Below are 57,671 nucleotides of genomic sequence, written 5' to 3' on the forward strand. Positions count from 1 at the left end.
TCAAAAGAAGAGTATTTTGCAGATCTGAAATATATATTCGGTGAACGTGGAGCGGTTGAAAGATGGTATCTGTCCACTGTCCACAGGGCAGAGAATACTGATGATGTAAGCAAAATCAAAACAATTCTTTCATCATACGAGAAGCTTGATGCACCGGTGATCCTTCCAGCTCATCCAAGAACAAGAAGAATGATCCAACAGGTAAATGATGAACTTCAACTGAAGAATACGATCTGTGTCGAGCCTATAGGGTATCTGGAAATGCTGTATTTTACCAAAAATGCGGTTAAGGTGGTGACAGATTCAGGAGGACTTCAGAAAGAGGCGTATATTCTGGACACGCCATGTGTCACTCTAAGAGAGCAGACAGAATGGGTGGAAACGTTGAATGGTAACCACAACATTCTGGCACACATCAACGAAGCGGATATCTTGGATAAGATTCTGAATACAAGAGTATCTGAGCAGAAGGAAAACTATTACGGCAACGGAGATGCGGCAGAAAAGCTGTGCTCGATTATTTTTTCGGAGGGAAATCATGAATGAGTTTTTTGTACATGAAAGCAGCTATGTAGATGACGATGTTATCATCGGTGAAGGCACAAAGATATGGCACTTCTGTCACGTACAGAAGGGGGCAAGAATAGGGAAGAAGTGTTCTTTGGGACAGAATGTAAATGTATCCAACAATGTTCATATCGGAGACAATGTAAAGATACAGAATAATGTGTCTGTATATGAAGGCGTGACGCTTGAAGACGGCGTGTTTTGTGGGCCGTCATGTGTGTTTACCAATGATCTGACTCCTAGAGCAAGATATCCCAAGGGATCCGAGAATTATGGAAAAACTGTGGTAAAAGAAGGCGCATCAATTGGTGCCAACGCTACGATCGTCTGTGGACATAATGTGGGCAAGTGTGCGATGGTGGCTGCAGGAGCGGTCGTGACGAAGGACGTTCCTGATTACACACTGGTAATGGGGGTTCCAGCTGTCCCTGTAGCAAAGCTGGATGAATATGGAAATATAACCGAGTGGTTCAATAAATAACAGAGCAAATAAATATAGTGTAGATCAGTTCAAAAAAGAGAGGTAAACAAATGGGCATGAAAGAGCGTTTGATGGAAAAAATCAAAAAACATGAAATTACCGTGGGTGTAGTGGGTCTCGGCTATGTTGGCCTTCCTCTTGCCGTTGAGAAAGCCAAGGCAGGGTTTAAGACCATCGGTTTTGATGTACAGCCTGAAAAAGTGAAGATGGTAAATGACGGACATAACTACATTGGAGATGTAGTCAACGAGGATCTGAAAGAATTGGTCGACAGCGGACAGATGAGGGCAACGTCTGATTTTTCATTTGTAAAGGATGTCGATTTCATTGCGATTTGTGTTCCAACTCCGCTGGATAAGCATCAGGAACCTGATGTGAGCTATGTGCGTTCCTCCACTGAATCTATTGCTGAGCACCTTTCCAAAGATACTATGGTAGTACTGGAATCGACCACATACCCTGGAACCACAGAAGAGATGATTCGTCCAATATTGGAGAAAGGCTCTGGCCTAACATGTGGAGAGGATTTTTATCTGGGATTTTCTCCTGAGCGTGTCGATCCGGGAAATTTGATTTATAAGACAAAGAATACCCCTAAGGTAGTCGGGGCTATAGGAAAAGATGCCACTGAAGTTATCGCTGCGATGTATAGAGAAGTGCTTGAAGGTGAAGTTTATGAAGTGTCTTCGCCTGCCATCGCAGAGATGGAGAAGATACTGGAAAATACGTATAGGAATATAAATATCGGATTGGTCAACGAGCTTGCTATGCTGTGCAACAAAATGAACATCTCACTTTGGGAGGTCATTGAAGCAGCAAAGACGAAGCCTTATGGTTTTCAGGCATTTTATCCGGGTCCTGGCCTTGGCGGACATTGCATCCCTCTTGATCCGTATTACCTTACCTGGAAGGCACGTGAATACGGCTTCCATACATCCATGATCGAGAACTCAATGATCATCAACGATCAGATGCCTGAGTACACTGTGGACAGAGCAGCAGAGGTTTTGAATCGCTATAAGAAATCGCTGAATGGGTCTAAGGTACTGGTTCTGGGTGTTGCTTACAAAAATAACATTGATGATTACAGAGAGAGCCCTGCTCTGAATGTTATTGATATTCTCAAGAGAAGAGGGGCTGATGTGGACTTTTTTGATCCATGGATCCCTAAGTATAAAAGAAATGGCGAGTGGTTCACAGGAATTGACCACATTAATGGAGATATTGTGTCTTCTTACGACTTGATAGTAGTGACGACAGCCCATGACGCTTATGACTATCAGATGATACAGAAAAATGCTCAGGCTATATTTGACACAAGAAATGCATTTAAGGATGTCGAAGATAGAGATAATATCGAGCTTCTGTAATAACGCAAAATTGAACTAATGTTAGTAAACTGGGGGAACAGATGAGGTACGCACTGATCGGTTGCGGTAGAATTTCAACGAACCATATTACTGCCGCAGTAAATAATAAGCTGGAAATCGTTGCAGTATGTGATATTTGTCCTGAAAAAATGGAAGATGTCCTGGCAAAGCACGGTCTGGAAAATGATGGATCTATTGCAAGATATAGTGACTATAAGAAGATGATCGATGAAAATGACCTGGATCTGGTGAGTATAGCGACAGAAAGTGGGAAGCATGCAGAGATCGCTCTTGACGTGATCGATGCGGGCATCAATGTGATAATAGAAAAGCCTATGGCCATGAACATGAGAGATGCTGAGGAAATCATCAGGCGTTCTGACGAAAAAGGTGTAAAGGTTTCTGCTTGTCACCAGAACAGGTTTAATGTTGCTGTTCAGGAAGTCAGGAAGGCTCTTGAGACAGGTCGATTTGGAAGGCTTTCTCATGGTTCGATCAATGTTAGGTGGAATAGAAACAAGGGATACTATGATCAGGCTCCATGGAGAGGTACGTGGGCGGAAGACGGAGGATGCCTTATGAATCAGTGCATCCATGGTATAGATCTTTTGAGATGGATGATGGGAGATGAGGTTGAAGAGGTCTACGGACAGACGCGCCAGCAATTTCACGATTATCTCGAGGCTGAAGATGTTGGAATGGCCGTTATCAAGTTTAAGAATGGAGCAATAGGCACTGTGGAAGGTACGACTAACGTCTACCCTCAGAACCTTGAAGAGACACTTTATATTTTTGGCGAAAACGGTACGGTCAAGGTCGGTGGAAAATCCACAAATACGATCGATGTATGGAATTTCAGAGACGAGACGGTTGAAGACGAAAAGAACAAGGGCCTTGAGGAAGAGACCAGTAACGTTTACGGAAATGGGCACACGAGTTTGTTCGCAGACGTGATGGATGCAATTAAAAACGATCGGAAACCTTATGTTGATGCCGTGGCTGGTAGAAATGCTCTCGAGATGGTGCTTGCGATCTATAAGAGCCAGAAAGAGGGACGCCCGGTAAAGCTTCCGCTTACTGATTTTGCCAGCACCGATATGGACGGAGAGTTCAGGTAGATTACAAAGGAGAACAAATGCAGTTCAGAGATCTGAAAAAACAGTATGAAGTACTGAAAGAAGATATTGACAGAGAGATAGTTGAAGTAATAGAAAGCAGCAGGTTTATCGGAGGCCCTAAGGTTTCTGAGTTGGAAAAAAGGCTTGCAGAGTATGTTGGAGTAAAGCACTGTATTACGTGTGGAAACGGAACAGATGCGCTTCTTCTGGCGTTGATGGCCTGGGGGATAGGCCCTGGCGATGCTGTGTTCGTCCCGGACTTCACCTTTTTCTCTTCTGGAGAAGTAGCATCGACTCTGGGTGCGACTCCGGTTTTCGTAGATGTGATACCGGAAACATTTAATATGGACTCAGACAGCTTGGAAAAGGTAGTGAAAAAGACTTTGGAGGATGGTAAGCTCACACCAAAGGCGGTGGTAGCGGTGGACCTTTTCGGACTCCCGGCTGACTTTCCGGCAATCAGGGCAGTAGCTGACAGGTACGGATTAAAAGTACTGGAAGACGGTGCACAAGGCTTTGGCGGTCAGATAGGAGATGGTCGTGCATGTAGCTTTGGTGATATTGGGACAACTTCATTTTTCCCTGCTAAGCCACTGGGATGTTACGGGGACGGAGGTGCCGTTTTTACCGATGATGACGATTCAGCAGCTTTGATCCGCTCTTTCTGTGTTCATGGAAAAGGAGAAATGAAATATGATAATGTCAGGATCGGAATGAATTCTCGACTTGATTCGATCCAGGCTGGTATATTGATTCCTAAATTCGAGGCTTTCAGAAAACATGAAGCTGCAGATGTTAATAAAGCAGCTTCACAGTATACTGAGTTATTAAAAGATATTGTGGAGACTCCGGTAGTTCCGGACGGGTTTGTGAGCAGCTGGGCACAGTATACTATTCGTCTCAATAGTGAGGAAGAACGAGACGCACTGAAGATCGCGTTGCAGAGTAGAGAGATTCCTTCAATGGTATATTATCCAAAGGCAATGCATTGTCAGGAGGCATTCGACAAAGAGTCGTTGGGAGATGGTGAATTCCCTGTAACCGACAAGCTTTGTAAAACAGTTCTCTCTCTTCCAATGCATCCATACCTCACAAGGGACGATGTTGAGAGAGTTGCCAGTGCCGTGAGAGAAGAACTGAGTAAGCTGAGATAATATGAAAATAATAGTTTCACATGATGTAGATCATCTATATAGAAGTGATCATTATAAAGACCTGATTTATCCAAAGTTATGGGTCAGGGAGACTATCTCCTTCATTAAAGGAGATATAGACGGAGCTCAGTGGAGAGGCCGGCTGGGAGGGACATTCCGCCGTGAGAGAAATTACATAAAAGATTTGATTCGGTTCGATTCTCAAATGGGGATCCCGTCGACATTCTATTTTGGTATGGCAAATGAGCTTGGAATGTCCTATACGAGAGACAAAGTGCCGCCGGTAGTAAAATATGTCACAGATAAGGGTTTCGAAGCAGGAGTTCATGGCATTTCCTTTAACGATCGGAAAAAAATGGATGAAGAGGCTGCTGCGTTCACTGAATATTGTGGCTTCAGGCCTTCAGGGATACGTATGCATTATGTGAGATATGATGCCACCACATTTGAAAAACTTGAGCAGTGCGGATATGTTTATGATACTACTGAGTTTGATAAGAAAACAGGATGTTGTATCAAAAATCCATACAGAGTAGGGAAAATGTGGGAATTCCCTCTTTGCTTGATGGATGGTTATCTGCCAAAAAAACCTGAAGGAAAGAAAAAGAGAACACTGGAATTATTAAAGAAAGCGAAAGAAAAAGACCTCAGATACTTCACCGTATTGTTCCACGATTACCAGTTCTGCGACGCGTTTGCTTATGAACGGGACTGGTATACGTGGCTTATGTCGTTCCTTAAAGAGCAGGGATACGAGTTTATTTCATATCTGGATGCGGTAGCTGAACTTGAGGCAATGGACAGAAATGGAAAATAGTTCAACACCATATACGAATTCGGTCTTTGAACAGCCGTGGTTCCTGGATGTAGTTACTGGGAATGGATGGCAGGAGATAAAAGTGGAAGAAAAGGGGGAGGTCATAGGACGGTGGGCAATTCCATTCGACGGGAAAAAGATCTCTATGCCACCACAGACACAGACTCTTGGCATCTGGCTTAAACCCGGCTTGAAGGTGAGCAAACAGAAGAAGGTAATAGGCGAATTGGTTTCTCGTCTTCCGAGGACAAGGAGTATTTCTATAATGCTGGATCCGTCCAACGAGTATTTTTTACCTTACCGTTGGCTTGGATTCAATGTATACCCAAGGGTAACATACAGATTCAATGACCTTTCTGATATTGACGAAATAATAAAGAAATACGACAAGACTGTAAAAAAGAATATAAGAAGTGCCCAAAATAAGGGCGTGAAAATAATTGAAGATGAGAATGTGGATAATCTGTACAATATGCTTGAAGCAACATTCAGGGTGCAGAATCGGAAATATCCGTATTCTAAGGAATTGATCAGCAATATATTTCAAGCTGCAAAAGAACATGGCTCTGGCAAGATACTGACTGCTGTGGACAGTAATGGTAATGTACATGCCTCTTCATTGTTTTTGTATGATGAAAGGACGTGTTATTACCTCATTTCAGGGGCTGATCCCGAGTTCAGGTCCAGTGGAGCACAGACGTTGCTCATTCACGAGTCAATAAGGTTTGCATCTACTGTTTCTAGAGCATTTGATTTTGAAGGATCGATGATAGAAGGGATAGAGACGTTTTTCCGACGGTTCGGATGCGAGCCTGCGGTATATTACGAAATATCGAAAAAGAGTTTTTTCGGGGAAGTGAAAGATATACTGAAACCCCGCATCAAGAGATTGATAGGATATAAGATGTAAGGAGAGCGCACGATGACAAAGGTTTGTCATGTAACAAGCGTCCATGAACCCCTGGATGACAGGATCTTCATAAAAGAGTGTGTAACACTGGCGAAAAACGGCTTTCAAGTGACTCTGGTGGCCCCAGGTGATTCTTTTGAAAAAGATGGAGTAAAAATAGTCGGATGCGGTGAGAGGCCGGAAAACAGGATCAAGAGAGCGTTTTCGTTTGATAAGACCGTCTTCGGAAAAGCTCTTGCCCAGGATGCGGATATTTATCATTTTCATGATCCGGAAATGTTGAAATATGCTGTAAAGTTGGTGAGACATGGCAAAAAAGTCATCTTTGACAGTCATGAGGACGTTCCTGCACAGATCATGGATAAACCTTGGATCCCGAAAATTTTCAGACCTGCAGTTTCATCTCGTTATGAAAGATATGAAACACGTTCAGTAAAAGAGCTGACTGCGGTAGTGGCTGCGACAGAATTCATTGAAGAGAAATTCAGGACCCGTTGCAATAAGACGATTACAATTTGCAACTATCCAAAACTGGATGACATTGTATTTCAGGAGAAGCCTTTTTCGGACAGATCTAAACAGGCATGTTACGCTGGGGGAATATCGGTCATCCGAGGCGAGAAAATAATGACAGATGCAATGAGGCCGCTTGACGGATACACATTGAAGCTTGCTGGCGGTTGTGAGAATGATGTAATAAAAAGCAATAGTCATCCAAATGTGGAATATGTAGGAATGCTGGATCGTAAGGGAGTGAATGCCCTGTACGGCGAGAGCAGGGTAGGCCTCAGCGTCCTGATGCCTACAGCAAACTACATAAACTCTCTTCCAATAAAGATGTTTGAATACATGGCCGCAGGTCTTCCTGTTATCGCGTCAGACTTTCCCGTCTGGAGGAAGGTCGTCGAACAGAACCAGTGCGGAACACTTGTAAGGCCAGACGATATACAGAAAATCACCGAAACCATAAAGATGTATATTGATGATCCTGAAATGGCCCAGGAACAAGGAAAAAGAGGCAGAGCTGCCGTCATTGGAAAGTATAATTGGGAAGTTGAAGGATCAAGACTTCTGGACTTCTACGAGTCGTTACAAAGAGGTGAAAAGCCATTAACCTGAAGAGCAAATTAAGATGGATATATGATAAGGGACTGGGACACATTGTGGGAACAGGGCTGCTGAACAAAATAGTGGCGTTTGTTGCTAATGTGTGCATAGTCAGGATCTTGTCAAGGGATGCGTATGGAATATTCGGTTATGCCGATAATCTTGTCAACTTTTTTCTGTTGGTAAGTGGCCTTGGCATGATAAATGGAGTGATGCAATTTGGCAGCGAAAGCAGGCCTGATGCTGAGAAAAATGCATATTTCAAGTATGGCTTGAGATTTGGATCAGTCTTCAATTTATTATTGTCGCTATTGATTATATTGTATGCGGCATTTATTCCTATCAGCATTCCTGAGTCCAGGAAATATCTTGCGATGCTGTCACTACTCCCTTTGACAAATTATCTGTTTAATTTTTTCTGTACGCTGTTGAGATGCCAGAAGGAAAATAAGTTATATGCCTGGGTCGTCAACCTCAATTCAATACTATATGCTGCATGTGCTATTGCAGGGGCAAAAGTACTCAGGATAACAGGACTGGTGCTAGCACTATACGCTGCAAATGTCTGTTCTGCTTTTGTGGGAATGGCCCTTACAAAATATAATTCTGAAATAAGGGAAACTGAATACAGGCTGAATTCAGACCAGAAAAAACGAATTATTCATTTTTCGTCAGTTTCTTGTGTGAATTCAGCAGTAGCGAATCTTCTGTATCTATTAGATGTTTTCATCCTGGGAATAATAATGAAAGACGCTGGAGTGATCGCAAGCTATAAGATCGCTACAACGATCCCAACGGCATTACTGTTTTTGCCGCAAGGTATCAATTTGTTCGTATATCCATATTTTGCGGAAAATAATGATGATTTTGCTAAGATAAAAAAATATACAAAGCTTTTGTTCCGGTATTCGCTGCTGATGAACGGTGTAATAACACTGATCCTAATCGTTCTGGCACCTACTGTTATAAAGGTGATCTGGGGAGAAAAATTCCTTGATGCGGTTCCTCTGCTCAGAATATTGATGCTGAATTATTTCGTTTCTGCTTCATTCAGGATAAATGCAGGAAATGTACTTGCCACATTGCGAAAAGTAAATGTTACGATGGTGGTCAGTATTGTTACAGGCATTGCAAATGTGGGACTTGATATTCTGTTTATAAGAAGGTTAGGGGCACAGGGGGCAGCCTGGGCAACACTGACGGTGATGTCACTTTCTTCAATGATGCTGATGCCTGCGATGATCCGTTCAATAAAAAAACTGAAAACAAGACGGGAGAGTATATGAATTTAGTTCTGATTGCCCTTGGAAAAATCCTTAGTAAGGCAGATGGACTCAAGGGAAAATATAAGATACAGCAAAATTTAAAGAAATTGGGACTAAAAGAAAGTGACGGGGTATCGCTTGGTCCGGATGTGAATATTGCTTTCCCTGAAAATGTCAGCATTGGCAGGGGAACATATATAAACGGCGGGGATTTAATAGCTTCGCCTGATGGTCACATCAACATCGGAGAAAATTGCCTGATATCGTATTATGTACATATGAGAACAGATTCTCATAACTTCAGAGCCAGGGATATTAATATAAATAAGCAAGGACATTCTGAAGCGGATATCAGCATCGGGAATGACGTATGGATCGGGTATGGTGCACAGATCATGGCAGGAGTGACCATTGCCGATGGTTGTGTTATTGGAGCAGGTGCTGTTGTTACAAAAGACACAGAGCCTTATTCTGTAAATGCTGGTGTACCTGCAAGGAAGATTTCACAGCGGAGGTAATGGATGAGGGTAGTTATCGTTTCCAGAGGGATACCTTCAGACAGATATAAGCTTCAAGGGATCTTTGAATATGACCAGGCAAAAGCACTGGCAAAATACACAGATAATGAGATTTTTTTTGTGGCACTTGATCTCAGATCTGTAAGAAGGTGGAGGAAATGGGGAACACATGAATATTATAAAGACGGAGTACATGTGATCTCAGTTAATGTTCCTCTGGGAAGAGTCCCGGATCGGTTGTTAGACAGAATAGCCATCAGGAAGCTTAAAAGAGTTTTTTCCCGGATATCCAGATCTGGCAAGATAGATATTATTCACGGACATTTCATAGAAAACGGATACTACTCGCTAGAGGCTGCAAAATTTTCAAAGATTCCTGTGGTTGTAACCGAACATAGATCTGACATGAATAAAAAGGATTTAAGTCAGAGATTCTTTGATTTAGGGGAAAGAACGTACCATAGGGCAGATCAGGTGATAGCCGTTAGTTCTGCTCTGGGAAAAATGATCAAGAAGAATTTTGACGTGGATGTTGAAACGATCCCGAATATCGTTGACCTGAATGATTTCGAGTATAACGAAAACGCTATGAGAAGCAGAGATATCATTTCTGTCGGTTCACTGTCAGAAAATAAAAATTTTGCTGATCTGATTCGTGCATTTGCCATTGCGTTTCCGTCAGAACAAAGAAAACTGATTATTGTTGGCTCTGGAGAGCAGAAACATAATCTGGAGGAGCTGGCTGAAAAGACAGGAATCAGGGACAGAGTGAAATTTATGGGAACTTTGTCAAGATGTGAAATATCTGAAGAAATGGATAAGGCACAGTTTTTCGCTCTTACCACGAAATCAGAGACTTTTGGCGTTGTGTTTATCGAGGCACTGGCCAAAGGCCTTCCCGTTCTGGCAACAAGATGCGGAGGTCCTGAAGATTTTGTGAACAGCAGGAATGGCGTTCTCGTAGGAAAAGGGTCCTTGGAAGAGATAGTAAGAGGGCTTAAATATCTGGATGAAAACATAGAAGAATTTGATCGTAGAGAAATTGCAGATGATGTTGAAAAATCTTTTGCAGGAGAAGTGGTGGCGAAACAGATCAACCAGTTGTATTTGACAACTGTGAAAAAAAGGAGCGGTAATGGAAAAAACAATTAAGAAAAAGAGCTCTCATAGAAAGTTCAAAGCATTTACGAAGATTTGGTCGATCATCTATTTGATAATGTTGACTTGCTTTGAGATGATCATGGTGGTCACTAATTATTTTCCTGCCAGATATATGCTGGTTGGTGCACTGTTGTTCGGGGTAGTGAGCTTTATACTTTTCCTGCTTTTGTTTTTCAATAGTTTTAAATTCGTTGTTAAGCTCATTGCATTGATTCTTAGCCTTGTATTGTTTGCTGCGTTTGCTATTGGATCAGTTTATGCTTTAAAGACGGATTCATTTCTTAACTATGTTTCGCGTAGCAAAAATAACGATGCAGTTGAAGTGACTGAAAAACCATTCAACGTTTACATATCCGGAATGGATACGGGAGGAGAAATAACAAACGAAGGCCGAAGCGATGTCAATATGATTGCTACTGTCAATCCGAAGACTCATACCATCCTTTTAACGTCAATACCTAGGGACTATCAAATCAATCTGGTTGATAAGGGTGATGCTACAGACAAACTGACACATACTGGTCTTTATGGTATAAATACTACCATTTCATCTGTAGAGGATCTTATGGGGATCAAAATCAACTACTATATAAAGGTGAATTACTCGACCCTCTATCAGCTTGTGGAGAGCATTGGCGGAATTTACGTAGTTTCTGATTATGAGTTTACGTCATATATTGATCACTATCACTTTGTGAAGGGTGAAAATCATATGAATGGTCATGAAGCGCTGGCTTTCGCCAGGGAAAGACAGGCATTTGCCGAAGGTGATGTGCAAAGAACAAGAGACCAGCAAAAGGTGATCACGGCTATAATAGATAAAATGACAAGTTCCACAACACTGCTTACAAGATATAATAAAATACTCAAGGCTATTTCTGATTATCTGGATATGAATTTCACACCTACAGAAGTAAAAGCATTAGTCAGAATGCAGCTGGATGAAAATCCAAAATGGAAAATAGAACACAGCAATATTACTGGATTTGATTCTTATCAGACAACGTACAGCTCTGGAAGTCAGGAAGTTTATGTAATGGAGCAGGATGAGACAAGTGTGAATGCTGCCAAAGAAAAAATCAAAAATGTAATGAATCCAGATAAAGAAAAAAACACTGATAAGAGTAGCAGTGAAAACTAGGATAGGAAAACGGTATGATCAGAAAAGCTTCAATAGAGAACTTGTTAATATCTGTACTGATCATTATCTGCTGTGTTTATATATTTTGGCGCTCGATCATCAAAGTTGATAACCTCATGTGCATGATCATCCTGCTCTTGGCGATTGGTTCCATTGTTACTAAAAGAAATGGGCTATTGTTGGAGAAGAACGCTTTTACCGGCCTTTGGCCTTTATGTGTGCTGTGGATGATCATATCTTGCACTCATACATATTCCATCATGTCAGGGATCAAGGTTATGCTTGTAATGTCTACTTTCCTTATTTGTGGAATTCTATTGATGACCACAGAAGGATGGTTTCCACTGTTCATAAAGGTGAGTCTTACATTTATAGCATTCCATGTGGCGTTTACTGCTTTTCAAGTTGTTGCTCCGAAGCAGGCTCTCCTTATCACAGGCTTGCTTCTTTCTCCTGAGGATCAGGCGTTTACCAGAGAATGGATAGAACAAAATGGAACTTACGCAGGTATAGCAGGACAGACATTTGTCAATGCATTCTTTTTTTCAATATTGTTCGGATTTTCACTTTCCAGATTTCTTACTACGTGTGAGAAAAAAAGGAAACTAGGATTTTTTCTTCTTATTTTGGTTTCGGCAGGACTGATAATATTGACAGGTAAGAAGGGAACACTTCTGGCAGTGACTTGTTCGACGGCGGTGATCCTTCTTGTATATGCTGCAATAAGAAGAAACTGGGAGAGCAGATTGATCATGTCACTGGGGACATTTGGTTGCGTTGGAGCAATTATAGTGACTGTGAAAATGTCGGGACAGCAGTTTTCTGATATGATGGGATCGTCGGTGATTTCCCGAGAAAGGATAATGTACAACGCTAAACTGGTTTTCAGAGGTCATTCCTGGTTTGGCTCCGGTACTGACTCACTGGCATATTACATAGGCCATTCGGCACACAATAATATCTATCAGCTACTATGTGAATATGGGATCATTGGTATGATAATGTTTCTGCTGGTGGTGTTGGCTGTGCTACTGGATGTTTTAAACAGAACATGGAAGCATTTTTCAGACAATAGTGGTTATGTTGATGGTTCTGCTGATCTGGTGTTGTGTCTTTTTTATGGATTGTTCCTCGTGTTTAATGGGATGACCGAAAACACTCTGTTTCAGTATCAGTTTTTTTTAACGTATGTATTGTTGATGGCCAGGGCATACCAGGTGACTGCGTCAGATCAATATTACAAATTGAAAGGAAATCTGCATGAATCGTAAAATCTCGGATAATCAGACAATATTCAGTTTCCAGAAGTTAGCAGGAGTGCTGAAAAGATTCTGGTGGATCATAGCAGTTGCTGTGCTGGTGGTTGGAGTGCTTTTGTATTTCTATACCAGTGTTTTAAAGGGTGGACAGATCGATACAGTAAAAACATCTCTGACTATTTATATCGACAGCACTGAAGCACCGGATAGCGTAAAAGATGATCATGTTCAGGAAGCCGGAATAATGGCAGACAGTCTTTCTGCCATTAAAAGCAAAAAAGTGGCAGATGATGCGAATAAGAGGCTGGAAGAATCCGGAATAGAAAAAGTATCCAGTGAAGATGAAGTTCCGCTGATCTTGTATGATTATGCTACAAGCAAGACTGCCACCCTTCAGATAACTGGAACTGATCCGGAAAGATCCATGGCTATCCTGAATGCGTATGTGGAGAGTTTAAATGATCAGCCTCAGGAGATCCTCAAGGGGACGAAGATCAAAGTTCTGGGGAAAGAAGACATTCCAACGGGAGAAAGTGGTGTAAACGGTGGCCTGTTTGGGCTTTCAACTATCAAGCTGGCTATGGTATTTGCTTTAGCAGTGCTGGCAGCATTGCTGATAATATTACTATTAGCGATGTTTGACGATAGGATCTGGTCAATCAAGGATTTGACCAGGATGTATTCTGGTGTGAATTTAAGCGGGGCAAACAATAGTGAGCATGGTATATCTGTAGATAGAGATTTGTTAAACAGGATAGAAGAGTCTGTGGGAGTAAATACAGCTGCTGTAGTGTATACTGTGAAAAAACCATATCCAGAAGCATTAGATACTGACGAGGGAGTTTTTATAACAGGGTTTGGTGAATATGGCAAAATTCCAAACAATTCTGGTGCTGTTCTCCTTATCTGCAAAGGAAGAACAAGAGAGAGGGATATTGAGCTTGCAATAAATCAGTTGAGTTCATGTGATATTGTTATTTTGGGTTATGTTTTTGCTTAGAGAAGCAATCGGGAGTTATTTCTGCCAGATGCTCAACAGGTGGTGTTAATGAAACATAAATCGATTGTAGTAATGTTTGTCTTGTGTTTTTTCTTTGCAGGATATGGTGTGATATCGGCAGATGATGGGAACGCAGGTGGAGAAGCAACTATTGACCATGAGGCTCAGGTTACTGCTGAGATAGATGTTGATGGTGTTGAAAGTGTTCCGGTAAATGAAGACAAAACGGATGTAAAGGATGCGGCTTACGTTTCTGAGGTAGAAGAGGAGAAAAAACTGTCATCATCCGAGAATGGATTGCCTTTTGCGCCATCGGGATCGGATGATAACTCTGTTGTTGTAGTTCAAGAAAATTCGTGGATAGACGAGAATGGTGCAAGGTATTATACGGATGAGAACGGCCACCGAGTAAAAGGCATTTATAAAATTGGTGATAAAATATATTATTTCGACCCAGTGACCGGAGCTCTACGCCAGGAAGCAGGTTGGAGAAATTGGAATAATAACAGATATTTCACAGATCAGAGAGGCATTGCTTATGCAGGCCAGTTTATCACATTTGGAGAACCACGCTATTACATGGGAGTGGATGGAATTTTATCGACAGGGATCTTCACTACGGCAGATGGTAGCGTATATTATTCGGATAACACAGGGCAGGTCATCAATAAGGCTCAGTGGATCCAGGATGATGGAAAAAGATATTTTTCTGATTCTGAAGGAGAGCTGTACCGTGACCGATTTATAACATTTGGGGACAGCCGCTATTACATGGGGACTGATGGAGCTGTAAGGACAGGGGTATTTACAGCAAAAGATGGGAACATGTACAATGCGGATGAAACAGGGCTGGTAATAAGAAAAGCTCAATGGATCAATGAAAATGGAAAAAGATATTTTTCTGATTCTGAAGGAGAGCTTTATCGTGACCAATTCATAACATTTGGGGACAGCCGCTATTACATGGGGACTGATGGAGCTGTAAGGACAGGGGTGTTTACAGCAAAAGATGGGAACATGTACAATGCAGATGGAACAGGGTTGGTAATAAGAAAAGCTCAATGGATACAGAGCGAAGGAAGAAGATATTTCTCCAATCAGGAGGGAGAGTTATATCGTAATCGTTTTATAACTTTTGGAGATCTTCGTTACTACATGGGATCTGATGGTGCTGCACAGACAGGAATTTTCGAAGCTGCTGACGGCAGAATTTATTATGCGGATCCTGCTGGTCTGGTGATCCGCAAGGCACAGTGGATCGAACAGGATGGTAAGAAGTATTTTTCCAACTCTGAAGGAGAGCTTTATAGAAACACAGTGATCAGTTTTGGTAATACATATTACTACATGGGAACTGATGGGGCTCTCGTTATCGGTTCGTTTTATTACCATGGAGCAAAGTATACAACTGATGATAAAGGTGTAATAAACGAGTTGATCGGGTTAGATGGAGCAGTTCTGAAGGGTATAGATGTGTCCTATGCACAGGGAGCCATCAACTGGCAGCAGGTAGCCAGTGATGGCGTTCAGTTCGCTATTATAAGAGCGGCTTACAGAGGCTATGGATCTGGGAGAATAGTGGCAGATAACTGGTTTACAACAAATATCAGGGGAGCTATTGCAGCAGGGATAAAAGTTGGAGTGTACTTTTTCTCTCAGGCAGTCAGCGAGGCTGAAGGGCGTGAAGAGGCTGAGTTTATTATTGACCAGATAAGCGGCTATAATGTGACACTTCCGGTAACGATTGATACGGAATACATTTCAGGTGTTTCGGCAAGAGCAAATTCACTCTCTGTGCCTGTAAGGACCAGTGCGGTAAAAGGCTTCTGCCAGCGAGTAGTTGAGCTTGGATATACGCCGATGATATATGCCAGTACCAGTTGGCTGAATCATTCGCTTGATATGAGTCAGTTGGCTGATGTCAAGGTTTGGGTCGCTCAGTATTATGATCACGTTACATATGAAGGCTCATATACGTGCTGGCAATATACGAGCAGTGGAAGAGTAAGCGGGATCAATGGAAACGTGGATATGAACTACTGGTACAACAAGTGATGAAATGATAGCTATAATTAGCTGTTCAGATGAATAATGGGGCTGCCTTCCTTTTAGTAGCGGGCAGCTCTTTCTGTATAATTACATTGTTTAATATAGAGGCGGGGATTAACGACAGATATGGGTTCCGGGAAGTTCGTTGATGTAGTAACGTTCAAATTTATGTTGACTGGTGTACTGAATACATTGGTGGGGAACGCAGTAATGTTTCTGGCTTATAATTTGCTTGAATTAGGGTACTGGACATCTTCTTGTGCAAATTATCTGACAGGTGGTGTGATAAGTTTTTTACTCAATAAACATTATACTTTTGGATCAAAAGGAAAAAGTCATCAGGAACTGTTGAAATTTGTGATCAATGTAGGTGTTTGTTGGCTCGTAGCATATGGTATCGCCAGGCCAGCTGTAATAAGAACACTTAGAGTTTATCCTTCGGATATTCAAGATAACATTTCGATGGCTGTCGGTGCTGTGATCTATTTCATTTTAAACTATTTTGGACAGAGATATATAGTTTTCAGGGAAAAAGGGGGAGAGACAGAATGAGTAGCGTTCCAGTGCTTTGGTTGGTGATACCTTGTTATAATGAAGAGGCCGTGCTGCCATGTACTGCGCCGGAGCTCCTAAAACATATTGAAATTTTGGTTGATGAAAAAAAATAAGCAAAGAAAGCAAGATACTTTTTGTTGACGATGGTTCAAATGACAGGACTTGGAATATTATTTCAGATCTATCCGAAGAGGACAGTCGATACAAGGGGATAAGGCAAAGCAGAAACAGGGGCCATCAAAACGCCCTTCTTGCTGGTCTGATGGAGGCTATTGACAAATGTGACATTACGATTTCTCTGGACTGCGACGGGCAAGATGATCTAAATGTAATGGGAGAAATGGTAGATGCTTATAAAGATGGATGTGAGATAGTATATGGTGTCAGATCTTCCAGGCAGACTGATACGTGGTTCAAGAGAAATTCGGCTCGGGGCTTTTACAGGCTGATGAACAGAATGGGTGCAGACATAGTCTTTGATCATGCAGACTATAGACTGGTCAGCAACAAGGTGTTGAAAAGCTTTTCCTGCTTTAAAGAAGTGAATGTTTTTCTACGGGGAATGTTTCCTCTGGTAGGGTATAAGAGCACATCGGTCTATTATGAGCGCAAGCCTCGCAAGGCAGGAAAAACTCATTATTCAATGAAAAAAATGATCGCATTTTCATTTGATGGAATATTCAACCTGTCCACAAGGCCGCTCCATCTTATCGTGGTTTTTGGAGCGGCAATAAGTCTGGTTGGCGCTATAGGAGTGATTTGGATGATCGTAGCCAACGTGGCAGGAAAAACGATGGCGGGAACGATATCGCTGGCATGGATGGCGCTCTTTATGGGCGGGGTGCAGATATTATGTACAGGTATCATTGGTGAATATGTAGGAAGGACATATATGGAGACTAAAAGACGCCCGCGATATATAATCAGCGAAAGGACAGATGAGAAGCCTGAGAGATGAAGCACCGGACGTCCCGACAGCAGTAAGTATGTAAAATCGTAAAGAACAGTGAGGAGATATGATGGCAGTATTATTAACCGGAGGAACAGGATTTATTGGATCACATACAGCAGTTGAAATGTTGAAATTAGGTAATGAGGTTATTCTGGTAGATGATCTTTCCAACAGTGAGATATCAGTGGTAGACAGAATCAAGAAAATAACAGGGAAAAAAGTAAAATTCTACGAAACGGATGTTTCCGATAAAAAAGCATTGGAAAAGATTTTTGATGAAAACAACATCGAAGGGGTGATCCATTTTGCAGGATTCAAATCAGTAGGCGAATCGGTAAAGAAACCGCTTATGTATTATAAAAACAATTTGGACAGTACTCTTTCTATACTTGAGGTGATGAAAGAATATAAATGCAAAAAAATGATTTTCAGTTCTTCAGCTACTGTTTACGGAAGCAAAAACACCGTTCCATTTACCGAAGAAATGGAGACAGGAAGAGGGATCAGCAATCCATATGGCTGGACAAAATATATGATCGAACAGATCCTTTCTGACTTTGCATTTGCAGATAAAAGCATGTCTATTGTGCTGCTTAGATATTTTAACCCCATTGGAGCTCATGAAAGTGGATTGATCGGGGAGAAGCCGGATGGCATACCAGGAAATCTCATGCCATTCATCACACAGACAGCAGCAGGGATCAGAGACAGACTGACGATTTTCGGAGATGATTATCCAACAAGAGACGGATCCTGCGAAAGAGATTTCATTCACGTAGTTGATCTTGCAAAGGGTCATGTTGCTGCATGGGAGTATGCCCTTGAGCACACAGGGACAGAAGTGTTCAACCTGGGTACGGGAAACGGGTATACAGTTTTTGAGTTGCTGAACACGTTCCAGAAAGTAAATGGGATAGAAGTCCCGTCTGTGATCGGCCCAAGGCGAGAAGGGGATATAGCCCGTGTTTATGCTGACGTGAAAAAGGCAGAGTCTGTTCTTGGATGGAAAGCTGAAAAGACCATAGAAGATATGTGCAGAGATTCCTGGAGATGGGAACAAAAAGAAAGACAGAGAACAATAGGCAATTGATTTGAACTGAAAATAAGATGCTGAATAAGATCAATGGACATTAGAAATGGCGTTAAATAACAGAGTAGAAAAGTATATCGGAGAAAATAGAAAACTCTTGTTTACGACGTTTGTAGCAGTGTTTTCCTTTGTGTTTGTAGCTCATGGTTACAGATTTGCGCATCTTCTGCTCTCCCATGATTCTCTAAATGAGTTTTTCTCATGGGGAGATATAGGTTGGGAAAAAAGATCCGTTGTGGGTTGGAAGGTTGCGCTTGGCAGATTTATTCTGCCAGTGTATCAGATGGTTTTTCATGGTTTTACAGAAATGCCGTGGTTATCGGCTCTTCTCACAATTATTTGGCTGTGGTTAACTGTATATCTGATTTGCAAGACGTTCATTATTGCTGAAAATGTTATTTTGGTTTTGATTGCCGGTTCTTTTGCAGTAAACCTTTCTATTACTTCACAGTTTGCAACGTATATTGGTGACTGTGACGCAAACATTTTTGCTCTTTTCCTGGCAACAGCAGGATTTTGTCTGTGGAAAAGAGGTGGGAAAATGTCCCTGTTGGCGATACCATTGATCACATGCATTTTGGGAATATATCAGAGCATGATCTCCATTTTTATTTCTCTGGTGATTTTTTATTGCATTTTATTACTCTTGGAAAATGAGGATATCCTTAACGTCTTAAAGAAGGGATCCTGGGGTGTCCTTTTACTGGGTGTATCAGGTGTTGTTTATGCCTGCATGTTAAAGACTGTATGGATTGTCTGGAAGGTAGTTCCGGCCTCCGGGTACAACAGCCTGAACCGTTTGTATGGAATTCAGAGTGGTTCGTGGTATGAATTGGTGAGGGAGACATACGTTCGATGGGTAGAGGCATTTGTATATCAGCCCTCGATCGCCTGGAGACCATTGATATGCCTTCTCAATATTATTGTGCTTGTTCTGACCGCGGGGCTTATTATCTTCTTTGCTTTAAAAAAAGGAGTGAGAATACAGAATTTATTCTTGATTGTAGTATTAGAAATTATTAGGTTAATTGTAATATGAAGTTGAACACTAAAACTAAATAAAAGAAGATCCACAGGACCTATCTTTGGTAGAATTAAGTCACCACACAAAATCACCAAAGGAGATCACCATGGATCGTGACAATTCTACCACACCTGAAAGAGAAAGAGGACAGCATCTCGGATTCGAAGACAGATGCAGCATCAAGACCTGCAAGAAGTTGGGGATGTCTCTACGCAAAACTGCCGAAGTTGTAAACTGTTCTGCATCCACTGTACTCAATGAGTTGCGCCGCGGTACAGGAAAGCGCAAAGGCAATCGTGGGAGGTTCCCTGAGTATTCAGCTAAAAGGGGGCAGGCAAATTATGAAACTAACCGGACCCGCTGTCACAAGCCGCACAAACTAGAAGAAGAAAATCCTTTTATCGATTGGATGGTCAAGCAGGTGCGAGAAAAGCACTGGTCATTGGATTGCTGTGTAGGGTACGCCAGACGTAAGAAGCTGTTTCCAAGCGAGTATATCGTCTGCACAAAGACGCTATACCGTGAGCTGTGGGCCGGTAATCTGCCTCTCTCACCATTCGACTTGCCTGAAGTTCTCTCCCGCAAGTCGAAGAAGGCCCATACTCGCAAGAACAAGAAGGTCCTCGGCAAGAGCATAGATGATCGTCCAGAGGAAGCATCCATGCGCATCGTGTGCGGTCATTGGGAAATAGACACAGTAGTGGGCAAACGAGCTGGCAAGGAATCAGTGGTTCTCACTCTGGTTGAAAAAGTCACTGATTTCTATCTGGCTATAAAGATTCCCGGCAAAGACTCTGACTCGGTAATGGCTGCAATGGAGACCCTTAGAGAAGAATATGGTGACACACATTTTTCAGAGATCTTCAAGACCATCACCGCAGATAACGGACCTGAATTTGAAAGGCTCTCTGAACTAAAGTATTGGGGTGTAGGCGTCTACTTTGCTCATCCGTACTCATCCTGGGAAAGAGGTCAGAACGAGCGACACAACCGTCTCTTTCGCAGATACATTCCGAAAGGAGTGTCCATCGACAAATATTCTGCAGATCAAATACTGAGTTTTGCCGATGAGATGAACGCTTTGCCGCGAAAACGTCTTGGATACTTTACACCAGAAGAGCTCTTCGACGAATTTCTCGATCAAGTGTATTCAGTTGTCAAAGTTCAAAGTGCTTAATTTTACGCTAGTGTTCAAGTTGGAATTGCAATTTATATTAGAAATTATTATGCCATTTGGAATGAATGTTTCTTATTTTCTTTCCGGTGGCACGGTACACTACCTCATGATGTATTCTTTTTGGCTCATTTATTCCTTTCTCCTCATTCTTATTGGTAAAGAGATGCCTGCATCAAATGCAGCGGAGAACATGAATGTTGCAGTCAAATGCACCGGAGTAGCGGTGATTTTACTGATATTGATTACCAGTATTCAGACAGCAAACGGAGCATACATAAAAAAAGAAATGGAGGAAAATGCTACATTTTCGACAATGACCAGAGTTATGTATGCCATTGAAAATACAGAGGGATACGAAGAGGGAAAAACAGAGTTGTTATTTGTAGGTACACCGCAGTATATCAGTAACGACATTTACGGGTCATTAAAAGGCCTGACCGGAATGGAAAGCGGCAGCCCTATAAGTGGTTCCGATTTTTATAGAAGTTACTTAAAATATGTTCTGGGGATAAACGCGAAAGTTTGTTCAGAAAATGCATCATTGGAGTATAATGAGACGGTAATTGCAATCAAAAAGAGCAAAATGCCGGTATTTCCAGAGAAAGGGTTTATTCAGTGGTATGGAGATATTCTGGTAATAAGAATGAGCTAATAGAGTATCGTGAAAGGATCCGTCGTGCTAATAGAAGGAGGAAGCCAATTGAAGCATAAGTTCGTTATAGCCATAATCACAACAGGCATTTTCCTGTTTGGAGCAGCCGCGGTCTGTGCAGATGATACAAATACGACTGTTATGACACAACCTGCGACTGGAACGACATCAGATGAAAATAATGTATTGCTGTCGTCTGAATCGAGTGACGAAAATGGCCAGACTTCTGGCTCAGTGTCGGCGCCAATAATTCAGGAAGATCTCGGGGAAAACCAGGAGCAGGAAACAACGAGCTCAGAACAGACGACCAGAGAAACCTGGATAAACGAAAATGGAAGCAGATATTATTATGATAAAACAGGGAACAAGGTAAAGGGTATCAGTAAAATCGGGGATACAATTTACTATTTTGATCCTGGTACGGGAGCGTTGATACAGGAAGCTGGTTGGAAAGATTGGAACGGGAAAAAATACTATACTAACTCACAGGGAATCGCTTTCGCGGGAATGTTTATTTCCTTCGGTATTCCAAGGTACTACATGGGCAGCGATGGAGCAGTGATGACAGGACTGTTCACTGCAGCGGATGGCCGCAGGTATAATGCCGATGAAACAGGGCAGGTAATAGACAAAGCCCAGTGGATAGAGAAAGACGGCAAAAAGTATTATTCGAACGGTCAGGGAGAGTTATACAGGAATCAGTTCATCTCGTTCGGGACTCCGCGCTATTACATGGGCAGCGATGGAGCAGTGATGACAGGACTGTTCACTGTAGCGGATGGCCGCAGGTATAATGCCGATGAAACAGGGCAGGTAATAAACAAAGCTCAGTGGATAGAGCAAGAAGGTAAGAAATATTATTCGAACGGTCAGGGAGAGTTATACAGGAATCAGTTCATCTCATTCGGAACTCCGCGCTACTACATGGGCAGCGATGGAGCAGTGATGACAGGACTGTTCACTGCGGCGGATGGCCACAGGTATAATGCTGATGAAACAGGGCAGATAATAGACAAAGCCCAGTGGATAGAGAAAGACGGCAGGAAATATTATTCGAATGGGCAGGGAGAGTTATACAGGAATCAGTTCATCTCGTTCGGGACTCCGCGCTACTACATGGGCAGCGATGGAGCAGTGATGACAGGACTGTTCACTGCAGCGGATGGCCGCAGGTATAATGCTGATGAAACAGGGCAGATAATAGACAAATCCCAGTGGATAGAGAAAGACGGCAGGAAATATTATTCGAATGGGCAGGGAGAGTTATACAGGAATCAGTTCATCTCGTTCGGGACTCCGCGCTACTACATGGGCAGCGATGGAGCAGTGATGACAGGACTGTTCACTGCAGCGGATGGCCGCAGGTATAATGCCGATGAAACAGGGCAGATAGTGAACAAGGCTCAGTGGATAGAGAAAGACGGCAGGAAATACTTTTCAGATTCACAGGGCGAACTATATATGAACTGTATTATCAGTTTCGGAAATGATCATTATTATCTGGGGAATGATGGGGCTCTTGTTACAGGTTCATTTTATTATGATGGCTCAAGATACACGACAAACGACAAAGGTGTAATAAATGAACCAATTGTCCATACCTGGATGAGTAATATGAACTCTCTGGCGAGAAGCATGTGGAGTTCGACAAACTATAAGATATTAGTGGATAGACATACTAATGTTTTGGGGGTTTATCAGCTGTCAGGCGGGTCGTGGAATCCGATAGCATTCTGGAGCTGTTCTACCGGGGCATCACAAACGCCGACGCCTTCCGGGATCTTTCAGACAGGGCTGAAAGGATATTCTTTTGGGCACGGATACACATGTTATTACTGGACTGGCTTCATTGGATCTCAATATCTATTCCACTCAACTTTATATAGCCAGGGAACGTTTAACTCTATCGATAGTAGATTAGGCTTGAATATATCACACGGGTGCGTGAGGCTGGCAATTGAAAGTGCAAAGTGGATATATGATAATATTCCGACCGGCACAGCAGTTAGAATCTACTAAGGTCGAATGGGGGCACCAAGGAAATGAGACATAAATTTTTTGTGGCTTTATTCACAGTAGCATACATAATTATTGGAGGAGGTTTTGTAAATGCTGATGAATCGAATGCGTTGCAAAATATCACGAATGGAAGTGCTGTAAAAACCGAAGTTGCGATATCAGATCAGTATTCTGATCATCAAAGCGGAGAATCGAAAAGAACTGAAGAAGCCAATGGCCTTTTTAGTGAAGGAAATGAGATCAAGGGAAATGAAGAGACTGGTGCAACAATAGACGAGCCTGAACAGCAGGATGTACAGAACATAATAAACAGCACAGAAGAAAACAAAAATGAAGTTCAGCCAGTTACAGGAAGTGAGGGAAATTGTGATTCCTGGATCCAGGAGAATGGAAATAAGTATTATCTGGATAAAACTGGTGAAAAAGTAAAGGGTATAGCTGTTGTATCCGGCAGCGTTTACTATTTCGATAAAGATACTGGAGCATTAAAAGAATCTGCTGGTTGGGTCGAGTGGAATGGAGAAAGATATTTTACGGATCCATCTGGAAAAGCTTATGTGGATCAGTTCATCACATTTGGATCAATGCGGTATTACATGGGATCAGATGGATCTGTGCAGACGGGAATAATCACAGCTGCTGACGGAAGAATGTACAATGCGGATGAAACCGGTCTGGTGATAAACAAAGCCCAGTGGATAGAGGAAAATGGAAAAAGACTTTTTTCAAACAGCAATGGACAGCTGTATCAGAACCAGTTTATTACGTTTGGTGCACAGAGATACTACATGGGATCGGATGGATCTGCGCAGACAGGCATTTTTACAGATGCTGACGGAAGAATGTACAATGCGGATGAAACCGGTCTGGTGATCAGCAAGGCTCAGTGGATAGAGCAGAATGGTGAAAGGTATTTTGCAAATGGCAATGGACAACTGTACCAGAACCAGATGATCACGTTCGGAACACAGAAATATTACATGGGATCAGATGGGTCTGCGCAGACGGGAATAATTACAGCTGCTGACGGAAGAATGTACAATGCGGATGAAACCGGTCTGGTGATAAATAAAGCCCAGTGGATAGAGAAAAACGGAAAAAGATTTTTTTCGAACAGCAATGGACAGCTGTATCAGAACCAGTTTATTACGTTTGGTGCACAGAGATACTACATGGGATCGGATGGATCTGCTCAGACGGGAATATTCACAGCCTCTGACGGAAGAATGTACAATGCAGATGAGACAGGTCTGGTGATCAGCAAGGCTCAGTGGATAGAGCAGAATGGTAAAAGGTATTTTGCAAATGGCAATGGACAACTGTACCAGAACCAGATGATCACGTTCGGAACGCAGAGATATTACATGGGATCGGATGGATCTGCGCAGATAGGAGTTTTCACAGCCTCTGACGGAAGAATGTACAATGCAGATGAGACAGGTCTGGTGATCAGCAAGGCTCAGTGGATAGAGCAGAATGGTAAAAGATACTATTCTGATGGGTCAGGAGAGTTATATAGAAATAGATTTATTTCTTTTGGATCAACATACTATTATATGGGAGCAGATGGAGCCGCTGTAACGAAAAGCTTTACTAAGTGGGGGGATGTTTACAACCCGGATCAGACTGGCGCAATAGTAAACATGCCAGAAGGTTTCTGGTTTTGGAGCAGGATTTCGTCAGTAGCGGAATCTCTCGGCAACAGTCTCTGGAATGCTTACAATTGGATCGCCGGATTCAGTAGATATTACCTCACAAGTGATGGCCGCACCAGCTGGCCTATCATGAGCTCCAGGGATTACGCTATTTACGGATTGAACCATCATGGTGGAGACTGCATCGTCATGGCCAGCACCCTCAGATATATTGCCGAGTATCTTGGATACAACGCTATACAGCGTTTCGGATATGTGGGCAGCGCCACACATTCCTGGGTCGAGATCAACGGAAAGGTCTATGATGCCAACTTCAAGAATGAGACCGGGCGCAACGGCTTTGGTATCAGCTATGGGCAGAGAGGCACCTGGAAGTATCGTATCGTAAAGAACATTTAAATATACTTGAGCATAAACAAGTAGGACAGAAGGAGAAGAAGCATATGTATCGTAAAGCAAAGCTGACAGGACTCGTAGCCGTGTTCATTGCTATGTGTCTTGTATTCACCGGCTGTGGATCCAGTCAGAAAGAAGAGAAGAAGGCGCCGGAGGGAGCTTTTATCACGGTCGAGAATCAGACAGGGAAGGACATCACGGCTCTGCAGATCAGGAAGACCGGGGATCAGGATTTTGGAGACTCGCTTCTTGCCAAGGACAAGACCATCAAGAATGAAAAGAAATCAAAGGTGAAGTTCCAGAAAAAGGCTTTCACAAAAAAGCAGAAGCAGCAGAAATTTGATATTCAGCTGACTTACTCGGATGGGTCTACTGCCACATTGAGCGAAGTTCCACTGGCCGATGTAAAAAAGTCTATGACCATTCAGACCGGAGATGACATTACATACGTTTCGTATACTTCAATAAAATCCGGCGACAAGACCGACACTAAGGATGTGGAATTGAAGATCAAGGCAGCGGCAGATGCGGCTCAGCAGCAGGCGGCGGCGGCAGCGGCCCAGCAGCAGGCGGCGAGCACAGGCGCTTCTTCATCTACGGGTCAGCGTCAGACGGCTGTATCGGGCAGCACTGGTTCTGCTTCGGCAGGATCATCGGGGGCTTCAGGTTCTTCCGGACAGGCGGCAAGCGATGATAAGTGCGTCGACCCGAATGAGGACGTTTATAACTAAAAAACAAGAATTACAGAGATTGCGTGTGGGGTCAGGCTCACACGCATTTGCTGTAAGAAGATAAATGGACAATAGATAAATAGAAAGAACAATTGTTGATCTATGGAAGTTACCAGCCTGATTTTCCCGGCATTCGTGATGCTGGGGGCAATAATATACTGGAATGTCAAGGGTAGGTATCAGTGGGTAGTCCTGCTGGTATTGAGCCTTGTTTTTTACTGTACATATGTGGCGCCCGTGACCTTTATTTACGTGCTCATCAGCACCTTCACAGCATATGGAGCTGCAATATTCTTCGAACGTTCCGGGAGTGAAAGAAGGAACAGGATAGTTGTCGTGCTGGCTATTCTGGTGGACATGGGCATCCTTGCCGTATTGAAGTACACCAATCTTGTCATCAGGACGTGGAACTTCTTCGGGAGCCTCAGGTCTGATGACTTTTCGGCATCTCCGCTCGTCCACTGGGCGGCTCCGTTAGGTATCAGCTTCTTTACACTGCAGATCGTATCATATCTGATCGACTGCTATCGCGGGGAACTTCAGCCCGAAAAAAACCCACTGAAGCTGCTCCTCTTTACGTGCTATTTTCCAATGATGATCTCTGGTCCGATCTGCAGATACGGAGAGATGAGAGACCAGTTGTCAGCAGAGCAACATTTCCAGTACGAGCGCGTCACAAGAGGCCTGAAGAGGATGGCCTTTGGCGCAATGAAAAAGATGGTGGTGGGAAACAGGATATTGATAGTAGTAAATATTCTGGACGGCGACACCGCCAGGTACGACGGGGCGTATATCTGGCTATCAGCGATACTGTATACGGTTTTCCTGTATGCGGACTTTTCGGGCTGCATGGACATCGTGCTGGGTGCATCCGAAATATTCGGGATAGACATGCCGGAGAACTTCCGCGCACCGTTCCTGTCACGATCCACTCAGGAGTTCTGGAGAAGGTGGCACATCACACTGGGCGCGTGGCTGAGAGACTACGTCCTGAATTCTCTTCTCAAATCAAGAGCCTTCATCAACATGACAAAGGCCATCAGAAAAAGATACGGAAAGAAGGCGGGACGCAGGATCCCTGCATATCTCTCCATGCTCGTGGTATGGTTTGCCATGGGGCTGTGGCATGGAAACAGCTGGAAGTACATCCTCGGAGAGGGCATGTGGTTCTGGCTTGTGATAGTCCTCGGAATGATGTTCGAGGATCAAAATATAAAACTGATGAAGCTCCTGCACATCGACAGCAAGGCGGGTTATTGGCACGCATTCCAGTCCGTCAGGACGTTCCTCATAGCGAGCGTCGGAAATTTCTTTTTTAAGGCTGCCTCGATGCCGGACGCGATACGAAGAATAACGATCGGCTTTACCACGCACTGGGATCCGTCTTTGATATTGCAGCTTCCGTATTTGAACAGAAATACAGGAGGGACAGCAGGCCTGTGCCTGGTGCTCGCTGGCCTGGTGCTGATCGTGATCGCAGACGTTTTCAAGTACAGGGAAAAGGATGTGAACGTTGTTATAGCAAGTCGTCCGGCAGTGGTGAGATGGGGGCTGTACACGGTTGTACTTGCCATGATATTCATGTCGCTGAGCGTACAGTCTGCGCCGTTCGCCTACGCTCAATTTTAGAAGAGGAGACTTTTTATGGAAAAAATAAAATTCACATTAAAATGCCTCCTGGTCGTGGCGATCGCGATGGTGCTGAATTGGTGCGTCGTTGATGATGTCCATTCCTATACAAGGCTCATGCTCCATGAGATGCACAGCAGCGATGACATAGATACGCTGATAGTGGGAGGATCAGAGGTCTTCAAGGCATATGATCCCGAGGTGCTGAGCAAGGCAACTGGAGACAGGTTTTTCAACGCCGGTTCCGCCAGCCAGCAGATGGGAGGTTCTCTGGCGATGATAAAGGAGGCCGAGCGCACAAATGACCTGAAGACCGTAATGCTGGATGTCGATTTTCCACGAAATCAAAGCGATGAAGAGGGCGCACTCCAGACGTATCTGCTCACGGACTATATGTCCATGAGCAGCAACAAATACGAATATTTGTGGAAAAGCCAGGGGTTCACGGGCATCGAGAACGATTTTATCCCCGCTATCCACAGAAACGGAGATCCTGTGGAGCTGATCCCGGAGAAGCTGTCTGCACCGTATAGGAATTGGAAATACGATTACGTGACTTATGGTAGTGAGGCATACAGGGGAGACGGATTCGTCTACAGCAACGGGCACGCCGATCAGAACGTAACGTATGAGGTTGAGGAGGATATCGAGCCTGGCCACATCATGTCCGATCACGCCATGAGCCAGCTTAAAGCGATAACCAGCTATTGCAAAGCTCACGACATACAACTGATCCTGGTGGAAACTCCTTATCCGGATGCTACGCTGCTCAAGGAAAATTATCAGTCGTATATCGATGGCGTGCGGTCGTTTGCGGAGAAGAACGGCCTGCAGTACTGGAATTTCAATCTGCTGAAAAAGGGGTACATAACATTCGGATACGACGATTATCTCGATGCCGTTCACCTGAACGGACATGGGGCTGAGAGGTTTTCGAAGACAGTGGCGACCATTTACAATGGATCAAAATACGGCGTGACGAAACCGGATGACGTATTCTACAGCGACTATGCAGACAAGATAAGATACAACGCAGATGAGACTGTGAGGTGATGTGATAAGATGTGGATCCTCGACGAATTGAAGAACAGAATGCATTCGGATCAAACGGCCATGATACACAGGGACAGATCCATTACCTACAGGGAGCTCTGGACGGCATCTGAACATCTGGCGGCGAAGCTGGAAGATGAGCTCAAGACGATGGCACCTGTCGTGATCTATGGAAACAAGGATATCGAGATCCTTGTGGTCATGATGGCTGCGCTGAAGACCGGGCGCCCCTACGTGCCGGTGGACGTGACTTTTCCCGTGGAGCGCTTGCAGAAGATCGCAGACATGACAGAAGCCGAAATCCTTTTCAATTTTTCAGAAACAGACGATGCGACTGTAGGAAATGGCAAGGCGTTCCGTGTGTCTGGCGGAGACTTCCACGACTGGCTGAAGACTCCCGGCGGGCGATCCGACGAGGAGCGTTGGGTATCCGGAGATGATGACTGCTACATACTGTTCACGTCGGGCAGCACGGGAGAGCCAAAGGGAGTACAGATAACCAAGGATAATATAATCAATTTCACGGAGAATTTCGGGAGATACCTTAGTGTGCCGGAGGGCAGCTGCGCGCTGAACCAGGTATCCTATTCCTTCGATGTGTCCGACATCCAGCTCTATTATCACCTTGCCAATGGCGTTTCGCTGTTCAACATCGACAGGGAGATGATAGGAGACTTCGGAGAGCTGTTCAGCTTCCTCGGTGGCAGCGGCATTTCTTCGTGGGTCTCGACTCCGAGCTTTATAGAAATGTGCGCCGTATACGATGAATTTTCGAGAGAGCTTCTGCCGGACCTTGAGCGGATAGTCCTGGCCGGAGAGGTGCTGACGAAGAATCTGGTAAAGACTCTGTGGAAAAAATTTCCAGGAGTAAAAATCGTCAATGGATATGGTCCGTCCGAGATAACGGTCCTCACGTCTGCGTGCGAGATAACGCCGGAAATGTTGCAAAGTGACGATGCCCTGCCCATCGGCCATGTCCTGGAGGATGGAGAATGGTGGATAGAGTCCAAAGGCGAGCCCGTGGAAGAAGATGGAAAGCAGGGAGAGCTTATCGTGGCGAGCCGAAGCGTGAGCCCCGGGTATTACAAGCAGCAGGATCTTACGGAAAAAGCTTTTGGGAAGCGCGGGGTTTTGCGATATTTCAGGACCCACGACCTCGTGTATCGCGAGAGGGACTTGCTGTATTTCTGCGGCAGGATCGACTTCCAGGTGAAACTGAACGGATACCGGATAGAGCTGGAGGACGTGGAGAAAAATCTGAACAAGATCTCCTGCATCGAGAACAGTGCTGTGATCCCCGTCTACAAAAACAGCAGGGTGGAATATATTGCCGGGTTTGTCGTGATGTCTGAAGACCTGGGACTGTCCCGCGCAAAGACGAACATCCACATCAAGAAGGAACTGAAGCAACTTGTCCCTTCATACATGATCCCTAAGAAGATCGTTGTGCTTGACAGCTTCCCGGTCAACACAAATGGAAAGATTGATCGAAGAAGGCTTACCGACGAATATCTGAATTAATAATAATAGAAATGGTAATGATAATGACAGACTTGAAGGAGGAGCGGATAATGGACAAATATGAACAGATAGCAAGAACGGTACTGGAAGATGCTTGCGAAACGGATGAGATCTTCGAGGATTACGATATGGACCTTCTGGACACGGGATACCTGGATTCATTTGCGCTGCTGGAGATCATAGTCAGCGTAGAAGAAGCCATGGGCATCAAGGTGAAACCGACTGACATCAACAAGGAAGACATCAGAACGGTTAACAACTTCATCAGGTTCCTTAAAAAAGAAGGGGGAGGAATAGCGGACAAGCTGTACCTTTAATTCGGTCGTAATAGATATGGATGCCATCTGCATAATACAGAATGGCATCCATATGTTTGGGTTGATTCGTAGATACGTGACTGGAGTTCTGAAAAATCGGATGTGCGTGTTATTTCACTATTTCTCCAATGCTACACACCTTTCCGCCGTGATCTCCAGCGGGTCGAAGAGGCTGAGCCCGTCTCCGTCGAAGGTCTCATCTCCTTTGAATTCGTCGAATGCTACCGATAGTTCTGTGCACCCCAGAACCGCTCCGTCGCAGCCGCTTGCCCGGACCCTGGACATCGTTTCGTGCCACAGGCTATCTGGGACTTTCTTCCCGCTCTTCACGTGATCGTATATGATCCGCATCACGATTTTCTGAAGATCCGGATCCGGGATGTACGAATCGATACCCGCTTTTTCAAGTGCTTTCTGGTAAAGACCCGTCCTGATCGTCCCGTCAGTGGCAAGGATCGCGATCCTCTTTTTTCCGGAACAGGCGATCTTCTCCGCCGTCACGTCGATCAGATTGATCACTTTTTTTCTGAGTTCCTCCGGCATTCTGGCAACAAAATAGTGTGCTGTATTGCAGGTGATCACGACCTCATCACAGCCCGCCGCGACCAATCGTTCCACATCTTTTTCCAGCAGGGAGCGTACGAGCTGTTTGTCCTCCTCGCTCCCGTGAAGTATCGTTGCGGTCCTGTCAGGCATAGAAGAGTGGCTGAGGAGGATCAGATCTATGTGCTCCTGATCCTTCTCGGCCGGTGTCTTCCTGATGAGCATCTCGTAGAAAAGCGCAGATGCAAGCGGACCCATTCCACCGACTATGCCAAGCATTTTATCTCCCCTCTGCGGCAAGCTCCGCAAGGCTCTTGACTCTGTTTCCACGGATTCCGGTCATGCTTTCACCGTGATATAGCGAACTGATTATTGCCTCTTCCAGGCACTCGACTGTGGCTTCGAAAATCTCGTCCATGGCACTTTCGCCGGCAGTCCGCATGGAGAACAGTCCTTTTTCATCGTAAGGGATCCTGTTTCCGTTTGAAAAAGCGATCGCAATGTCTCCGCTCCCGGTCCCTATGAACGATCCGGTCTTGCCGAGAGCTGCGGCCGCGCGTTTTGCAACTCTTGTGAGCTGCCGGCTGTCCAAAGGAAGATCGGTTCCGACGATCAGTATGCAGGAGCCTGAATCCTTTTCGTACGGCGAGCTGGATCTCAGGTCCTTAATTATTTCGTAAAAAGGCTTTCCGTCACTTGTTCTTTCTCCGTTGATGAGAAGCCTCCCTGCCGAGCCGAAGTTTGTCATCACGAGAGTCCCGATCGTGAATTCCTGCTGGCCGACATGAACAATGCGTGAAGCCGAACCGATGCCGCCCTTCAGTCCCATGCAGACCATTCCGCGGCCGCCACCGACGGCCCCTTCATCGAATGTGATATCTGCCGAATCCAGAGCTTGAATAAAGTCGTCCTCGGTCAGATGCATCCCACGGATGTCGTTGAGTCTGCCGTCGTTGCATTCTGTGACAACGCAGTTCACCGTACCTACAGAAACGCCGATCTCGGGATGCCGTTCTAGCATATATTTTGTCAGGGCGTTGATCCCCGTACCGACTCCAAATGTGTTTGTCAGCAGGATCGGCGTCTCGATCGTACCGAGTTCTTCGACCTGCAAAAGCCCGGCACTTTTCCCGAAGCCGTTGATGACCGCCACACCAGCCGATACTTTTTCCCGAAAAACATCACCATCTGCAGGTACGATCGCGGTCACTCCTGTGTGGATATCGCGGGACGGATCATTTAACGTTCGGTGCCCGACCAGAACGCCGGGAACGTCGGTAATGAGATCTCGGGCACCGCGTCTGTATCGCAAAGGGAGCTTCAGCCACCCATCTGAAGGAATGCCCATTACTTCGCACCATCCTCATAGATGTTCTCGGCATCGAGCTCGTCGAAATTCGGATCCTCTGGGATGAACTCTGAGTCTAGTCCGAGATTCTGAAAATATCCGCACATCTTGCGCGGGGCAAACTGTTCGGTCGAGCAATGTGTGCCTGCAAGGAGAGTGATGCCGTTTGCTTTCGCCGCCTCGTGGACTTTTTTGGACCAATCCACGACCGGCGCGGTGACACCTGTCACGAGAACGTTTACGCCGTTTTCCCTGAGATATTTGTATGCCTCAAGACTCTTCGAGCAGCCCGGCATCACGGCGAATTTTCCATCGATCAGTTTCTCATCGCCATATTGAGTGCAGGATACTTTGTGGCCAAGTACTTTGATGAATCTATCACGGAGTTCCGTTATCGTATCGAACCCGCTGGAGCAGAGGACACCAATCAGGCCTCCGTTCTGCGGATACCAGAAATCGTAGATATTACCTCCCAGCGCTTCTCCCAGCGTGTAGGCAGGCGAGTAAAAGTATCCCGCATCCATCGGGATATGATAGGAACAGAGGCTTATGCGCCTTTCCTTCATCTGCTCGATCAGGTCTTCAGGTATCTCTGCATAATTTGCCTGAAGGCTTGGCATTGGAGGCCTTGGATGATGAGTGAAAAGCATGATGTCCGTCTCTCCGCGTTTCAGGATCTCCTTGATAACGCTCGGATTTGCGAACGTCGCAGTGTAGACCTTGTGGATCTTCGTGTTGAAGTCGAACTGCAGCCCCTTTTTTGGAAAAATGTCCGTCACTCTGTCTGGCTTGAACTGTTCCTCAAGTCGATCGTAAACGAACTGCGAGGGAAGAAATCTTGTGTCTGTCATTGCACACCTCCAGAAATAGGACATCGGGATGCCGGACGGTAAGGCATTCGATATACCACAATAAAGCGTTAAATTTTAAGGAAAATATAGCACCGGGGAAGAGGGCTGTCAAACGAGAGGTGCAAGCTGTTCTGTCAGGTAAGATCAGTAATTTAAACTGCTCTGCATTTCGCTGGAAATTTGTGGCTTCATTGGTTTCAACCCATCGTAAAAAAGATCCATGAAACACCCATCATTCAGGGATCAAATTCTGACCAGTTGATTTTAAAGCCATGTGTTTTTTGTGTGTCAACCGCAGATGACAGATGGATATGAGTATAAACTTGTGATACCTTGAAGTGTTAGTGGCAATCCCTTCGATATGTAGGCCACTGCTGAGGAGAAATAGAAAAAGAGCGAAGTGATCTTCCAATGAATGCAAAGATAATAGTCGTGTCTCACAAGAAATACTGGATGCCGGACGATGAGATCTATCTACCGGTGTTCGTAGGACCGGCTCCAGACATGCCGGAGGGCTTCGTGAGGGACAACACAGGAGACAACATCAGCGAGAAGAATCCGAATTTCTGCGAACTCACGGGACTCTACTGGGCCTGGAAGAACCTGGACGCGGATTACCTCGGCCTCGCTCACTACCGCAGACACTTTTCCATAAAGAAAAACAAAAATGATAAAAGGGGCTGCGTCCTCACCGGGAAGCAGCTCGAGGCGATCCTCGCAGATACCGACGTGGTGCTGCCGAAGCCTAGGAATTACTTCATCGAAACGAATTACAGCCAGTACGTCCACGCCCATCATGCCGAGGACCTGGACACAACGAGGGAGATCATTTCCGAGATGTATCCTGGATACCTGAAGGCGTATGATGACTCCATGAAGCGGACCACGGGCCACCGGTTCAACATGTTCATCATGAAGCGGGAGCTGGAGGATGCCTATTGCAAGTGGCTGTTCGACATACTCTTCGAGCTGGAGAAAAGGCTGGACATCAGCCAGTACAGCAAGAACGACGCCAGGGTCTTCGGCTTCGTGAGCGAGAGACTGCTGGACGTGTGGATAGAGACCAACGACATAAAATACAGGGAACTTCCGTGTGTTTTCATGGAAAATCAGAACTGGCTCAAGAAGGGGAGCGCTTTTGTGATGAGAAAGCTCAAGGCGGGAAGGAATGAACGATGAACGCCAAGAAGTATGACTGCCTGGTAGTAGGAGCGGGTCTCTACGGAGCGACGTTTGCCCGCGAGATGAAGGAGGCTGGAAAAAAGGTCCTGGTCGTAGACAGGAGACCGAACATCGGGGGCAACGTGTATACCGAGAAGGTCGAGGGGATCAATGTGCACAAGTACGGCGCACACATTTTCCACACCAACAATAAGACCGTGTGGGACTTCGTGAACAGATTCGCCACCTTCAACCGGTTCACAAATTCTCCCGTAGCCAACTACCGCGGGGAGCTCTATTCACTTCCCTTCAACATGTACACATTCAATAAAATGTGGGGCGTCGTGACGCCGCAGGAGGCGGAGGACAAGATCCGTGAGCAGAAACAGGCTGCGGGGATCGAGGTTCCGAAGAACCTGGAAGAGCAGGCCATCAGCCTCGTCGGAACTGACATCTACGAGAAGCTGATAAAGGGATACACGGAGAAGCAGTGGGGACGTCCCTGCACCGAGCTGCCGGCTTTCATTATCAAGAGGCTGCCGGTGAGATTTACGTTCGACAACAACTACTTCAATGCTCTGTATCAGGGCATCCCCGTCGGGGGATACACCCGGATGGTGGCGAATATGCTGGAAGGCATCGAAGTGAAGCTCGGTACGGATTATCTCGAGAATAAAAAAGAATACGACGCCATCGCGGACACGGTGGTGTACACTGGGCCGATAGATGCGTATTTCGGCTACAGGCTGGGATATCTCCAGTACCGCTCCGTGAGGTTCGAGACTGAAGTGCTGGACATCCCTAATTTCCAGGGCAATGTTGCGGTGAATTACACCGACAGAGAGACCCCTTGGACCAGGATCATCGAACATAAATGGTTCGAATTCGGAAAAGACGAGGATGGGAACGACCTCCCGAAGACGGTGATAAGCCGCGAGTATTCTTCTGAGTGGAGACCGGGGGACGAACCTTATTACCCTGTAAACGACAGTAAGAACGGTGACCTGTATAACGAGTACAAGAAGCTGGCCGACAGTGAGCCGGGAGTGATATTCGGAGGCAGGCTGGGAGAATACAGGTATTACGACATGGATGAGGCCATCGAAGAGGCTTTGAATAAATCGGCGAGATGTATTGCTACAGGGTGCTGAACATTAGAATATAAGTAACTGCAAATTTCTGCGGACTACGCCTAAAGTAGTCGGATGTGTTCGGCTTTCTATTAATATAGCTATAAAACTGTGCAATGGCTTGGCAAAACGCCAAGCGCCTCACTCCATAAAAAACCTGTCTATGTCGTTTGCTGTCCGCAGAACGTCTTCTTCTTTTACCCCTGCGGCGCTCGCCAGGGCCGCTGAACTTCTCAGCGAATCGCGGAAATCCGGGGCGAAAGCGTTTGCGATAAGTTCGTTGAACTGAGCTTCTTCGGCCTCGAGCCTGTTCTTGAAAGCTTCGAATTCCTCGGATAGATTCTCGTCCAGCTGCTGCTGGCTTTTCAGGCTGGCATCCAGGACGGCCTGCTCTTTTTTGCAGGCCATGAGTCGGCCGTATTCGAAGGCGAGCATCGAGATCGACTGGGCCAGCATGCCGAATTCCGGCATGCCCGTCGTGCAGGATAGATAGGCGGAAAAGCATTTCAGGATCGCCTCCAGCGACAGCCAGAGGCAGTCTTCGACATACTCATGCTCTGTGATCTCGCCATTTTGAAGTTTCTGAGAATTACTTCGGAGTTTCTTGGATACCGCCAGAATGGATCCGACCTGGTCGGCAGAGCGAGCATCGGATCGGGCAGCAAGGAGCTTTGCAGAAAAATCTATGTAGCGCGCGTACTGCTCAAAAACAAAGACCGAATAGTCCCGGCCATCCATGAGCACCGCGATGTCGGTCACCCTGTCCGCGATCTCCGCCAGGTCCGCCCTGGTGAGATACTGAGGGGCTTTGCCCTGAAGGAACTTTTCCAGAAAAGCCTCGGTCAGTACTGTCCCGATCTTCAGCGCCACAAGAGACTCCTCGTCCTCCGCAGATGAGACGCGGAGGAGAAGAGCCTGTACTTTGCTGTACGTGGAAATGGCGCTCTGCAGCATGGAGCCGGCAGGCGTGTTTTCCAGGAATTCGAGGGTGAGACCGTTGACAAGGTCTTTGGTAGAAACATTTTCCATTTTGTGCCTCGCTTTGTGCCTCGGCGTCATTCGATAGCTGCCTGATCAGTTGATTAAGTTGATAGATAAGTTAGTCTATGGTTTTGTCCAGCATGGCCGACAGAGCTCGGGCGCTGTTCACGATCGACCCCAGCTGGGCTTTCTGCTGCGGGGACAGGGAACCGTAATCTTTTCCAAATGAATCCAGGCAGCGGGTGTAGGAGCTTCTCAGCTGGGAAGAGATGTTCGAGGTCTCCTGGAGCAGAGCGGTGATCTGAGCGTCCATTTCCCTGACCTTTTCTGTGTTGGATTTTATCTCTGCAATCTCTTCGTTTTTCTGCTTGTTCAGCTTTGTCTTCTTTGTGGAGAGGATGACTATAGAGGAAAGCAGAGTTGCTCCTGCGATGGTCCAGCCGATAGGACCGGCCAGGGCCAGCAGAGCTGTTCCGGCTGCTGTGCCTCCGCCGCCGGCAGCAAGTGCGCCGCCTCCGAGCCAGGCCAGGGCCGCATTTGTGGCGGCTGCTCCGGAAAGGGTGGAGATGGCTGTTCCAGTAGAAGCGGTGCCGAAGGTGGTGGCAATCCACATGGCTGCAGTGGGCCCCATAAAAGCTACTGCCGCACCGGCCGCCAGACCTGCGCCCGCCTCGCCGGCTGCTTTTCTTGCATCCTGCAGCTGACGCTCAGCGAAGTCGCAGCTGTCTGAGAAAATCTTCCTGCAAACTTCCACTTCCTGGAAATCTGTGTCGAAGGATCTTGGGTGGTTGGCGATGCTGTTGACGAGATCTTCAACGTTGTCGATGATGTCGCCGGCCCTGCATCTTTCCACGTAGAGCTGTATGCCTTTGTCGTTCATCTGGGTGTACGCGTCGTTGTAATCCGTGACGGACTGCTTGAGCATGTTGTCCAGCGCATTGAACTTTTCGGTGATATCCTCCTTGGTGTCCATGGCGACATCCTTCACGTCTGCAGCCATGGAGTAGATGGTGTCCCCGGCCTGCATGGCCCTTTCCTTGAGCGCGTCCATGTCGATGTCGAGATCGAACTTCACTATCTTCTTCTTAGGGGTGCCTGCCGCGTTTGCGGGCTTAAGGAACTTGTCTTTGTCCATGATGGTCCTCCAGTGTTCGGTGAGGCTTTCGGTTCTTTGGTTATTATTTTGCAACGAATACGGGTGACTGTAAATAACAATGGCATAAATAAAATGCTGTGTCGGGGCTGAGCAGATGCTTGCCTCATGAAAGTGTGCAAACCTGCCGAAAACTCCCTCATGAAAGTGTAATGAACAATCAAAAACATCCTCATAAAAGTGTAAGAATCGTCGCAAAACTGGCTCATGAAAATGTAGAAAATGGTCAGAACCGTTGATATATCAGACTTTAATGGAGCCGGGGAATTTGGCGTTGATCTGACCGTAGTGGCCTTCTCGAACTTTGCTATTTAGAGAATAAATCTCTAAATAGCAAAAAAAGATTGCAGTCAGGCTTGAGCTGTAATATAGTAATGTCACTATTTGGAAAGAAGGTGAGCATCGATGCTGATCAAAATATCTGTGGAAAATTTCAAGTCTTTTGACAAAAGAGAAGAGCTTTCCATGATCTCCTCGAGTAAGATACAGGGACATAAGAGCCACCGTATGAAGATCAAGCAGACGCAACTCCTGAAGAATGCTGTCATCTATGGCGCAAATGCTTCGGGCAAATCTAATCTGGTCCAAGCCTTTGCATTTATTAAGGCGACACTGGAGAATGGACTGCCGGTTGGCTCTACAGATGATTTTTGCAGAAATAAGGAAGCAAATAAGACGCGAGAGAGTGTGTTCGAGCTTCAGTTCACAGTTGGAGATACGTTTTATGCCTATGGGTTTTCTGCGATCCTCAGTCAAAGAGTGATTACAGAGGAATGGTTGTATGAACTGACGCAGGATGGCGGATCGCACCAGTTATTTATTCGGGAGAGAAATAAAAAGCCCACTTTGGGGAAGCATATAAAACTGTCCGATGCAGAGCTGAGCAGATTTAATGTTTATTCTGAAGATTTTGCGGATCAGGAAACGCAGCTCTTTCTAACCGAGATGAACCGCGGAAAAAAATATGACGAGCACTCCGGGTTTAACTTCTTCCGCGAGGCCTTTTTCTGGATAATGGGAAACATCATTGTTATTGATCCGAATGTTGGAATTTCCAATACTGATGCATATTACAATGATGAATCGCTTGAAAATATCAGCGACCTGATAAGGACATTTGACACAGGAATAACAGAAGTTAAGACAAGGCGCGTCACGATCGATGAGATGAGTAAAATGATACCTGCTGAGATAGTACATGATATTTTTACTCATTTAACGAACCAGTTGAAAATGACAAATTTACCGAGAATTCAAACTACATGGAGAGTTGCAGATGGATTTTTCAACGTACGAATTGAAGGTAATTTGGAACCGGAGATAACGACACTTGTTTTGAAGCATGGCAGATCCGCTTTTGACTTCAGCTTCGTGGACGAGTCGGATGGAACAAAGCGGCTGTTCGATCTTGTCGACATGTTGCTTACGGATCGTCCTGATACGGTCTTTGTGGTGGATGAGCTTGAACGGAGCTTGCATCCAAAGCTCACTGAACATTTTCTGGAAATGTTTATGGAAGCGCATGAAGGAGTCAGAATGCAGCTGGTGTTTACTACTCACGAAGACACGATCATGGATCAGAGACTTTTTCGTAGAGATGAGATCTGGTTCGTTGAAAGAGATGCAGACAATGCCAGCAAGATCTATTCTCTTGACAGGTTTAAGGAAAGGTATGATAAAAAATTGAGCAAGGCGTATCTTGAGGGGAGATATGGAGCAATCCCTGTCTTCAGCCAGTTTTCCTTCCAGAAGGGAGAGTAGCTATGCCGGTGCACACATATACTAACTGGAACAGTCGCCGATCTGATTGGGAAGATCAGATAGAGCCTTTTCGAAAATACTTTTTTATTTGCGAGGGCGCGAATACAGAAACGTTTTACTTTAAGCGCTTGATCGATCTGAGAAAACAGTTGGGGATCCATCCACTGATCGATATTCGTTTGTGGGAAAAAACGGATGAGGACAGGAATCTTTCTTTTGCGAAAAATCTAATGGACTTTGCGGAGAAGCAGAAACAGGATGGGGCTAACGATTTTGACTGCGATCGGGATAAGATGGTCATCGTATTTGATGGTGACATTTTTGAAGAAAAAGTATGCGGTTATGATGAGCTCATTGCGTCGATCGAGGAACGAAATGATATCGCTGCAGTAACGAATCCCGGCTTTGAACTCTTCCTTATTTTACACATCAATGGTAGTTATGAAAAATATATCAGGGGTCAAGAGGATGAATATCTGCGCGCAGATGAAAAGGGCAGATACAGCCATGCATATAATGTGCTGCGTGATCTGACTGAAATGAACGCAAAAAAGAATTCAAAGATCGGCGAGCTTGCAGACAATGTGCAAATCGCTATAGAGCAGGAGAAAAAGGTTAATCAGAATATTCATGAACTGAAGGGAAAGGTAAGTAGCAATATTGGGAAAATAATTGAGGAAATAATAAACGAGAAACCTGATATTTAGGTGGTTTTCTCATTAACATCATCAGGCGAGATGGTCCCTTGATCGTTGCTGGTCATGGCCATCTCGCTTTTCTTTTGCTTCCCGATTTTGAGAACCGTTTTCATATTTACTTTTCTCCACACGTCATTTACAATATGAGAACAGTTTTCAATTTGACATCTTAAGTCTGGAGCAGCACATGGAACACAAGAAAGCGATATACAAGACGAAGCAGGGGAACGTTGTACAGGAGTATCTCAGGGAAAATGCCGGCAGGCATGTGACTGTTGAGGAGATCCGCAGGAACGCCAGGAATGGCGAGCGGCCAATCAGCACGGCCACCATCTACCGCCAGCTGGACAAGCTGGTGGAGAATGGGCTCGTGGCGCGGTATGTGACGGGAGTCGGCAGCCCCGCCTGCTATGAGTATTTGGACCCGGACCAGCAGAACAGCACTCCTGAGGAGTTCCACTGCAAGTGCATAGGCTGCGGGGCACTGATCCACATACAGTGCCATGAGCTTTCCGGCATTGGAGAGCACCTGCTCAAGGAACACCATTTTATGATGGATCCTAAGAGGACGGTTTTTTACGGGCTTTGCCAGAAGTGCCAGCAGGCTCGACCCGAGGCCAGGTAGAGGGGGCCGAAACCACAGAGTCGGCGTTTTGCCGGAAAGGGGAAAGGCCAGCGGCCCGCTTAAGTGATTGGCCAGTGGTCCCGAAGTCGTCAGGATCCGCAGTTCATCGACAGAGTCAGCGTTGCGTCACCGCGTCTGCATCAGACGGCCAGCGGCCCGCTTGAGCGATTGGCCAGTGGTCCCGAAGTCGTCAGGATCCGCAGGTCATCGACAGAGTCAGCGTCGCGTCACGGCCTTGCATAAGACAGTCAGCGGCCAGATGGGGCCGGAGACCTGCAAGGCGAGTAATTTGTGCCGCTCCGGGTCACGCCGCCTGGCACTGGCCGCCGGCGGTCGCCCTTTACAAGAAATCCCAGGGAGGGAACATGCAGACAGAGATCACAAGGAAAAGCAAATGGCTCGCGCTGATCTGCGCGGCGGTCATCGTCCTTTCCATGTTCCTGTCTGTCTTTTATATTGCCCAGGAAGCCGACCACGACTGCATCGGCCCGGGCTGTCCGATCTGCGCCGCCATCGAGCGGTGTGAAAATGCCGCAAAGCTTTTCGGTTCCGGCACCCCGGAGAACATCGGGGCGCCGAACATCTTTTTTCAGCCGGTCCTCGAGGCCCTCATCATCTGTTCGCCACTCTTCGTATTATCCACACTCATCACCCAACGCGTCCGCATGGACGACTGAACTCCCTTTTTTCTGAAAACCGCAACAGCGGCCACGCACTATCTGAGCGGGAATTACCGCAACAGCGGCCGCTCGCTTGTCGAACGGGAATGACCACACAGATCAACCGCTGTGGTCGCGCATCGACTGAACAGGAAGGGAGAATTTAATAATGAAGAAAAAGATCGTGACGATACTCGCGGCGGCGCTCGCTATGGCCGTGGTTCTTTCGGGCTGCGCGCTTACGGGAGGCGACGCGGATAAAAAAGCCACCAATGAAAAGCTTTCCATCGTTTGCACCAACTTTCCGGAGTACGATTTTGCCAGGCAGATCGCCGGGGACAAGGCCGACGTCACCATGCTGCTGAAGCCGGGGGCGGAGAGCCACACCTACGAGCCGTCGCCTGAGGACATCAAGAAGATCCAGGACTGCGACATGTTCGTCTACGTCGGCGGTGATTCCGACGAGTGGGTCGAGGACGTGCTGGATTCGGTGGACAAGTCGAAAGTCACTGTTTTCAGGCTCATGGACCAGGTGAAGACCGTCGAGGAGGTCACCGTGGAGGGCATGGAGCCGGAGGACGAAGAGGAGCCAGCAGAGAGCGGTGAGGAAGAGGACGAGCCGGAGATGGACGAGCACGTGTGGGCCTCTCCGAAAAACGCCGCAACGATAGTAAAGAACATGGCGAAGACCATGGAAAAGCTTGACGGGAAGAATAAGCAGACCTACGAGAAGAACGCCGATGCCTATGTGGAAAAGATAAACAAGCTGGATGGGGAGTTCAGGGAAGTCGTGAAAAACGGCAAGCGCAAGGAGATCATCGTCGCCGACAGGTTCCCGTTCCGCTACTTCTGCGAGGAGTACGGCCTGAAGTACTACGCGGCTTTTCCTGGGTGCTCCACCGACACGCAGCCATCGGCGAAGACCGTGGCATTCCTCACGGACAAGGTGAAGGAGGACAAGATCCCGGTGGTGTTCCACATCGAGCTCTCAAACGAGGAGATGTCGAAGTTGATCGCGGAGGCCACCGGCGCGAAGTCCCGTCTCCTGAACGCCGTCCACAACGTGAGCGACGAGGATTTCAGGAACGGCGCCACCTACGTGAGCCTCATGGAGCACAACGTCGAGGTGCTGAAGGAGGCGCTGAACTGATGGGCCTTCTCACATGCGAAAACGCGGCCTTTGCCTACGAGGGCAGGACCGTTCTGAGAAACATATCCTTTGAAGTGGAAAAGGGGGACTACCTCGCGATAGTCGGCGAGAACGGCGCGGGGAAGAGCACGCTCGTAAAAGGTCTCCTCGGCCTGAAGGCCCCTGTGTCCGGGCGCCTTACATACAGCCGCGGACTGAAGCCCGACGAGATCGGCTACCTTCCTCAGCAGACCGAGATCCAGAGGGATTTTCCGGCCAGCGTCCGGGAGGTGGTGCTCTCCGGGTGCCTGAACCGCCTGGGGAAAAGGCCTTTTTACACCAGAGCTCTGAGGGAGCTGGCCGACCACAGGATGGAATTGCTTGAGATCGCCGACCTGAGGGACAGGTGCTACCGGGAGCTTTCCGGAGGCCAGCAGCAGAGGGTGCTGCTGGCCAGGGCCCTCTGCGCCACAAGGAAGCTCCTCATCCTCGATGAGCCCGTGACCGGCCTGGATCCCGTGATCGCCCGTGGCCTCTACGGGGTGATCCGGGAGATCCACAAAAAACAGGAGATCACCGTTGTCATGGTCTCCCATGACGTCCACGGGGCGGTCCGTGAAGTGGACCGCATACTCCACATCGCGGGAGAGGTGCGTTTTTTCGGCTCTGCAGAGGAATACATGGAAGACCCGGTGGGGGCTGCCTTCCTGAAAGGAGCCTGCTTATGAGTATCATTATGGAAATGATGTCCTATCCATTCATGGTCCGGGCCTTCATCGTTGGTGTGCTAGTGTCGCTGTGCGCCTCCCTGCTTGGGGGCAGCCTCGTGCTGAAGCGCTACTCCATGATCGGCGACGGCCTTTCACATGTGGGCTTCGCCGCCCTGGCCATCGCGTACCCGTTCGGCTTTTCCCCGCTGTACATCTCGATCCCGGCCTGCATCGCCGCGGCATTTTTCCTGCTGCAGATGAAAGACAGCGCTAAGATCAAGGGCGACGCGGCCACCGCCCTCTTGTGCAGCGGCGCCCTGGCGGTCGGGGTCATGGTGATCTCGCTGACCACCGGGATGAACACAGACGTGTGCAACTACATGTTCGGGAGCATCCTGGCCATGAGCAGGAGCGACCTGTATCTGTCCGTGATCCTCAGCGTTGTGGTGCTGGTTCTGTTCATCGTGTTCTACGAGCGGATCTTCGCCGTCACCTTCGACGAGACTTTCGCCGCTGCCACCGGCACTGATTCTCGGAGATACAACGTGATCATCGCCATTCTCACCGCGGTCACCGTGGTGCTCGGCATGCGGATGATGGGGACCCTGCTGATCTCCAGCCTGATAGTGTTCCCGTCGCTCACCGCCATGCGTGTGACGAGGCGGTTCAGGACCACCATAGTGCTGTCGGCCGTTCTCGCCACGGGCTGCTTCCTGGCGGGGCTGTGCTTTTCGTACCTGCGGTCGGTGCCTACAGGTGCCTGCATAGTAGTGGTCGATATCCTCGTTTTTGGAATCTTCCGGGGCGTGGAGAAGCTCAGAGAAAGGCGGGGGTGATATGAAAAACACGAAAGCGTACATCCTCGTCCTCTGCCTGGTGCTACTGTTCTGCGCGATGCCCTGGAAAAAGATAGCAAAGGCGGGCCGTCAGCCTGCGGCCGTGTCGAAGTCAGCGTCCGCCGACCAGGGGAAAAATTCCGGCAGCTCAAGCGGCTCCGGGAGTTCCGGAAGTTCCGGGAGCTCCGGCCGCGGCACGAACAACGCAAGCACTCCCGCCAGCCGTGAGCGCGTCACCATCGTAAAGGACGTTTACCCGTACGACATCGCGAAAGACAGAGACGGCTTTTACTGGAAAAAGATCGACATCACCGTCAGCGACAGCCACTACATGACCCAGATCAACGACTGGTTCGAAAACTTCGGCGACTACAAAAACAAGACCGTGCAGATCGAGGGCATCTACCTGAAATTCGGCAAGTACACCCTCGTGGGCAGGAACGGTCCGTCCTGCCCGTACTGCACGGGAGGCTACGTGGATTTCGAGTTCAAGTCCGACCAGGATCTCTCGCAGCTCCAGTCGGAAAAGTCCTGGATCCGCGTCACCGGGATCCTCCGGGAGGGCTCCGTAGAGCTGAGCGACGGCAGCTCTCAGCCCATGTACTATATAGAGGCCATCAGGGTGACGCGGCTGGAAAAAGCGGGGGTGAACCCGATAAGCAACTGAGGAGAGCGGGATCGTCACTGTGGATCAGCGGGTCTCCTGTGATCCTGCCAGGCTCCGCTCCAGCGCCTTCCAGTCAGCATCCTCTGTTATCTGCCACCTGGTTGTGAACACCGGCTTTCTGCCGCGTTCCAGAATGTACTCTGTGCCGAGCGGCATATACAGCACGTCTGACAGAGGCTTTCCAAGTCTCTGAGCCATGCTCTGGCACGTGGCCAGGTCGCTCCCGCCCATGTAGATGTACCTGTCACAGTTGTTGACGATGGTCTGCGCGGCCGCCTGCCCGTACATGTACTGCAACTGGGATTCCGACTGCAGGAGGATGGAGACAGAGATCCCTTTTTCTCGAAAGATGGAAATGTAATAAGGAAAATCCGGTATCCTGGCACCGGTGGCGAAGTCGTCGCACAGGAGGTGTACCGGGATATCCAGCGTGCCGTCGGGCCTGGATTCCGCGTGCTCGAAAAGCTCTTTTATCGCATGGGAGTACAATATCCCCGCAAAGGCGTCGAGTGACGGGTTCACCGCAGACGTGGTGACGAAGAGAACTGACTTTTCCCGGGAAAGGCTCAGGAGATCCAGAGGCGGGCGGCCTCTCATGGCCTGCTGCAGCTGGGGCGTAAAGATCGTGTCCATGGTCACGCTGAGCGATGAATAGATGCTGCTCGCCGTGCGCATGGGAGCGTAGCGGAACGTTTTCCAGCACTGCCAGGCGAAACTCTCGGGATCCTCTTCAGAAAGCCTGTCGAATATGGTGTCCAGAGATGTTTCGATGGAGTCTCCTCTGTTGGTGATCCTGAGGCGGCCAAACAGTTCCAGCACATCTGAAAAAGAGGGGCGTGTTCTGACGTGGCACTCGTAAGCGATGAGGGCCGAGAGGAGCGAGATCGAGGCGGCATCCCAGAAAGGATCCACGCTGGCGGCCGTGGATTTCCGGGGGTCCGCCATTACTATGGACCTTGCCAGGTGTGTGATGTCGGCCTGCGTGTGCAGGTACATCATGGGGTCGTATGATACATCGCTTTCTTCCGGGGTCACCAGGTTCAGGTCGTATACGGAGTAGCCCTTTTTCCGGAAGAAGGCCTTGTATTTCTTTACCAGCCGGCGCTTGGTCAGCGTCACGATCAGAGACGTATTTAAGGTTTTGAGCAGGCACATCTCTGCGTAGCTCATGGTCTTGCCCGCACCGCTGGGGCCCACCACCATAATGTTGTTGTTGAGCTGCGTTTTGCCGGGATCAGTGGAGATCTCGTACCCTTCTCCGAGGAAAAAATGTTCTTCCATGACCAGTGCCTTTCTCGTGTTTTGCCTTCATCAAATGGATCACTCAGATCTATTTGGCGTTATAGCTCTTTTCAAATGAGGATATCCACCTGTCTATCTCCCGGTTCACCAGCTTGTCAGCCAGTTCAACATCTCTGTCCCTGATCGCCTGAAGGATCTCATCCAGGTCCAGGCGCATCCGGTCCGCGGAGCTCTGGCCGTTTCGAACAGAGTAAGAGGAAAACATCCGGTAGATGTCCCCGAACGTGTTGATGATGAGAGGGTAGTAGGGGTTACCGCTGGCGAGCGCTGCTTCGTGGAAAAAAGAAAAGAACGCCTGTCCGCATTCGGTGGCGGACTGCTCCGGCCCCATTCCACGGAGTATCTCCTCCATGCGGTCGAGGTCCTGCTCTGTCCTGTTGAGGCAGGAAAGCTTTACTGCCGGCACTTCGATGCCTCGCCTGAACGACATGATCGGCTCCACGGTTTCCTGAGACATGGGTATGCTGGAATGCTCGAACAGTTCTTTTATAGTGGATGCTGTACCAGTGCGGAGATAATCAGCTACGAAGGTGCCCTTTCTGGGCCTTACTTCAAGTAACCCCACGTTCCGCAGGTGGATCACGCTTTGGTGTACGATGCTCTGGCTGACACCAGCGCTCTTTGCCATATCCCTCTCCGGCGGGAGCCGGTCGCCGGCCTTCAATTCTCCAGACAGTATTTTTTCCCGGAGCTGACCGGTGAAAAGTTCCGTCAGCGTGGGTGTTCTGACCTCGTCTATGCGCATTGTCTACCTCTCTGAATAATCAGTATTCTGAAATTGATTATACTTGTTCTATTTCTGTGATGTCAATTGACAGAGCATAGGGGCTCTGTTATATTTTAGGCAAATAAACCTGTGATTCAATCACAGAAACAGACAGGATCTCATTGACCCGATCTATTACGTTGAAAGGAGGCAAGGAATGTCAGCAGACTATGATGTTATCGTTATAGGTGCCGGAAACGGCGGTCTGGCGTCGGCCGCGCTGACCGCAAAGAACGGGCTCAGAACTCTTCTTGTGGAGAAGCACAACATCCCTGGAGGAAGTGCCACCAGCTTCAGAAGAGGCCGGTTCGAGTTCGAGACGTCACTGCACGAGCTGTGCAATGTGGGCACGGCGGAAAATCCCGGCGGTATCTACAAGCTGTTCCAGATGCTGGGGGCAGACGTGGACTGGGCGACCGGAATGGACGAGACCTTCCGACTGATCTGTCCGCCGGAAGGCATAGATGTGACGATGCCGTGCGGGATAGAGAAGTTCTTGGGCGCTCTCGAAAAAGAGGTCCCGGGAAGTGCTCCGAGCATGGTGCAGGTGTTCAAGCTGGCGGGGATGTGCACTCAGGCCCTCGCTGCCATGGACGAGCCGGGGGCGACAATGGAGACTGTAGAGGAGAAGTTCCCCGACTTTTTCAAGTACGCCGGACATTCGATCACCGAAGTCCTGGACGGTCTCGGGATGCCGAAAAAGGCTCAGCGGATAATCACCACCTACTGGCCGTATCTTGGAGCAAACGCCGATGTTCTGGACTTTGCCATATACTCCAGGATGCTCGCCGGATATGTTATCTACGGCGCCGGGATGCCGCGGTACCGTTCACACGAGATCTCGCTGGCTCTGGAAAAGGTGATCAGAGACAACGGCGGCGAGATCTGGTACAACACCGAGATCACCGAGATACTCGTGAAAGATGGAAAGGCCTGCGGCGTGAAGATCGGAGACAGGGAGTACCATGCGGGCAGCGTGGTGAGCAGCTCGTACCCTGATCTGGTGTACGGCTCCATGATCGACGGTGAAGAGGTCCCGGAGAGAGGCGTGAAGCTGGCGAACAGCCGTGAGATCGGACTTTCTTTCCTTACAGTCTACCTGGGGATGAACAAGTCCATGGAAGAACTCGGCATCGATACGTATTCCAACTTCATCATGCCGACCACCGACTCGGCGCAGCTCCAGCAGGCCGCCACAGGAACTCACGATTATTCCGGATATGTGATCATGAACTGCCTGAACAAGCTCATACCGGACTGCACGCCTGAGGGAACGTGCCAGCTCTTCTTCACCACTCTTTATTACGGCGGCTGGGACGACGTGACCGATCCGGAGGAATACAGGAAACTCAAAAACGACACCGCAATGAAGATGATCCGCGACTGTGAGAAGGCGATGGGCATCAGCATCCTGCCGTACATCGAGGAGATAGTCATCGCCGGGCCGCCGACCTTTGCCAGGTACCTCAACACCCCGGAAGGGACACCGTACGGCTATCAGGTGACGAAGACGGACTCGTTCATCCAGCGGCAGGTCGAGGAAAAGAGCGAGCAGTTCATAAAGGATCTGTATTTCGTGGGTGCCGCCAGCAAGAGAGGCGACGGTTACAGCAGCGCTTATCTGTCGGGCATAGATGCCGGAAAAGCTATCCTTGCCAGGGCGAGGGAGAAAGGAGGTCTGGTGAGATGACTGAGAGTAAGAGTGTTATGAGCGACGGAGCTTTCAGAGAACAGCTCCAGGAGAGGCGTGACCGCATCGACAGCGCATCTTCGCAGGCACGGAAGAGTTTTCCTGTAAACGACTTTGCCCGCAGGCTCCATCCGGTCCGCCAGTACATGAAGATCGGCAAGGTCACGGAACTCGAGCCGGGCACAAAGTGCTTCCGGTTCGTGCCTGATCCGGCCCGGGGGACCGATCAATGTGCACCTTTCTTAGCCGGCCAGTATCTGGATGTATACATCACTATCAACGGGATGACGGTCAGCAGGCCTTACTCGATTTCCTCCTCGCCGAAGGAAGCAGAGGAAGGCTTCTACGAGCTGACGATAAAATACGTCGATGACGGCCTGGTGTCCAAATATGTTCTGGACAACTGGAAAGAGGGGGACGAGGTGGAACTTTCAGGTCCTGAAGGTTCGTTCTTCTATTCACCTCTCCGAGATGCCCGGACGGTCGTATGTCTGGCAGGAGGAAGCGGCATCACACCTTTCCTGTCTCTCGCCCAGGCCATAGTCGACGGATACGAGGACTTTCAGATGATCCTGCTGTACGGCAGCCGCTCTGAAGACCACATCTTGTACAAGGATAAATTTGATGAGCTGGAAAAGGCCTCAGACAAGATCAAGGTGGTCCACGTCCTTTCTGACGAGGAAAAGGCAGGTTATGAACACGGATTCATCACCGCCGACCTGATCAGAAAATACGCTCCTTCGAGCGAATATTCCGTGTTCGTCTGCGGCCCTCAGCAGATGTACAGGTTCGTCGACAAGGAGATCGAAAAGCTTGGTCTCCAGCAAAAGTTCGTGCGCCACGAGCTCTTTGGAGAGATACACGGACCCGCTGGGATGGAAGACTACCCTGGCACGGACATGCCTGAGGTCAAGATCACCGTCTCCATAAGGGATACGAGAAAGACAGTGACTGGTTCTGTAAATGATTCCGTAATGCAGACCCTGGAGAAAAATGGCATATCCGTTCCCGCCAGCTGCCGCAGCGGAGAGTGCGGGCTCTGCAGATCACAGCTGGTTTCCGGTGAAGTGTACGTTCCTAAAGCCGTAGACGGCCGCCGACTGGCGGACCTCAAATTTGGCGGGATACACCCGTGTGTGACATTCCCGCTGTCGGACCTGGAGATAATAGTGCCGTACGCGAAGTAAGTTCAACGATAGGATGAAGGAAACGAGCAAGGAGGTCGAAGATGGCACAATATGATGTTATTGTTGTCGGGGCCGGTAACGGTGGCCTTTCGGCGGCCGCTTATCTAGCCAAAGCCGGCAAGAAAGTCCTGGTGCTGGAGAAGAACAATGCTCCAGGCGGATGCGCTACCAGTTTCCGACGCGGGGATTTTGAATTCGAGGCCACGCTCCACGAACTTTGCCAGATGGGAACTGCTGAGGATCCGGGAGCGACTCGGAAATTGCTTGATACTTATGGGCTGGATGTTGAATGGGTACCTGTGAACGAATGTTTCAACTCCATCAACACCGATCCGGAGAATGGCTTCAATGTTCAGATGCCGAATGGAGTGGAAGCTTTTCTGGCTGAGATGGAAAAAGAGGTTCCTGGAAGCCGTCCTTCTATGACCAACGTGATGGAACTTGGAAGAATGCTTAGTGACGGTGTGGGCTGGCTGGCAGAACGCCATAACGAACCTGGCGGTATGGACAAGGTCAGGATGCTCCTGGAATGGGGCGACCTGATGAAGGTGGTTCCTGTAACTACTGATGAAATGCTTCGACGCATAGGGGTACCAGACAAGGCACGTGAGATCTTCGAATCTTACTGGGACTACGTGAGTGTGGATTCCACGAAGATGAGCTTTGCTGTATATACTTTCATGACCTATTCATATCTGGTCAGGAGGCCATGGATCGCAAGGAACAGAAGCCACGAGATCACTCTGGCTTTTGACCAGCGGATCCGGGACCTTGGCGGCGATATCTGGTACAACACGGAAGTGACGAAAATCGATATCAGTAATGGACAGGTCCATGGCGTAGAGCTGAAGGACAAGACGTATATTGCTTGCGAGAGGGTGATCTCAAACCTCATGCCGACAGTTGTGTTTGATCGCATGGTGAACTCGAAAGAAGTTCCTGAACGAGATCGGCGTGCAATGAATGCGCGCAGGCTGGCTCAATCTGCCTTTACTATTTATCTGGGACTGGATGCATCGGCAGAAGAAATAGGATTACAGGGATATGACACTTTCGTTCGCACTACGGGTGATACACTGAAACAATTCAACAATGCCGCTTCTCTGGATACTCACAAAGACTACTGTGTGACGGTGCTAAACAATGCCATACCAGATGCGTCCCGGCCAGGCAGCTGCATGCTACAGTTCAGTAAATTTTATACTGCAGATACCTTCAAGGATGTTACAGAAGAAAATTATTTCAAGCTCAAGGATAAAATCGCAAAAGAGACGATCATCGACTACGAAAAAGTCAGTGGACTTGACATCAGGGGTCATATCGAGGAAATCGTGGTAGCTGCTCCTCCAACCTGGGCACGTTATCTGGGAACGCCGCAGGGTGATGTATATGGTTATATGCCGGCGGACTGGGATGGAATGTTTCCGCGTGTACAGTCTGGGCACAAAGAAGACTATACGGTTAAGGGACTCCGTTTTGTCGGTGGACACGGTACTCAGATGGATGGATACAGCCAGGCGTATATGTCTGGCGCAGAGCAGGCTCGGTACATGCTTCTTGATATGAAGGAGGGCTGCTGATATGAAGTACAATTATGACAAAAGTGTTTTGAAGGGACTGTCGGTAAAGCCTTTTCTCAATCAGGTGAAACTTCGAAATCAAAAAATCAGCGAGGCCCCGGAAGACATGCCGGTATCGGTTTTCAATGCCAACAGGCTCGCTGCGTCTCTGCATCCTCTGGTTCAGCATACGAAGATCACAGAAGTTACAGACTTTGGCTTTGCCAAGCGTTTTGTCTTGACTGCTGATCCGGAGAAAGGCACCTCGAAAATGGCTTTTTTCCGCGCTGGCCAGTATGTCAGCGTGTCGCTTCAAATCGGAAATGCGACGCTCAACAAGCCGTATTCGATCTGTTCCAGTCCGTCAGATGCGCTGAACAGGGAAAATTCCAGTTATACGCTGACAGTAAAGCACAGTGATTCTGGCTATGCTTCTTCATATATTCTGGATAACTGGAAAGAAGGAGATCGCGTCGATATCAGTGGACCGCTCGGGGAGTTTTATTATCAGGATCTTAGGGATGCGCCGACCGTCGTTGCACTTGCCGGTGGAAGTGGTATCACGCCGTTCTTTTCCATGGCATCTGCGATTGCAGATGGCATTGAGGATTTTAACATAACGATACTCTACGGAAGCCGAAAAGAGGAAGATATTCTTTTCAAGAATGAGTTAGACGAAATGGTTTCACGAAGTGATGGAAAGGTTCGAGTTATTTATGTCCTTTCAGATGAGGAAAAGCCGGGCTTCGAGCACGGTCTGCTGACCGCCGCTCTCATTCGAAAATATGCTCCTGAAGGCGACTATTCGATTTTTGAGTGCGGACCGAAAGCTATGTATCGGTATGAAAACGACGAAGTTGCGAATCTTGAACTGCCTCGCCGCCGAGTCCGCCAGGAACTTTCCGGCGATGTCACAGATATAGAGAAATACGGAGATCACCCTGAAGACTTCGCGGATAAAGAATTTAACGTTACAGTTGATATACGCGGCAAAAAGCAGATGATCTCCTGTGCGGCTGGCACGACATTGCTGGTAGCGATGGAAAGAGCTGGCATAAATGCGCCTTCACACTGCCGGAGTGGTAAGTGCGGATGGTGCCGTTCAAAGCTGATCTCAGGTGAATACTATTGCCCGAAGGACGTTGATGGACGAAGGGCGGCGGATGTCAAATTCAACTGGATACATCCATGTTGTACATTCCCGCTCAGCGATATGGAGATTTGTGTATATCCAGTTGATTAGTAGATATCAGGCAGAACGCATGTCTTAAATCGAACTGCGGGCTGCGAGCGTCGGTAAGTGAGCGAAAAATTCACAGGGCTTGTCAGATTTGATCAGGAGATAGACACGATTCCCGTTGGATCCTGAAAAGGTGGATCCAATGGGAATTGTTAGTGTATGGCCAGGGAGTACAGCTTCGGTGAACAGTTACTGTTCTTCGCGCTGGCTCCCTTTTGAGTGCGAAAAAAATCACCATACAAAACAGGCTTAATATTGCAGCGGTATACAGAATGCAAATTTAATAAATTGTATGAATATTAATAAGCTGTTGTATAGAATAATCCGAATTAACCAGTGCATATACAGGGTATAGAATATATTCATATGTGAAATAGCTACTGCTGATCGGTTTTGTATTGCAAATATCAATTGATATCAAATGAATTTAAATTCAGAATCAACATATTCCATCCAAAAAGTATATGAAACTTCTCTCGAAAATGACAGACTCGTGCCCCGCAAACTGGGGGTACCTGCAAACTCCAAAGGCTGTGGAGGTATCATCGATATATGCCTGATGATACCGGAATCTGTTACTGTATTCTGCGCTCCCCTCGGCTGTGCCAGGCACGTTACTACTCACACATGGCAGAGGTCTGGCGGTATGTATGCTCTCGCCTTCACAGAGGCTGAGATCGTCATGGGAAAGCAGACCGACCTGATCGAAAAAGCCCTTCTGGAGATCTACGAGACAAGAAAAGAAAAGCCGAGGCAGATCAATGTCATTGGCTCCTGTATAGATCGCCTGCTTGCCACAGACTATCAGCTTATCGTACACGATCTGAAAGACAGGATCCCTGCGGATATTTTTGTCACATGGATGGATCCCGTGATAGGGAGAAAAGAACACCCGCAGGTAAGATGCTGGGAGGATGTTGTTTTGCAGTGGCGAGGGAAGTCCGGTGATCAGAACTCGGTCAATCTGTTAGGGAGACTTTTTCCACCTGACAAGGAAAGTGATATGAGGCGCCTGCTGATGAAAGCGGGTGTTGAGAAAGTTAATTGCCTGAGCGAGTGCAGCACCATTGAGGAATTCAAGGAGATGGGGTGCGCACGGCTGAATGTCGTGGGTAGTAAGCTCGCTATCAAAGCGGCGAGACTGGCAGAGAAAAAGTTTGGGATACCGTATGTGATCGCCCGTCCGACCCTTGATCCAGATGGAGTGCACGCTGTTTACGAGGAGATAGGAAAGGCTCTTGGCACAGAGATAGATGACAGAACCGAGTATGAAGAGATCTGTCAGAAGGCCTCTGAATTCAGGAAAAGAAGAAGGCTCCACCCGCTGCACGCCGCGATAGGCGAGGCGTATTCCACCAATGAAGATGCTTTCTCTCTGGCAAGAGATGCGGTAAAGCTGGGAGTCGACGTTCAGTACATTTACTCCGATGGAAAGCTCAGAGGAAAACATGATGAACTCGGCTGGCTGGCTGAAAACTCTCCTGGCTCCAAAGTCGTGGCGCTGTCTGACCCCTGTTCGAGAGATCTGATAATAGATCCGCCTGATGTGGATCTTGCATGGGGAATGTCAGAGAAACTGTTTCTCAGAAAAAAAGAGAATTACATAGATCTGGACGACCATCCGATCGGCTGCGATTACGCGAGTATCCGGTGGTTCATGGATATGGCGGAGGCACACGCAGAATGAGAAATCTTTTTCATAAACTCCCCGGCTTTGCTGCAGACTACAGCGGCGCAATGATGGCGGTATCGCATATGAGGTGCCTCAGGATACTTCACGGCCAGGGCGGATGCAGCGGAGGAGTCTGCACGTGCGACGACTACGAGTCGGAAACTGACGACTGGCGGACCCTTTTTTCCAAGATCTCTGAAATAGAGACGATCACCGGGAATGACGAAAAACTGGTAGAGATGATAGCCGACGCTACCGATTCGACGGCTCCGGACTGGCTCCTGCTGCTGGGATCGCCTATACCGATGATAATAGCTACAGACTACAGGGCGATCGCATCGAAGGTGGAAGAAAAAACCGGGATACCGTCTCTGTTTGTGGATACCACAGGAATAGAAACTTACGATGCGGGTGAAAGCAAGGTCTACCGGGCAATGATAGAAAGGGCCGAACGCATTGCGCCGTCAGGAGATCAGAGGCATGGGACCGTGTATGTGATAGGAGATACACCTCTAAACGGCTGGACGGAAAAAATGAGGGAGGATTACGGACGTGACATTCTCCGGAACGCGGATGGTGCGGTGGAAGTAGTATTCGCAGGAGGCGGCGAGGCCTATTCCTTTGGGGAAAAAGGAGACGATATTACAGTGCGGAAGGCTGGCATGGGTGACTGGAAAGCCATTGACAGATCGTCTCTGAACATAGCGGTTTCCGCATCTGCCTATGAGGCGGTAAGAAAGCTTGAGAATTCCTTCGGGACGCCTTATAGATACTTTGGTACTGGCCATGCCTGGGAAAATATGGATATGCGCAGTGATCCGCAGACTGAGGCCTGTGAGGTGCGATCCTTTTCCGATGAGAAGATACTTCTCGTTGGTGAACAGTTTCTGATGAACAATCTTCGTAGATACCTCAGAAGAAATTTTGGTGCCCGTGATGTGGCAGTGGTAGGATTTTTCGCATTTCGTGAGGAGTTCGCTGAGGATGGCGATGAAACGTTGAACGACGAAGACGATTATATGTCATTTCTGGAGAGAACGGGTCCGTACGATGTGGTTCTCGGGGATCCGGTTCTTCAGCCTATGGGCGGGTACTTGAGGAGCTTCATCTCATGTCCGGAGCTGGCGCTGAGCAGCAGGCTCCTGACGCGTGAGCTTCCTGTTTTATACGGAAGAAATATTGGTGAGATCATTGCTGCGGGTCAATGTAACGGTGATCGTGATCGGTAGAGGGAGGCACTGGTGATCCTCGTTCTTGGAACAATAGCTGTGGACACAGTGATTAACGTGGAGATGATGCCTTATACAGGAGGTATCGTCGGTACGGATTCAGAGAAAAAGTACGCAGGTGGAAGCAGCGCAAATGTGAGTGCAGCGCTTAAGGTGCTCGGTTGCGGTGTAAGACAGGCAGGGGCCGTGGCGGATGACGAGTTCGGGACGTTCCTGATGGACGACCTGGCTGATATGGGCATAGATACTTCCGCTGTGGTAGTAAGGAAAAATGGTGTGACGCTGCACACGTACATCGTAGTAGATCGCGCTGGCAGTAATTTCATCATTGCAAATGGCGGAACATGTCGCAAGGACATAGCGGTCGAAGAATTGCCGCCGGAGATACTTGATGATGTAGACGTTTTTTACACCGATATGAGCTGGCCTGAGACTTCCATCCACCTTGCCCGCGAATGCAGGAAAAATGGGATAAAGGTCGTGTACAATCTCCAGAATGTGCCGACGGAAAACTCACTGGAGACCGGAGCCGGTATAGCAAAGATGCTTGAACTTGCAGATCTTTTCATAGTGAGCAAAACGACACTTCTAAAATATGAAAACACCAGAAGCGCAGAACATGCCCTTCGGGCTCTGGTCGGATCTGCAACGCTTGCAGAGGGAGCGATAGTAACTCTGGGAGACGAGGGAGCGAACTGGTATGTAAATGAAAAGTGTATCCACGTATCTGCTTTTTCCGGGCTTGACGTTGTCGATACGACCGGAGCCGGTGATGCCTATATAGCAGGGGTGATCAAGGCGTATTTCTTGGAGGGCAGATCCAGAGAACGCTCTATGGAGCATGCATCAATTGCGGCATCGGTAAAGTGTTCTCAGAGGGGGCCGCGGCTGATGTATCCAGATAGTGAAAGAGAAAGGAGTTTATTGAAGCTGTGATCGATTTTCTTGTGGAAACTTGCCTGTTATGCCATGGGCTGGTGTCAATATCCGACGATGAGATGGCTGAAGTTTTTAAAGGCATACCTGGCGCAGGGTTCGTATGGATAGAAGAAGGAAGCCTGCACACAGGTGATCTGGAGGAATTCATGAAGTTCAGAGCCTTGCGGGTCAAGGGCAGAGCCAGCATGAAGACCCTGGATGATTTTATCGCCAGCGGAAAAAATGCAGCATTGACGGCTTCCGGCACAATGAGGATCTGTCGTGAGATGGGGATCAGGCTGGCGGTGTCCTGTGGCATTGGCGGCGTCAGCAGCATCTGGGACAGAGAGGTCAGCGACGATCTTCCAGGGCTTGCCGAGCTGAACGTCCCTCTTATTGCCACCTCACCAAAGGACATGATGGATATACAGGAGACCATAAATTGGCTGCATGACAACAACGTGAAAACATATGGCGTCGGAGTCGATAAGTGCACGGGATACGTGTTCAACAGTGCCGATGTCCGTCTGGATGGAATGTTTGGTGGAGAGATCGACAGAGAGGGCAGTAATCAGCTGATTCTGAACCCGATCCCTGGAAGTGAAAGAATACAGGATCTTTCTATTTTGAAAAAAGCGGTCGAAACCGGCAAGGAAGCCGCAAGCCGGGGGGAGCATTTTCACCCGGCGGCAAATGCAGCCCTGGACAAGGCTACCGATGGCTTAGCTTCAAGGCTCCAGCTAAGGTCTGCTGCGGCGAATGCCAGATTGGCGTCAAGACTCATATCACATTGAAAAAGAGGTGAACACAGAGAATGGATAGCTATGTGAAACTGAACCACATATGCAAGAATTTCAACCATGTAAAGGCTTTGAACGATGCGTCGATTGAAGCGTTCAAGGGTGAAGTCCTTGCGATCGTGGGAGATAACGGAGCCGGCAAATCCACGCTGATAAAGATCTTGTCCGGTGTATTGAGACCGGACAGCGGTGAGATCAGGATCGGTGAAAAGAGTTACAGCAGTCTTTCTGTGAGCGAGGCGCTGAACGCCGGGGTATCTACCGTGTATCAGGATCTTGCACTGGCGAACACGCTGAATGTGACAACAAATATTTTCATCGGACAGGAGATCACGAAGCACGGAATACTTCAGAAGGATGAGATGGAC

54 protein-coding genes (1 of these 54 running past the window's edge) are annotated in these 57,671 nt (G+C 47.6%); 47 read left to right on the forward strand and 7 right to left on the reverse strand.

Annotation, left to right across the window (positions count from 1 at the left end; all coding sequences use genetic code 11):
* The 28 genes from BQ7382_RS01010 to BQ7382_RS01145 all read left to right on the forward strand — a co-directional run.
* Window positions 1–546, forward strand: a 546-nt coding sequence (locus BQ7382_RS01010) for a UDP-N-acetylglucosamine 2-epimerase (RefSeq protein ID WP_144082050.1), incomplete at its 5' end; no start/stop codon positions are given.
* Window positions 539–1,048 carry an acyltransferase gene (locus tag BQ7382_RS01015; RefSeq protein WP_077390125.1) on the forward strand — a complete coding sequence of 170 codons (510 nt, stop codon included), beginning with the start codon at window positions 539–541 and terminating at the stop codon, window positions 1,046–1,048. The genes BQ7382_RS01010 and BQ7382_RS01015, both read left to right, overlap by 8 nt.
* Before the next feature lie 50 nt (window positions 1,049–1,098).
* A complete protein-coding gene (locus BQ7382_RS01020; RefSeq protein WP_331465897.1) occupies window positions 1,099–2,418 on the forward strand; it encodes a nucleotide sugar dehydrogenase in 1,320 nt (439 codons plus the stop codon).
* Between the two features lie 41 nt (window positions 2,419–2,459).
* Window positions 2,460–3,536: a Gfo/Idh/MocA family protein gene (locus BQ7382_RS01025; protein ID WP_077390128.1), complete on the forward strand. Its 1,077-nt coding sequence runs from the start codon at window positions 2,460–2,462 to the stop codon at window positions 3,534–3,536.
* A 17-nt stretch (window positions 3,537–3,553) separates the two neighbouring features.
* A complete protein-coding gene (locus BQ7382_RS01030) occupies window positions 3,554–4,690 on the forward strand; it encodes a DegT/DnrJ/EryC1/StrS family aminotransferase (protein WP_077390131.1) in 1,137 nt (378 codons plus the stop codon).
* Between the two features lies 1 nt (window position 4,691).
* Window positions 4,692–5,507, forward strand: coding sequence for a polysaccharide deacetylase family protein (locus BQ7382_RS01035; protein WP_077390134.1), 816 nt, complete (start codon window positions 4,692–4,694; stop codon window positions 5,505–5,507).
* Complete coding sequence (locus tag BQ7382_RS01040; protein WP_077390137.1) at window positions 5,497–6,417, forward strand: GNAT family N-acetyltransferase; 921 nt, start codon at window positions 5,497–5,499, stop codon at window positions 6,415–6,417. Before BQ7382_RS01035 ends, BQ7382_RS01040 begins: the two co-directional genes overlap by 11 nt.
* A 12-nt stretch (window positions 6,418–6,429) precedes the next feature.
* A complete protein-coding gene (locus BQ7382_RS01045; RefSeq protein WP_077390140.1) occupies window positions 6,430–7,536 on the forward strand; it encodes a glycosyltransferase family 4 protein in 1,107 nt (368 codons plus the stop codon).
* A gap of 44 nt (window positions 7,537–7,580) precedes the next feature.
* On the forward strand, window positions 7,581–8,810 hold the full coding sequence (locus BQ7382_RS01050) for an oligosaccharide flippase family protein (protein WP_077390143.1): 1,230 nt from the start codon (window positions 7,581–7,583) through the stop codon (window positions 8,808–8,810).
* Complete coding sequence (locus BQ7382_RS09740) at window positions 8,807–9,307, forward strand: acyltransferase (RefSeq protein ID WP_077390146.1); 501 nt, start codon at window positions 8,807–8,809, stop codon at window positions 9,305–9,307. Before BQ7382_RS01050 ends, BQ7382_RS09740 begins: the two co-directional genes overlap by 4 nt.
* A gap of 3 nt (window positions 9,308–9,310) precedes the next feature.
* Complete coding sequence (locus BQ7382_RS01060; protein ID WP_077390149.1) at window positions 9,311–10,459, forward strand: glycosyltransferase; 1,149 nt, start codon at window positions 9,311–9,313, stop codon at window positions 10,457–10,459.
* On the forward strand, window positions 10,443–11,609 hold the full coding sequence (locus BQ7382_RS01065; protein ID WP_077390152.1) for an LCP family protein: 1,167 nt from the start codon (window positions 10,443–10,445) through the stop codon (window positions 11,607–11,609). Before BQ7382_RS01060 ends, BQ7382_RS01065 begins: the two co-directional genes overlap by 17 nt.
* A 14-nt stretch (window positions 11,610–11,623) precedes the next feature.
* Window positions 11,624–12,880, forward strand: coding sequence for an O-antigen ligase family protein (locus BQ7382_RS01070; RefSeq protein WP_077390155.1), 1,257 nt, complete (start codon window positions 11,624–11,626; stop codon window positions 12,878–12,880).
* Window positions 12,870–13,868, forward strand: coding sequence for a YveK family protein (locus tag BQ7382_RS01075; protein WP_077390158.1), 999 nt, complete (start codon window positions 12,870–12,872; stop codon window positions 13,866–13,868). Before BQ7382_RS01070 ends, BQ7382_RS01075 begins: the two co-directional genes overlap by 11 nt.
* Window positions 13,869–13,916: 48 nt before the next feature.
* The gene (locus tag BQ7382_RS01080) at window positions 13,917–15,923 is read left to right on the forward strand and encodes a GH25 family lysozyme (RefSeq protein WP_077390161.1); all 2,007 of its coding nucleotides are present in this window, start codon (window positions 13,917–13,919) and stop codon (window positions 15,921–15,923) included.
* A 162-nt stretch (window positions 15,924–16,085) separates the two neighbouring features.
* Window positions 16,086–16,469 carry a GtrA family protein gene (locus tag BQ7382_RS01085; RefSeq protein WP_235847907.1) on the forward strand — a complete coding sequence of 128 codons (384 nt, stop codon included), beginning with the start codon at window positions 16,086–16,088 and terminating at the stop codon, window positions 16,467–16,469.
* A 130-nt stretch (window positions 16,470–16,599) separates the two neighbouring features.
* Complete coding sequence (locus BQ7382_RS01090; protein WP_331465910.1) at window positions 16,600–17,430, forward strand: glycosyltransferase family 2 protein; 831 nt, start codon at window positions 16,600–16,602, stop codon at window positions 17,428–17,430.
* A gap of 61 nt (window positions 17,431–17,491) precedes the next feature.
* Window positions 17,492–18,514, forward strand: coding sequence for a UDP-glucose 4-epimerase GalE (galE, locus tag BQ7382_RS01095; RefSeq protein WP_077390167.1), 1,023 nt, complete (start codon window positions 17,492–17,494; stop codon window positions 18,512–18,514).
* A gap of 46 nt (window positions 18,515–18,560) precedes the next feature.
* A complete protein-coding gene (locus BQ7382_RS01100; protein ID WP_077390170.1) occupies window positions 18,561–19,553 on the forward strand; it encodes a glucosyltransferase domain-containing protein in 993 nt (330 codons plus the stop codon).
* A gap of 91 nt (window positions 19,554–19,644) precedes the next feature.
* Window positions 19,645–20,715: an IS30 family transposase gene (locus tag BQ7382_RS01105; RefSeq protein WP_077389887.1), complete on the forward strand. Its 1,071-nt coding sequence runs from the start codon at window positions 19,645–19,647 to the stop codon at window positions 20,713–20,715.
* A gap of 49 nt (window positions 20,716–20,764) precedes the next feature.
* Window positions 20,765–21,367 (forward strand): hypothetical protein, encoded by a 603-nt coding sequence (locus tag BQ7382_RS01110; RefSeq protein ID WP_077390173.1) that lies wholly within the window; start codon window positions 20,765–20,767, stop codon window positions 21,365–21,367.
* A 48-nt stretch (window positions 21,368–21,415) separates the two neighbouring features.
* On the forward strand, window positions 21,416–23,386 hold the full coding sequence (locus BQ7382_RS09640; RefSeq protein WP_077390176.1) for a L,D-transpeptidase family protein: 1,971 nt from the start codon (window positions 21,416–21,418) through the stop codon (window positions 23,384–23,386).
* A 23-nt stretch (window positions 23,387–23,409) separates the two neighbouring features.
* Window positions 23,410–25,440 carry an N-acetylmuramoyl-L-alanine amidase family protein gene (locus BQ7382_RS01120; RefSeq protein WP_083708775.1) on the forward strand — a complete coding sequence of 677 codons (2,031 nt, stop codon included), beginning with the start codon at window positions 23,410–23,412 and terminating at the stop codon, window positions 25,438–25,440.
* 44 nt (window positions 25,441–25,484) lie between these two features.
* Window positions 25,485–26,168, forward strand: a complete 684-nt coding sequence (locus BQ7382_RS01125; protein WP_077390182.1) for a hypothetical protein — start codon at window positions 25,485–25,487, stop codon at window positions 26,166–26,168.
* 102 nt (window positions 26,169–26,270) lie between these two features.
* Window positions 26,271–27,797: an MBOAT family O-acyltransferase gene (locus tag BQ7382_RS01130; RefSeq protein WP_077390186.1), complete on the forward strand. Its 1,527-nt coding sequence runs from the start codon at window positions 26,271–26,273 to the stop codon at window positions 27,795–27,797.
* 15 nt (window positions 27,798–27,812) lie between these two features.
* A complete protein-coding gene (locus tag BQ7382_RS01135; protein ID WP_077390189.1) occupies window positions 27,813–28,850 on the forward strand; it encodes a hypothetical protein in 1,038 nt (345 codons plus the stop codon).
* 39 nt (window positions 28,851–28,889) lie between these two features.
* A complete protein-coding gene (gene dltA, locus BQ7382_RS01140) occupies window positions 28,890–30,371 on the forward strand; it encodes a D-alanine--poly(phosphoribitol) ligase subunit DltA (protein ID WP_159437184.1) in 1,482 nt (493 codons plus the stop codon).
* 50 nt (window positions 30,372–30,421) lie between these two features.
* Window positions 30,422–30,688, forward strand: coding sequence for a phosphopantetheine-binding protein (locus BQ7382_RS01145; protein WP_077390195.1), 267 nt, complete (start codon window positions 30,422–30,424; stop codon window positions 30,686–30,688).
* 117 nt (window positions 30,689–30,805) lie between these two features.
* Here BQ7382_RS01145 and BQ7382_RS01150 read toward each other — a convergent pair whose 3' ends face one another.
* From BQ7382_RS01150 to BQ7382_RS01160, 3 genes are read right to left on the reverse strand one after another with little or no spacing between them, the layout of a single operon-like run.
* Complete coding sequence (locus BQ7382_RS01150; RefSeq protein WP_077390198.1) at window positions 30,806–31,510, reverse strand: aspartate/glutamate racemase family protein; 705 nt, start codon at window positions 31,508–31,510, stop codon at window positions 30,806–30,808.
* A 1-nt stretch (window position 31,511) separates the two neighbouring features.
* The gene (locus BQ7382_RS01155) at window positions 31,512–32,579 is read right to left on the reverse strand and encodes a DmpA family aminopeptidase (RefSeq protein ID WP_077390201.1); all 1,068 of its coding nucleotides are present in this window, start codon (window positions 32,577–32,579) and stop codon (window positions 31,512–31,514) included.
* Window positions 32,579–33,430 (reverse strand): Nif3-like dinuclear metal center hexameric protein, encoded by an 852-nt coding sequence (locus BQ7382_RS01160; RefSeq protein ID WP_077390204.1) that lies wholly within the window; start codon window positions 33,428–33,430, stop codon window positions 32,579–32,581. Before BQ7382_RS01160 ends, BQ7382_RS01155 begins: the two co-directional genes overlap by 1 nt.
* A 411-nt stretch (window positions 33,431–33,841) precedes the next feature.
* On the opposite strand from BQ7382_RS01160, the gene BQ7382_RS01165 reads away from it, so the two are divergent.
* Window positions 33,842–34,609, forward strand: coding sequence for a DUF4422 domain-containing protein (locus BQ7382_RS01165; RefSeq protein WP_077390207.1), 768 nt, complete (start codon window positions 33,842–33,844; stop codon window positions 34,607–34,609).
* Entirely contained in the window at window positions 34,606–35,742 is a 1,137-nt protein-coding gene (glf, locus tag BQ7382_RS01170) for a UDP-galactopyranose mutase (RefSeq protein WP_077390210.1), read from the forward strand. The genes BQ7382_RS01165 and glf overlap by 4 nt, the downstream gene beginning before the upstream one ends.
* Window positions 35,743–35,862: 120 nt before the next feature.
* Here the strand turns inward: glf and BQ7382_RS01175 are convergent, their stop codons facing one another.
* Together BQ7382_RS01175 and BQ7382_RS01180 are read right to left on the reverse strand one after the other, a co-directional pair.
* Window positions 35,863–36,750 carry a hypothetical protein gene (locus BQ7382_RS01175; RefSeq protein ID WP_144082051.1) on the reverse strand — a complete coding sequence of 296 codons (888 nt, stop codon included), beginning with the start codon at window positions 36,748–36,750 and terminating at the stop codon, window positions 35,863–35,865.
* 70 nt (window positions 36,751–36,820) lie between these two features.
* Complete coding sequence (locus tag BQ7382_RS01180) at window positions 36,821–37,837, reverse strand: hypothetical protein (RefSeq protein ID WP_077390216.1); 1,017 nt, start codon at window positions 37,835–37,837, stop codon at window positions 36,821–36,823.
* A 423-nt stretch (window positions 37,838–38,260) separates the two neighbouring features.
* On the opposite strand from BQ7382_RS01180, the gene BQ7382_RS01185 reads away from it, so the two are divergent.
* The 8 genes from BQ7382_RS01185 (at window position 38,261) to BQ7382_RS01220 (ending at window position 44,940) form a co-directional block, all read left to right on the forward strand.
* On the forward strand, window positions 38,261–39,616 hold the full coding sequence (locus BQ7382_RS01185; protein ID WP_077390219.1) for an AAA family ATPase: 1,356 nt from the start codon (window positions 38,261–38,263) through the stop codon (window positions 39,614–39,616).
* Between the two features lie 2 nt (window positions 39,617–39,618).
* A complete protein-coding gene (locus tag BQ7382_RS01190; protein WP_077390222.1) occupies window positions 39,619–40,323 on the forward strand; it encodes an RloB family protein in 705 nt (234 codons plus the stop codon).
* Between the two features lie 178 nt (window positions 40,324–40,501).
* The gene (locus BQ7382_RS01195) at window positions 40,502–40,939 is read left to right on the forward strand and encodes a Fur family transcriptional regulator (RefSeq protein WP_077390225.1); all 438 of its coding nucleotides are present in this window, start codon (window positions 40,502–40,504) and stop codon (window positions 40,937–40,939) included.
* 365 nt (window positions 40,940–41,304) lie between these two features.
* Window positions 41,305–41,616, forward strand: coding sequence for a hypothetical protein (locus tag BQ7382_RS01200; protein ID WP_077390228.1), 312 nt, complete (start codon window positions 41,305–41,307; stop codon window positions 41,614–41,616).
* A gap of 151 nt (window positions 41,617–41,767) precedes the next feature.
* Entirely contained in the window at window positions 41,768–42,748 is a 981-nt protein-coding gene (locus BQ7382_RS01205; protein ID WP_077390232.1) for a metal ABC transporter substrate-binding protein, read from the forward strand.
* A complete protein-coding gene (locus tag BQ7382_RS01210) occupies window positions 42,748–43,455 on the forward strand; it encodes a metal ABC transporter ATP-binding protein (protein ID WP_077390235.1) in 708 nt (235 codons plus the stop codon). The genes BQ7382_RS01205 and BQ7382_RS01210 overlap by 1 nt, the downstream gene beginning before the upstream one ends.
* Window positions 43,452–44,273: a metal ABC transporter permease gene (locus BQ7382_RS01215; RefSeq protein ID WP_077390238.1), complete on the forward strand. Its 822-nt coding sequence runs from the start codon at window positions 43,452–43,454 to the stop codon at window positions 44,271–44,273. Before BQ7382_RS01210 ends, BQ7382_RS01215 begins: the two co-directional genes overlap by 4 nt.
* Before the next feature lies 1 nt (window position 44,274).
* Window positions 44,275–44,940: a hypothetical protein gene (locus BQ7382_RS01220; protein ID WP_077390241.1), complete on the forward strand. Its 666-nt coding sequence runs from the start codon at window positions 44,275–44,277 to the stop codon at window positions 44,938–44,940.
* A 24-nt stretch (window positions 44,941–44,964) separates the two neighbouring features.
* Here BQ7382_RS01220 and BQ7382_RS01225 read toward each other — a convergent pair whose 3' ends face one another.
* Together BQ7382_RS01225 and BQ7382_RS01230 are read right to left on the reverse strand one after the other, a co-directional pair.
* A complete protein-coding gene (locus BQ7382_RS01225) occupies window positions 44,965–46,221 on the reverse strand; it encodes a type IV secretory system conjugative DNA transfer family protein (protein WP_077390244.1) in 1,257 nt (418 codons plus the stop codon).
* Window positions 46,222–46,270: 49 nt separating this feature from the next.
* Window positions 46,271–46,987, reverse strand: coding sequence for a FadR/GntR family transcriptional regulator (locus BQ7382_RS01230; RefSeq protein ID WP_077390247.1), 717 nt, complete (start codon window positions 46,985–46,987; stop codon window positions 46,271–46,273).
* Window positions 46,988–47,165: 178 nt separating this feature from the next.
* Here BQ7382_RS01230 and BQ7382_RS01235 point away from each other — a divergent pair, with 178 nt between their 5' ends.
* From BQ7382_RS01235 to BQ7382_RS01275, 9 genes are all read left to right on the forward strand, one after another.
* Window positions 47,166–48,698, forward strand: a complete 1,533-nt coding sequence (locus tag BQ7382_RS01235) for a phytoene desaturase family protein (protein ID WP_077390250.1) — start codon at window positions 47,166–47,168, stop codon at window positions 48,696–48,698.
* On the forward strand, window positions 48,695–49,885 hold the full coding sequence (locus BQ7382_RS01240) for an iron-sulfur cluster-binding domain-containing protein (RefSeq protein WP_077390253.1): 1,191 nt from the start codon (window positions 48,695–48,697) through the stop codon (window positions 49,883–49,885). Before BQ7382_RS01235 ends, BQ7382_RS01240 begins: the two co-directional genes overlap by 4 nt.
* Window positions 49,886–49,926: 41 nt before the next feature.
* Window positions 49,927–51,465: a phytoene desaturase family protein gene (locus tag BQ7382_RS01245; protein WP_077390256.1), complete on the forward strand. Its 1,539-nt coding sequence runs from the start codon at window positions 49,927–49,929 to the stop codon at window positions 51,463–51,465.
* A 1-nt stretch (window position 51,466) separates the two neighbouring features.
* Window positions 51,467–52,687 carry an iron-sulfur cluster-binding domain-containing protein gene (locus BQ7382_RS01250; protein ID WP_077390258.1) on the forward strand — a complete coding sequence of 407 codons (1,221 nt, stop codon included), beginning with the start codon at window positions 51,467–51,469 and terminating at the stop codon, window positions 52,685–52,687.
* Window positions 52,688–53,243: 556 nt separating this feature from the next.
* Entirely contained in the window at window positions 53,244–54,371 is a 1,128-nt protein-coding gene (locus BQ7382_RS01255; RefSeq protein ID WP_159437185.1) for a nitrogenase component 1, read from the forward strand.
* Complete coding sequence (locus BQ7382_RS01260) at window positions 54,368–55,585, forward strand: nitrogenase component 1 (protein WP_159437186.1); 1,218 nt, start codon at window positions 54,368–54,370, stop codon at window positions 55,583–55,585. Before BQ7382_RS01255 ends, BQ7382_RS01260 begins: the two co-directional genes overlap by 4 nt.
* Window positions 55,586–55,597: 12 nt before the next feature.
* Complete coding sequence (locus BQ7382_RS01265; RefSeq protein ID WP_159437187.1) at window positions 55,598–56,521, forward strand: carbohydrate kinase family protein; 924 nt, start codon at window positions 55,598–55,600, stop codon at window positions 56,519–56,521.
* 62 nt (window positions 56,522–56,583) lie between these two features.
* The gene (locus tag BQ7382_RS01270) at window positions 56,584–57,297 is read left to right on the forward strand and encodes a pseudouridine-5'-phosphate glycosidase (protein ID WP_144082052.1); all 714 of its coding nucleotides are present in this window, start codon (window positions 56,584–56,586) and stop codon (window positions 57,295–57,297) included.
* 20 nt (window positions 57,298–57,317) lie between these two features.
* A protein-coding gene (locus BQ7382_RS01275; RefSeq protein ID WP_077390272.1) for an ATP-binding cassette domain-containing protein crosses the window boundary here: on the forward strand, window positions 57,318–57,671 show its 5' end (the start). The gene runs 390 nt beyond the window's last position; the window shows 354 of its 744 coding nt (coding positions 1–354); it begins with the start codon at window positions 57,318–57,320; its stop codon lies off the right edge, out of view.

Source organism: Mobilibacterium timonense, assembly GCF_900155555.1.
In the GTDB taxonomy this organism is placed as follows: domain Bacteria; phylum Bacillota; class Clostridia; order Peptostreptococcales; family Anaerovoracaceae; genus Allobaileyella; species Allobaileyella timonense.

Excerpts from the sequence above, each read along its gene's own strand:
- BQ7382_RS01015 (WP_077390125.1), top strand. The coding sequence starts at position 539 with ATGAATGAGTTTTTTGTACATGAAAGCAGCTATGTAGATGACGATGTT.
- BQ7382_RS01020 (WP_331465897.1), top strand. The coding sequence starts at position 1,099 with ATGGGCATGAAAGAGCGTTTGATGGAAAAAATCAAAAAACATGAAATT.
- BQ7382_RS01025 (WP_077390128.1), top strand. The coding sequence starts at position 2,460 with ATGAGGTACGCACTGATCGGTTGCGGTAGAATTTCAACGAACCATATT.
- BQ7382_RS01030 (WP_077390131.1), top strand. The coding sequence starts at position 3,554 with ATGCAGTTCAGAGATCTGAAAAAACAGTATGAAGTACTGAAAGAAGAT.
- BQ7382_RS01035 (WP_077390134.1), top strand. The coding sequence starts at position 4,692 with ATGAAAATAATAGTTTCACATGATGTAGATCATCTATATAGAAGTGAT.
- BQ7382_RS01040 (WP_077390137.1), top strand. The coding sequence starts at position 5,497 with ATGGAAAATAGTTCAACACCATATACGAATTCGGTCTTTGAACAGCCG.
- BQ7382_RS01045 (WP_077390140.1), top strand. The coding sequence starts at position 6,430 with ATGACAAAGGTTTGTCATGTAACAAGCGTCCATGAACCCCTGGATGAC.
- BQ7382_RS09740 (WP_077390146.1), top strand. The coding sequence starts at position 8,807 with ATGAATTTAGTTCTGATTGCCCTTGGAAAAATCCTTAGTAAGGCAGAT.
- BQ7382_RS01060 (WP_077390149.1), top strand. The coding sequence starts at position 9,311 with ATGAGGGTAGTTATCGTTTCCAGAGGGATACCTTCAGACAGATATAAG.
- BQ7382_RS01065 (WP_077390152.1), top strand. The coding sequence starts at position 10,443 with ATGGAAAAAACAATTAAGAAAAAGAGCTCTCATAGAAAGTTCAAAGCA.
- BQ7382_RS01070 (WP_077390155.1), top strand. The coding sequence starts at position 11,624 with ATGATCAGAAAAGCTTCAATAGAGAACTTGTTAATATCTGTACTGATC.
- BQ7382_RS01075 (WP_077390158.1), top strand. The coding sequence starts at position 12,870 with ATGAATCGTAAAATCTCGGATAATCAGACAATATTCAGTTTCCAGAAG.
- BQ7382_RS01080 (WP_077390161.1), top strand. The coding sequence starts at position 13,917 with ATGAAACATAAATCGATTGTAGTAATGTTTGTCTTGTGTTTTTTCTTT.
- BQ7382_RS01085 (WP_235847907.1), top strand. The coding sequence starts at position 16,086 with ATGTTGACTGGTGTACTGAATACATTGGTGGGGAACGCAGTAATGTTT.
- galE (WP_077390167.1), top strand. The coding sequence starts at position 17,492 with ATGGCAGTATTATTAACCGGAGGAACAGGATTTATTGGATCACATACA.
- BQ7382_RS01100 (WP_077390170.1), top strand. The coding sequence starts at position 18,561 with ATGGCGTTAAATAACAGAGTAGAAAAGTATATCGGAGAAAATAGAAAA.
- BQ7382_RS01105 (WP_077389887.1), top strand. The coding sequence starts at position 19,645 with ATGGATCGTGACAATTCTACCACACCTGAAAGAGAAAGAGGACAGCAT.
- BQ7382_RS01110 (WP_077390173.1), top strand. The coding sequence starts at position 20,765 with ATGCCATTTGGAATGAATGTTTCTTATTTTCTTTCCGGTGGCACGGTA.
- BQ7382_RS01120 (WP_083708775.1), top strand. The coding sequence starts at position 23,410 with ATGAGACATAAATTTTTTGTGGCTTTATTCACAGTAGCATACATAATT.
- BQ7382_RS01125 (WP_077390182.1), top strand. The coding sequence starts at position 25,485 with ATGTATCGTAAAGCAAAGCTGACAGGACTCGTAGCCGTGTTCATTGCT.
- BQ7382_RS01130 (WP_077390186.1), top strand. The coding sequence starts at position 26,271 with ATGGAAGTTACCAGCCTGATTTTCCCGGCATTCGTGATGCTGGGGGCA.
- BQ7382_RS01135 (WP_077390189.1), top strand. The coding sequence starts at position 27,813 with ATGGAAAAAATAAAATTCACATTAAAATGCCTCCTGGTCGTGGCGATC.
- dltA (WP_159437184.1), top strand. The coding sequence starts at position 28,890 with ATGCATTCGGATCAAACGGCCATGATACACAGGGACAGATCCATTACC.
- BQ7382_RS01145 (WP_077390195.1), top strand. The coding sequence starts at position 30,422 with ATGGACAAATATGAACAGATAGCAAGAACGGTACTGGAAGATGCTTGC.
- BQ7382_RS01150 (WP_077390198.1), bottom strand. The coding sequence starts at position 31,510 with ATGCTTGGCATAGTCGGTGGAATGGGTCCGCTTGCATCTGCGCTTTTC.
- BQ7382_RS01155 (WP_077390201.1), bottom strand. The coding sequence starts at position 32,579 with ATGGGCATTCCTTCAGATGGGTGGCTGAAGCTCCCTTTGCGATACAGA.
- BQ7382_RS01160 (WP_077390204.1), bottom strand. The coding sequence starts at position 33,430 with ATGACAGACACAAGATTTCTTCCCTCGCAGTTCGTTTACGATCGACTT.
- BQ7382_RS01165 (WP_077390207.1), top strand. The coding sequence starts at position 33,842 with ATGAATGCAAAGATAATAGTCGTGTCTCACAAGAAATACTGGATGCCG.
- glf (WP_077390210.1), top strand. The coding sequence starts at position 34,606 with ATGAACGCCAAGAAGTATGACTGCCTGGTAGTAGGAGCGGGTCTCTAC.
- BQ7382_RS01175 (WP_144082051.1), bottom strand. The coding sequence starts at position 36,750 with ATGGAAAATGTTTCTACCAAAGACCTTGTCAACGGTCTCACCCTCGAA.
- BQ7382_RS01180 (WP_077390216.1), bottom strand. The coding sequence starts at position 37,837 with ATGGACAAAGACAAGTTCCTTAAGCCCGCAAACGCGGCAGGCACCCCT.
- BQ7382_RS01185 (WP_077390219.1), top strand. The coding sequence starts at position 38,261 with ATGCTGATCAAAATATCTGTGGAAAATTTCAAGTCTTTTGACAAAAGA.
- BQ7382_RS01190 (WP_077390222.1), top strand. The coding sequence starts at position 39,619 with ATGCCGGTGCACACATATACTAACTGGAACAGTCGCCGATCTGATTGG.
- BQ7382_RS01195 (WP_077390225.1), top strand. The coding sequence starts at position 40,502 with ATGGAACACAAGAAAGCGATATACAAGACGAAGCAGGGGAACGTTGTA.
- BQ7382_RS01200 (WP_077390228.1), top strand. The coding sequence starts at position 41,305 with ATGCAGACAGAGATCACAAGGAAAAGCAAATGGCTCGCGCTGATCTGC.
- BQ7382_RS01205 (WP_077390232.1), top strand. The coding sequence starts at position 41,768 with ATGAAGAAAAAGATCGTGACGATACTCGCGGCGGCGCTCGCTATGGCC.
- BQ7382_RS01210 (WP_077390235.1), top strand. The coding sequence starts at position 42,748 with ATGGGCCTTCTCACATGCGAAAACGCGGCCTTTGCCTACGAGGGCAGG.
- BQ7382_RS01215 (WP_077390238.1), top strand. The coding sequence starts at position 43,452 with ATGAGTATCATTATGGAAATGATGTCCTATCCATTCATGGTCCGGGCC.
- BQ7382_RS01220 (WP_077390241.1), top strand. The coding sequence starts at position 44,275 with ATGAAAAACACGAAAGCGTACATCCTCGTCCTCTGCCTGGTGCTACTG.
- BQ7382_RS01225 (WP_077390244.1), bottom strand. The coding sequence starts at position 46,221 with ATGGAAGAACATTTTTTCCTCGGAGAAGGGTACGAGATCTCCACTGAT.
- BQ7382_RS01230 (WP_077390247.1), bottom strand. The coding sequence starts at position 46,987 with ATGCGCATAGACGAGGTCAGAACACCCACGCTGACGGAACTTTTCACC.
- BQ7382_RS01235 (WP_077390250.1), top strand. The coding sequence starts at position 47,166 with ATGTCAGCAGACTATGATGTTATCGTTATAGGTGCCGGAAACGGCGGT.
- BQ7382_RS01240 (WP_077390253.1), top strand. The coding sequence starts at position 48,695 with ATGACTGAGAGTAAGAGTGTTATGAGCGACGGAGCTTTCAGAGAACAG.
- BQ7382_RS01245 (WP_077390256.1), top strand. The coding sequence starts at position 49,927 with ATGGCACAATATGATGTTATTGTTGTCGGGGCCGGTAACGGTGGCCTT.
- BQ7382_RS01250 (WP_077390258.1), top strand. The coding sequence starts at position 51,467 with ATGAAGTACAATTATGACAAAAGTGTTTTGAAGGGACTGTCGGTAAAG.
- BQ7382_RS01255 (WP_159437185.1), top strand. The coding sequence starts at position 53,244 with ATGATACCGGAATCTGTTACTGTATTCTGCGCTCCCCTCGGCTGTGCC.
- BQ7382_RS01260 (WP_159437186.1), top strand. The coding sequence starts at position 54,368 with ATGAGAAATCTTTTTCATAAACTCCCCGGCTTTGCTGCAGACTACAGC.
- BQ7382_RS01270 (WP_144082052.1), top strand. The coding sequence starts at position 56,584 with ATGGCTGAAGTTTTTAAAGGCATACCTGGCGCAGGGTTCGTATGGATA.